The organism is Amycolatopsis sp. NPDC058278, from assembly GCF_042881395.1.
Lineage (GTDB): Bacteria > Actinomycetota > Actinomycetes > Mycobacteriales > Pseudonocardiaceae > Amycolatopsis.
Genome location: NZ_JBHVXZ010000011.1, coordinates 55,723 through 112,259, shown reverse-complemented (window position 1 = coordinate 112,259; position 56,537 = coordinate 55,723). Strand labels below are relative to the sequence as shown.

The 56,537-nt window shown below is 71.7% G+C and carries 52 protein-coding genes (2 of these 52 only partly in view); 27 read left to right on the top strand and 25 right to left on the bottom strand.

From position 1 onward, the window contains the following. Positions 1-1,072: the 5' end (the start) of an ATP-binding protein gene (locus tag ACFVYA_RS08245; RefSeq protein WP_387043665.1), read on the bottom strand. The gene continues 1,211 nt to the left of window position 1, outside the view; only the first 1,072 of its 2,283 coding nucleotides appear in the window; its start codon is at positions 1,070-1,072; its stop codon lies off the left edge, out of view. A gap of 353 nt (positions 1,073-1,425) precedes the next feature. Between ACFVYA_RS08245 and ACFVYA_RS08240 the strand changes: the two genes are divergently transcribed. Continuing rightward, positions 1,426-1,707 (top strand): hypothetical protein, encoded by a 282-nt coding sequence (locus tag ACFVYA_RS08240; protein WP_387043697.1) that lies wholly within the window; start codon positions 1,426-1,428, stop codon positions 1,705-1,707. 74 nt (positions 1,708-1,781) lie between these two features. Beyond that, positions 1,782-2,186, top strand: a complete 405-nt coding sequence (locus ACFVYA_RS08235; RefSeq protein ID WP_387043663.1) for an ATP-binding protein — start codon at positions 1,782-1,784, stop codon at positions 2,184-2,186. A gap of 39 nt (positions 2,187-2,225) precedes the next feature. On the opposite strand, the gene ACFVYA_RS08230 is transcribed toward ACFVYA_RS08235, so the two are convergent. The 6 genes from ACFVYA_RS08230 to ACFVYA_RS08205 form a co-directional block, all read right to left on the bottom strand. Next, positions 2,226-2,852 (bottom strand): hypothetical protein, encoded by a 627-nt coding sequence (locus ACFVYA_RS08230; protein WP_387043661.1) that lies wholly within the window; start codon positions 2,850-2,852, stop codon positions 2,226-2,228. Continuing rightward, positions 2,849-3,976, bottom strand: a complete 1,128-nt coding sequence (locus ACFVYA_RS08225; protein WP_387043659.1) for a hypothetical protein — start codon at positions 3,974-3,976, stop codon at positions 2,849-2,851. Before ACFVYA_RS08225 ends, ACFVYA_RS08230 begins: the two co-directional genes overlap by 4 nt. Next, positions 3,973-4,308, bottom strand: coding sequence for a hypothetical protein (locus ACFVYA_RS08220; RefSeq protein WP_285991210.1), 336 nt, complete (start codon positions 4,306-4,308; stop codon positions 3,973-3,975). The genes ACFVYA_RS08225 and ACFVYA_RS08220 overlap by 4 nt, the downstream gene beginning before the upstream one ends. Positions 4,309-4,319: 11 nt before the next feature. Continuing rightward, positions 4,320-4,814: a YbaB/EbfC family nucleoid-associated protein gene (locus ACFVYA_RS08215; protein WP_387043657.1), complete on the bottom strand. Its 495-nt coding sequence runs from the start codon at positions 4,812-4,814 to the stop codon at positions 4,320-4,322. Positions 4,815-4,903: 89 nt separating this feature from the next. Beyond that, positions 4,904-5,206: a DUF1905 domain-containing protein gene (locus ACFVYA_RS08210; protein WP_387043655.1), complete on the bottom strand. Its 303-nt coding sequence runs from the start codon at positions 5,204-5,206 to the stop codon at positions 4,904-4,906. A gap of 45 nt (positions 5,207-5,251) precedes the next feature. Beyond that, positions 5,252-5,818, bottom strand: a complete 567-nt coding sequence (locus tag ACFVYA_RS08205) for a hypothetical protein (RefSeq protein ID WP_387043653.1) — start codon at positions 5,816-5,818, stop codon at positions 5,252-5,254. A 175-nt stretch (positions 5,819-5,993) separates the two neighbouring features. On the opposite strand from ACFVYA_RS08205, the gene ACFVYA_RS08200 reads away from it, so the two are divergent. Further along, the gene (locus tag ACFVYA_RS08200; protein ID WP_285991206.1) at positions 5,994-7,646 is read left to right on the top strand and encodes a glutamate--tRNA ligase; all 1,653 of its coding nucleotides are present in this window, start codon (positions 5,994-5,996) and stop codon (positions 7,644-7,646) included. Between the two features lie 13 nt (positions 7,647-7,659). On the opposite strand, the gene ACFVYA_RS08195 is transcribed toward ACFVYA_RS08200, so the two are convergent. The 5 genes from ACFVYA_RS08195 to ACFVYA_RS08175 all read right to left on the bottom strand — a co-directional run bounded on the left by ACFVYA_RS08195 (position 7,660) and on the right by ACFVYA_RS08175 (position 12,474). Further along, positions 7,660-8,037: a hypothetical protein gene (locus tag ACFVYA_RS08195; protein ID WP_285991205.1), complete on the bottom strand. Its 378-nt coding sequence runs from the start codon at positions 8,035-8,037 to the stop codon at positions 7,660-7,662. Positions 8,038-8,086: 49 nt separating this feature from the next. Continuing rightward, positions 8,087-9,946, bottom strand: coding sequence for a CheR family methyltransferase (locus tag ACFVYA_RS08190; protein ID WP_387043650.1), 1,860 nt, complete (start codon positions 9,944-9,946; stop codon positions 8,087-8,089). An 11-nt stretch (positions 9,947-9,957) separates the two neighbouring features. Continuing rightward, complete coding sequence (locus ACFVYA_RS08185; protein WP_387043648.1) at positions 9,958-10,722, bottom strand: ATP-binding protein; 765 nt, start codon at positions 10,720-10,722, stop codon at positions 9,958-9,960. Beyond that, the gene (locus tag ACFVYA_RS08180) at positions 10,719-11,744 is read right to left on the bottom strand and encodes a chemotaxis protein CheB (protein ID WP_387043646.1); all 1,026 of its coding nucleotides are present in this window, start codon (positions 11,742-11,744) and stop codon (positions 10,719-10,721) included. Before ACFVYA_RS08180 ends, ACFVYA_RS08185 begins: the two co-directional genes overlap by 4 nt. 94 nt (positions 11,745-11,838) lie before the next feature. Beyond that, positions 11,839-12,474 carry a chemotaxis protein CheB gene (locus tag ACFVYA_RS08175; protein ID WP_387043644.1) on the bottom strand — a complete coding sequence of 212 codons (636 nt, stop codon included), beginning with the start codon at positions 12,472-12,474 and terminating at the stop codon, positions 11,839-11,841. A gap of 115 nt (positions 12,475-12,589) precedes the next feature. Between ACFVYA_RS08175 and ACFVYA_RS08170 the strand changes: the two genes are divergently transcribed. Next, positions 12,590-12,982, top strand: coding sequence for a hypothetical protein (locus tag ACFVYA_RS08170; protein ID WP_285991201.1), 393 nt, complete (start codon positions 12,590-12,592; stop codon positions 12,980-12,982). A gap of 45 nt (positions 12,983-13,027) precedes the next feature. On the opposite strand, the gene ACFVYA_RS08165 is transcribed toward ACFVYA_RS08170, so the two are convergent. Next, positions 13,028-13,432 carry a ChaB family protein gene (locus ACFVYA_RS08165; protein ID WP_387043641.1) on the bottom strand — a complete coding sequence of 135 codons (405 nt, stop codon included), beginning with the start codon at positions 13,430-13,432 and terminating at the stop codon, positions 13,028-13,030. 298 nt (positions 13,433-13,730) lie between these two features. Here ACFVYA_RS08165 and ACFVYA_RS08160 point away from each other — a divergent pair, with 298 nt between their 5' ends. Further along, positions 13,731-15,713 carry an amino acid transporter gene (locus ACFVYA_RS08160; RefSeq protein WP_387043639.1) on the top strand — a complete coding sequence of 661 codons (1,983 nt, stop codon included), beginning with the start codon at positions 13,731-13,733 and terminating at the stop codon, positions 15,711-15,713. Positions 15,714-16,139: 426 nt separating this feature from the next. On the opposite strand, the gene ACFVYA_RS08155 is transcribed toward ACFVYA_RS08160, so the two are convergent. Next, a complete protein-coding gene (locus tag ACFVYA_RS08155; RefSeq protein ID WP_387043637.1) occupies positions 16,140-16,502 on the bottom strand; it encodes a hypothetical protein in 363 nt (120 codons plus the stop codon). Positions 16,503-16,717: 215 nt separating this feature from the next. Here ACFVYA_RS08155 and ACFVYA_RS08150 point away from each other — a divergent pair, with 215 nt between their 5' ends. Next, on the top strand, positions 16,718-18,754 hold the full coding sequence (locus ACFVYA_RS08150; protein ID WP_387043635.1) for a glycosyl hydrolase family 65 protein: 2,037 nt from the start codon (positions 16,718-16,720) through the stop codon (positions 18,752-18,754). On the opposite strand, the gene ACFVYA_RS08145 is transcribed toward ACFVYA_RS08150, so the two are convergent. Together ACFVYA_RS08145 and ACFVYA_RS08140 are read right to left on the bottom strand one after the other, a co-directional pair. Continuing rightward, a complete protein-coding gene (locus tag ACFVYA_RS08145) occupies positions 18,751-19,542 on the bottom strand; it encodes an FkbM family methyltransferase (RefSeq protein WP_387043695.1) in 792 nt (263 codons plus the stop codon). The two genes, ACFVYA_RS08150 and ACFVYA_RS08145, sit on opposite strands and share 4 nt — an antisense overlap. 113 nt (positions 19,543-19,655) lie before the next feature. Continuing rightward, entirely contained in the window at positions 19,656-20,117 is a 462-nt protein-coding gene (locus ACFVYA_RS08140; RefSeq protein ID WP_387043633.1) for a hypothetical protein, read from the bottom strand. Positions 20,118-20,238: 121 nt separating this feature from the next. Between ACFVYA_RS08140 and ACFVYA_RS08135 the strand changes: the two genes are divergently transcribed. Genes ACFVYA_RS08135 through ACFVYA_RS08125 form a run of 3 tightly spaced genes read left to right on the top strand, consistent with a single transcriptional unit; the run spans position 20,239 to position 22,091 of the window. Then, complete coding sequence (locus tag ACFVYA_RS08135; protein ID WP_387043632.1) at positions 20,239-21,231, top strand: SDR family oxidoreductase; 993 nt, start codon at positions 20,239-20,241, stop codon at positions 21,229-21,231. Between the two features lie 36 nt (positions 21,232-21,267). Next, positions 21,268-21,882, top strand: coding sequence for a DUF2231 domain-containing protein (locus ACFVYA_RS08130; RefSeq protein WP_387043630.1), 615 nt, complete (start codon positions 21,268-21,270; stop codon positions 21,880-21,882). A 44-nt stretch (positions 21,883-21,926) separates the two neighbouring features. After that, on the top strand, positions 21,927-22,091 hold the full coding sequence (locus ACFVYA_RS08125) for a hypothetical protein (protein ID WP_285991192.1): 165 nt from the start codon (positions 21,927-21,929) through the stop codon (positions 22,089-22,091). Here the strand turns inward: ACFVYA_RS08125 and ACFVYA_RS08120 are convergent. Beyond that, entirely contained in the window at positions 22,046-25,441 is a 3,396-nt protein-coding gene (locus tag ACFVYA_RS08120; RefSeq protein WP_387043693.1) for a TM0106 family RecB-like putative nuclease, read from the bottom strand. The genes ACFVYA_RS08125 and ACFVYA_RS08120 overlap by 46 nt on opposite strands. Positions 25,442-25,618: 177 nt before the next feature. On the opposite strand from ACFVYA_RS08120, the gene ACFVYA_RS08115 reads away from it, so the two are divergent. The 6 genes from ACFVYA_RS08115 to ACFVYA_RS08090 all read left to right on the top strand — a co-directional run bounded on the left by ACFVYA_RS08115 (position 25,619) and on the right by ACFVYA_RS08090 (position 32,220). Then, on the top strand, positions 25,619-28,216 hold the full coding sequence (locus ACFVYA_RS08115; protein WP_387043628.1) for an alpha-glucuronidase family glycosyl hydrolase: 2,598 nt from the start codon (positions 25,619-25,621) through the stop codon (positions 28,214-28,216). 86 nt (positions 28,217-28,302) lie between these two features. Beyond that, positions 28,303-29,244, top strand: a complete 942-nt coding sequence (locus tag ACFVYA_RS08110) for an acyl-ACP desaturase (protein ID WP_387043626.1) — start codon at positions 28,303-28,305, stop codon at positions 29,242-29,244. Positions 29,245-29,305: 61 nt separating this feature from the next. After that, entirely contained in the window at positions 29,306-30,031 is a 726-nt protein-coding gene (locus ACFVYA_RS08105; RefSeq protein ID WP_285991189.1) for an IclR family transcriptional regulator, read from the top strand. Between the two features lie 76 nt (positions 30,032-30,107). Then, on the top strand, positions 30,108-31,148 hold the full coding sequence (locus ACFVYA_RS08100) for an aromatic ring-hydroxylating dioxygenase subunit alpha (protein WP_285991188.1): 1,041 nt from the start codon (positions 30,108-30,110) through the stop codon (positions 31,146-31,148). Further along, positions 31,145-31,306 carry a hypothetical protein gene (locus ACFVYA_RS08095; protein WP_285991187.1) on the top strand — a complete coding sequence of 54 codons (162 nt, stop codon included), beginning with the start codon at positions 31,145-31,147 and terminating at the stop codon, positions 31,304-31,306. Before ACFVYA_RS08100 ends, ACFVYA_RS08095 begins: the two co-directional genes overlap by 4 nt. After that, the gene (locus tag ACFVYA_RS08090) at positions 31,303-32,220 is read left to right on the top strand and encodes a PDR/VanB family oxidoreductase (RefSeq protein ID WP_387043623.1); all 918 of its coding nucleotides are present in this window, start codon (positions 31,303-31,305) and stop codon (positions 32,218-32,220) included. Before ACFVYA_RS08095 ends, ACFVYA_RS08090 begins: the two co-directional genes overlap by 4 nt. A 12-nt stretch (positions 32,221-32,232) precedes the next feature. Here ACFVYA_RS08090 and ACFVYA_RS08085 read toward each other — a convergent pair whose 3' ends face one another. After that, positions 32,233-35,508: an NACHT domain-containing protein gene (locus ACFVYA_RS08085; protein ID WP_387043621.1), complete on the bottom strand. Its 3,276-nt coding sequence runs from the start codon at positions 35,506-35,508 to the stop codon at positions 32,233-32,235. A gap of 112 nt (positions 35,509-35,620) precedes the next feature. Here ACFVYA_RS08085 and ACFVYA_RS08080 point away from each other — a divergent pair, with 112 nt between their 5' ends. After that, the gene (locus ACFVYA_RS08080; RefSeq protein ID WP_387043619.1) at positions 35,621-37,078 is read left to right on the top strand and encodes a phosphatidylserine/phosphatidylglycerophosphate/cardiolipin synthase family protein; all 1,458 of its coding nucleotides are present in this window, start codon (positions 35,621-35,623) and stop codon (positions 37,076-37,078) included. Between the two features lie 3 nt (positions 37,079-37,081). Here the strand turns inward: ACFVYA_RS08080 and ACFVYA_RS08075 are convergent, their stop codons facing one another. The 4 genes from ACFVYA_RS08075 to ACFVYA_RS08060 form a co-directional block, all read right to left on the bottom strand. Continuing rightward, entirely contained in the window at positions 37,082-38,656 is a 1,575-nt protein-coding gene (locus ACFVYA_RS08075; RefSeq protein ID WP_387043617.1) for a succinic semialdehyde dehydrogenase, read from the bottom strand. Beyond that, the gene (locus ACFVYA_RS08070; protein ID WP_387043615.1) at positions 38,653-40,281 is read right to left on the bottom strand and encodes a GMC family oxidoreductase; all 1,629 of its coding nucleotides are present in this window, start codon (positions 40,279-40,281) and stop codon (positions 38,653-38,655) included. Before ACFVYA_RS08070 ends, ACFVYA_RS08075 begins: the two co-directional genes overlap by 4 nt. A gap of 109 nt (positions 40,282-40,390) precedes the next feature. Then, complete coding sequence (locus ACFVYA_RS08065) at positions 40,391-40,849, bottom strand: dihydrofolate reductase (protein WP_387043613.1); 459 nt, start codon at positions 40,847-40,849, stop codon at positions 40,391-40,393. Next, positions 40,846-41,643: a thymidylate synthase gene (locus tag ACFVYA_RS08060; RefSeq protein WP_387043611.1), complete on the bottom strand. Its 798-nt coding sequence runs from the start codon at positions 41,641-41,643 to the stop codon at positions 40,846-40,848. The genes ACFVYA_RS08065 and ACFVYA_RS08060 overlap by 4 nt, the downstream gene beginning before the upstream one ends. A gap of 106 nt (positions 41,644-41,749) precedes the next feature. On the opposite strand from ACFVYA_RS08060, the gene ACFVYA_RS08055 reads away from it, so the two are divergent. From ACFVYA_RS08055 to ACFVYA_RS08045, 3 genes are all read left to right on the top strand, one after another. Continuing rightward, positions 41,750-42,202, top strand: a complete 453-nt coding sequence (locus tag ACFVYA_RS08055; protein WP_285991179.1) for a Fur family transcriptional regulator — start codon at positions 41,750-41,752, stop codon at positions 42,200-42,202. Beyond that, positions 42,199-44,472: a catalase/peroxidase HPI gene (gene katG / locus ACFVYA_RS08050; protein ID WP_387043609.1), complete on the top strand. Its 2,274-nt coding sequence runs from the start codon at positions 42,199-42,201 to the stop codon at positions 44,470-44,472. The genes ACFVYA_RS08055 and katG overlap by 4 nt, the downstream gene beginning before the upstream one ends. A 184-nt stretch (positions 44,473-44,656) precedes the next feature. Continuing rightward, positions 44,657-45,421 (top strand): polysaccharide lyase family 7 protein, encoded by a 765-nt coding sequence (locus ACFVYA_RS08045; RefSeq protein WP_387043607.1) that lies wholly within the window; start codon positions 44,657-44,659, stop codon positions 45,419-45,421. Between the two features lie 36 nt (positions 45,422-45,457). On the opposite strand, the gene ACFVYA_RS08040 is transcribed toward ACFVYA_RS08045, so the two are convergent. Then, a complete protein-coding gene (locus ACFVYA_RS08040) occupies positions 45,458-46,480 on the bottom strand; it encodes an LLM class flavin-dependent oxidoreductase (RefSeq protein ID WP_387043605.1) in 1,023 nt (340 codons plus the stop codon). 128 nt (positions 46,481-46,608) lie between these two features. On the opposite strand from ACFVYA_RS08040, the gene ACFVYA_RS08035 reads away from it, so the two are divergent. Both ACFVYA_RS08035 and ACFVYA_RS08030 read left to right on the top strand, forming a co-directional pair. Next, positions 46,609-47,127 (top strand): hypothetical protein, encoded by a 519-nt coding sequence (locus tag ACFVYA_RS08035; protein WP_285991175.1) that lies wholly within the window; start codon positions 46,609-46,611, stop codon positions 47,125-47,127. Between the two features lie 135 nt (positions 47,128-47,262). Continuing rightward, complete coding sequence (locus ACFVYA_RS08030; RefSeq protein WP_387043691.1) at positions 47,263-48,930, top strand: alpha/beta fold hydrolase; 1,668 nt, start codon at positions 47,263-47,265, stop codon at positions 48,928-48,930. Here the strand turns inward: ACFVYA_RS08030 and ACFVYA_RS08025 are convergent. Beyond that, positions 48,914-50,554 (bottom strand): DUF6461 domain-containing protein, encoded by a 1,641-nt coding sequence (locus ACFVYA_RS08025; RefSeq protein WP_387043603.1) that lies wholly within the window; start codon positions 50,552-50,554, stop codon positions 48,914-48,916. The genes ACFVYA_RS08030 and ACFVYA_RS08025 overlap by 17 nt on opposite strands. A 379-nt stretch (positions 50,555-50,933) precedes the next feature. On the opposite strand from ACFVYA_RS08025, the gene ACFVYA_RS08020 reads away from it, so the two are divergent. The 3 genes from ACFVYA_RS08020 to ACFVYA_RS08010 all read left to right on the top strand — a co-directional run bounded on the left by ACFVYA_RS08020 (position 50,934) and on the right by ACFVYA_RS08010 (position 53,469). Beyond that, positions 50,934-51,332 (top strand): hypothetical protein, encoded by a 399-nt coding sequence (locus ACFVYA_RS08020; RefSeq protein ID WP_387043601.1) that lies wholly within the window; start codon positions 50,934-50,936, stop codon positions 51,330-51,332. Between the two features lie 323 nt (positions 51,333-51,655). Beyond that, the gene (locus tag ACFVYA_RS08015) at positions 51,656-52,885 is read left to right on the top strand and encodes a hypothetical protein (protein ID WP_387043599.1); all 1,230 of its coding nucleotides are present in this window, start codon (positions 51,656-51,658) and stop codon (positions 52,883-52,885) included. After that, positions 52,882-53,469, top strand: coding sequence for a hypothetical protein (locus ACFVYA_RS08010; protein WP_387043597.1), 588 nt, complete (start codon positions 52,882-52,884; stop codon positions 53,467-53,469). Before ACFVYA_RS08015 ends, ACFVYA_RS08010 begins: the two co-directional genes overlap by 4 nt. Positions 53,470-53,482: 13 nt before the next feature. Here ACFVYA_RS08010 and ACFVYA_RS08005 read toward each other — a convergent pair whose 3' ends face one another. After that, positions 53,483-54,322, bottom strand: a complete 840-nt coding sequence (locus ACFVYA_RS08005) for an NAD-dependent epimerase/dehydratase family protein (protein WP_387043596.1) — start codon at positions 54,320-54,322, stop codon at positions 53,483-53,485. Between the two features lie 191 nt (positions 54,323-54,513). On the opposite strand from ACFVYA_RS08005, the gene ACFVYA_RS08000 reads away from it, so the two are divergent. From ACFVYA_RS08000 to ACFVYA_RS07990, 3 genes are all read left to right on the top strand, one after another. Further along, entirely contained in the window at positions 54,514-55,911 is a 1,398-nt protein-coding gene (locus tag ACFVYA_RS08000; RefSeq protein ID WP_387043594.1) for a cellulase family glycosylhydrolase, read from the top strand. Positions 55,912-56,024: 113 nt separating this feature from the next. Beyond that, positions 56,025-56,384 (top strand): metalloregulator ArsR/SmtB family transcription factor, encoded by a 360-nt coding sequence (locus tag ACFVYA_RS07995; protein ID WP_360175572.1) that lies wholly within the window; start codon positions 56,025-56,027, stop codon positions 56,382-56,384. After that, positions 56,381-56,537 carry the 5' portion of an SRPBCC family protein gene (locus ACFVYA_RS07990; protein WP_387043591.1) on the top strand. The gene runs 332 nt beyond the window's last position, so only the first 157 of its 489 coding nucleotides appear in the window; the start codon lies at positions 56,381-56,383; the stop codon falls past the right edge of the window. The genes ACFVYA_RS07995 and ACFVYA_RS07990 overlap by 4 nt, the downstream gene beginning before the upstream one ends.

Sequence of the window (56,537 nt, the reverse complement as noted above, 5' to 3'; positions counted from 1 at the left end):
CGACCTCTTCCAGGAGGCTCGCGTCGACGAGCAGCTCCAGCCCGTCGCTGGTCGCCGGTTCGGCCAGGCCGGTCGCCGCCACCGCCACGTCGATGCCGAACGAAGCACCCGGGAACTCGCTCAGCAGCCGGTACAGCGTCGCGGCCGTCGGCGGCAACGCCCGGTACGACCAGTCGAACATCGCCGCCACCGGGGCGTCGCCCTCCGCCGAAAGCCGGCTCAGCCGGGATCGTTCGTCGCCGAGTTCGGCCACCACCCGCGCGACCGGCCACCGCGGCCGGGACGCCAGCCGGGCCGACGCCACGCGCAGCGCGATCGGCAACCGTCCGCAAAGGACCGCCAGCTCGGCGACCGCGGCCATTTCACCGGCGACTCTCGACCGGCCAACCGCCTGCACCACCAGCTCGACGGCCTTCGGCTGGGAAAGGGGTGCCACGTCGAGGAATCGCGCACCTTCGGACCCGAGCCCGTCCAGCCGCAGGCGGCTGGTCACCAGCACCAGGCAGCCGGCAGACGCGGGCACCAGCGGGCGGACCTGGGCCGCCGAGAACGCGTTGTCCAGCACGACCAGCAACCTCCGGCCCGCCGTCGTCGTCCGGAACAGGGCCGCCTGCTCGGCCAAGTCGGGCGGCACGCGCTCGGGTGCGACCCCCAGCGCACGCAGGAACGCGCTGAGCGCCTCTTCCGGGACGACCGCGGTCCCCGGCGAGAACCCCCGCAGATCGGCGTAGAGCTGACCGTCGGGGTAGCTGCCGGCGTGCCGGGCACCCCAGGTGACGGCGAGGGCGGTCTTGCCGACGCCGCCCGGCCCGACCAGCACGGCCACCGCCGGCCGTCCACCGGTGTCTTCCCCGGCGACGTCGTCCAAGGCCGCGAGCTCTCCGGCCCGGCTCGTGAAGTGCGACGGCGCCGCCGGCAGCTGCCGGGGCACCGGGGCGGGCTCCGCCCGGCGGGGGCCGGCGATCCACACGTCGCCGGTGATCGTCCCGGCCTGCAGCACCGTGCCGGCCGCGTCGCCGCCGAGGGAATTGTGGACTCCGGATGGTGAGGTGGCCTCGCTCCGAAACGTCATCCGAGAACTCCCGCCAGATCCCGAACTTCCCTGTCTACCGGGCGCCCGCTCGCCGACGCACGGAAACGCGGCGGAATTACCCCGAACGTACGCCGGCCAGGACACCTCGGGGCCAGGCGCATGGGCGGGCACCGACGAATCGCAGGCCACCGCGAGCTGCTCCGGCGTACGAGTGGTTCCACCGCCGCCGGCCGGGCCACGGCGTACCGTTCGAGGCACGGACACGGCGTGCTCTCCTCCCCCCTCGGAGCGCGCCGTGCCCGCCAGCGGAGATGTTGGTGCGCAGTGGTTCTCGAGCTGACGTGAACGAGAATCCGCTGTTCGACCGAAGGTGCTCGCCGCTTCGCGTGTCTATGCTGGACGGCGGCAAGACTTTCGGTTCCGGGAAGACGCGCGACATGAACGACCAGCGGCAGGTGCTCGTCCGGGCGGAGTCCCGGCAGGTCGTCGTCTCCGATGTCGACGGCGGTCGTGAGACGCTCACCTATCCGGGTGTCACGCTCACGCGCGTCATCGCCGGCATCCCGGACCAACGCGTCTGGCTGCCGATGGGCGACCGCCCCAGCGAAGTCGACGACGAAGCCCTCATCGAGGCTCTGCGCGAGGCGTTCCTTTGGCGGATCGGGCTCCCGTAGCACCCTTTTTCCGGCGGCCGGAGGAGTAACGGCCGGTTTCCCGGGTACGCCCTCCGTGAAGGAGGGGTCGCACGGTGCAAGTGAACTGGGGCGCGGCACACGAGCCGGGATGGCAGGTGCTGGACGTCACCGGAGCGGACCCGTCGGGGCTGGCCGCCGCGCGCCGGTGGGCCCAGGCCAAGCTGGCTTCGCTCGCCGACGCCAGCCGGGTCGACGCCGTGATCGTGGTCGGCGAGCTGCTGGAGAACGCCTACGTCCACGCCACCGGCCCCCGGCAGCTGCGGATTCACCTCACGCACGACCCGTGCCTGGTGACCGTGGCCGTCGCCGACACCGGTACCGGCGAACCGCGGCTGCGGGTGCCGGGCCGCTCCGGTGGCCGGGGCCTGCTGCTCGTCGACGAACTCGCCCTCGCCTGGGGCGTGAGCCACCACGACGACGGGAAGGTCGTCTGGGCCCGCCTCGCCTGCGAGGACTAGTCCGCGTCTGACAAGGGTTGAGGCCGGCCGCTGGTGGTTCTAGCGGCCGTTCCAGTGGATGACGTCCGGGAACTCGACGAACTTCCGCAGGTGCTGCTGCTCGGTGCGGCCCTGCACCGGGAGCCGGAAGAGCGAGCCGTCCGGCCAGGTCAGCGTGCTCTTGCGGAAGCTGAGCTCCGGTGCCTGCGGCTTGCGTGCCTCCCAGGCGATCCGCGGTGGGGGCGCGTCGGCCGGGTCGGTGGCGGTCGGCCCGGTGTCCACCACCGCCAGGCACGACGGCGAGCACGCCAGCCACGCGCCCTCCACGGACCGGAGCCGGTCGGCCAGGTCGAGCGCCATCGCGTTCTCCGGGCCCGAAACGCCGATCACCCGCTGGAACGGCAGTCCCGGTCGTTCGCCGTGCGCCAGGGCGAAGACGCCGAACACCGCGGCGCCGATCCCGCGCAGGATGTTCCAGAAGAACCGCCGGACGAGCCGCTTGCCCTCGACGGTGCCGTCCCGGCGGCGGCCGGGGACGTCGTAGCCCACGTCGGTGTCACCGAAGTGCAGCACGATGACCGGCTCGCGCCACCGGTCCCGCATCAGCGCCTCGACCCGCTCGCGGTGCCCGGGCCGGACCCGGGTCTGCTCGGACCAGCGCTCGACGCCCTCGGCGATCCCGCTCAAATGTCCAGGTCCTTGCGCGTTTCGTCCGGGCTCCGGTCCCCGCCGATCTCGCTCTTGTCGAACCACGGTTCGTCCCCCTCCGGCGTGACAGCTTCCTTGCCCTCGGCGAAGGCACCCTTCCCCGCCCCGATGCCGGCCTTCACGCCCGCACCCGCGAGGAACGGTTTGACACCGGCCGAGGTGCCGAACATCGTCGTGAGCGCCCGGTTGCTGGGCTGCCAGCCCTGGGCGACCGCGCCGAAGCCGAACTTCGTCTCGCCGGGCATCACGCCGATGCGCAGTTTGCGGGTGAACACCTCGAGCTTCCCGGAGTACTTGACCAGGAACTCCATGAACTTGTCGAGCAGCTTGCCGAACTTGCCGAGGTAGCGCGTCACCTTCTGCAGCACGCTGGCCGCCTTGGCGATCGACGCGGTCATCGCGGCCGCGACCGAGCCGCCGAAGCTGATCACCGACGCCGCCAGCGCCGGCAGCCACAGGGTGATCAGCCAGGACACCAGCTCGGTGATGATCCCCTTGATCACCTCTTCGATGACCACCATGACCATCGACCACATCTGCAGCACCTCGGCCACCGAGCCGGCGGCCGAGCCGATGCCGCGGATGCCGGAGGAGAAGTCGCCGAGCGCTTCCTTCGCCGCGTCGCCCGCCTCGTCCACCCACTCGGCCAGCGCGGTGTCGCCGGTGCGCTCGAAGTCGTCGGCGAGCGCGACGAAGCCCTGGGCGATCGTGACGAAGTTCTCCGAGGCGTGGCCGATGGCCGGGCCGTCCCCGGTGACCTGGTGCAGCGCGTCCTGCAGGGGCTGGACCAGCTCGAGCAGCATGTTCAGGCCGTGGCTGACGAGCCAGCCGATCGGGTCCATGGCGAAGGTGACCATGTCCCCGGCGGCGGCTCCGACGAACGCCGCGCCGTCGCCGACCAGCGCGGCCCCCGCGGACGCCAGCTCGCCCGGGCCGTCGGCCTCCGCGGCCTGCCGGGCGTGCTCGCCGATCTTCTTGCCCGCCTTGTAGGCGGTGCCGGCCACCGGCACGTAGCCCGCCGCGCGGTCGAGGTTCGCGCCCGTGCTCTCGTCGTAGGCCCCGACGTCCAGCGCGTCGGCGATGCTCTTCTTCGGCTCGGTCATTCGCCCTGCCCGATCGCGTCGATTTCCGCCTCGTACCGGCCGAAGGTGACCTTCCCGGCGTCTTCAGCGCCCTGGTACATCTCCGCGGCCTTGGTGAGCTTCGTGGTGAACCCGTCCACGCCGTCCTTGAGGTCGGTGAGCAGCGAACGCAGCTCGGCGAGGCGGTCGGTGTAGCCCTGCTTCGCGAAGAGGCCGACGAGGCCCCATGCTTCGTTCGTGACGTCGGCGGCGTCGATCTTCGCGCCGAACTTGTCCGCCTCCTGCTCGTAGAACGGCAGCTGCTTGGCGTAGGCGGAGATCGCGCCGATGTTCGTCTGAATTCCGTCTGGCATCGCGGGTTTCCCTAGGATCGGCGGAGGATGGGGCCCTGGTCGAAGTCGTCGTCGTCCCCGGCGGCGGGCCGGCGGGCGGGCCGCGACGGCTGCCGCGGCTCCTGCTCCGACGCGGGCTCGGCCGCCACGGTTCCGAACGCCTCCGCCTGGGCTTCGCGCACCTGCGCCGAGACGTCCACGCCGAACGCGTCGCCGAAGGTCTCGTCCACGATGCCGGCCTGCTGCTGCGCGGCCCCGGCCGCCGCCCGGCGGATGGTGTGCATGATCGTCGCGGCCAGCTGCCCGGCCTCGACGCGGGTGGCCCCGGCGGTGAGCCGCAGGTCGGTGATGGTGCCGCCGGCGCCCGCGGTGACGGTCACGGTCCCGTCGGGCGAGGTGACCGTGGTCTCCAGCCGGGCGATCCGCTCCTGCATGTCACCGACGCCGGCGAAGCGGGCCTCGGCCTGCCGTACCTTGCTCTGGAAGTGCTGGAACTGGGCGATCAGCTCGTCCATCTGGGCGGACATCGTGTCTCCCTTTGCGCGGTTCGGGGCCCTGTGTCCGCATCATGACAGATCCGTTCCGCGGCCGATCGCGTTTCGCCGGATCGGGCGCCTCAGAAGTCGACGAGCTCCACGGTCACGGTGCAGGTGTCCCCCACGCCGAGGCCTTCGGCCTGCCGGACCGCCCGTTTGAGGGGCAGGACGTAGGCCTCGCGCGCACCGTCCGGGAAGATCGAGGTCTTCCAGCTCGTGACGCCGATCGTCACCCGGACGCGCACCGAACCGAAGCCGCGGCGCGGCTCGGCGGCGAGCTCGCGGATGTCGTCCGACGCGTCGGCGGGCAGGCTGACGAAGACCCAGCTGTCGGCGCGCCGGGCGTCCCATTCCCACAGCTCGGCCTCGAAGACGATGATCACGCGCGCAGTGTCACACAGGGCACCGACAGTTTCCGCCGGCTCCCGTCAGAGGCAGGGCGGCCGGTAGCCGTCGATGCGCAGGCCGCGGAACTCCAGCTCGTTCGGCGTCTTCCCGACGAACACCAACCCCCGCGCCTCGCGCAGCGCCGAGGCGAACGAGTACGAGGGCGTCCCCAGCTCCGGCAGCGACGTCCACCGGCGCGGCGAGAACCCGAAGAACTTCGTCACCAGCCGGCCCCCGGTCGACGGGACCGGCGTGAGCCACTTGTCGCCGCCGCTCCAGTGGGACGCCGGACGCAGCTGGACGTACAGGTCGTCAGTCGCGCGGTAGGTCAGCAGGAATCCCGCCGAACGGGACAGGTCGGCCTGCGCCTCGAACCGGTTGCCCAGCCACACCACGGCCACGTGCCACTCCGCGCCGAGGAACGCCACCTCGGCCGCGTACCGGTTTCCCCGGGGCACGAGCAGGCTCCCGGTGGCCGGGACGGTCGCCCCTTCGCCGCTGGCCAGCCACTGCTGCAGCCGGTCGATCGACGGTGTCGCGCATTCGTGGCCCGGCCGGGCGGACGCAGTGGCCGGGGCGGACAGCGGGAGCACCAGCAGGGCAGCCAAGGCCGAAAGCGTTCTGGCGAAAGGAAACCGACCGCGCATTCCCGGCAAGCTAGCACCGCGGCCCGCCGAGCACCACCTGCCCGGGCGGCCCGGCAGGCCGCACGGCTAGGCTCGTCGTCGGCGAAAACGACCATTTTCGCCGAGGCAAGCGCACCACGACGCGGGAGAACAACCCATGCTGGACCGAGCGGTCATCGACGCACTCTTCCCTGCCGACCTGCCGGAGCCCGAGCACTGGGAGCAGCAGTACCCCGCCCGCGACCTCCCCGAGGGCGCGCTGGTCACGCGCCTGGGCCCGTCGCCGACCGGGTTCGTGCACATCGGTGGCATCTACGTCGGCACCATCGACCAGGACGTCGCCCGCCGCTCCGGCGGCCGCTACCTCGTCCGCATCGAGGACACCGACCAGTCCCGCGAAGTCGAAGGCGCCCTCGAGCAGTTCGAACGCGGCTTCCGCTACTTCCGCCTCGCGGCCGACGAGGACACCGACCGCGGCGGGGACTACGGCCCCTACCGGCAGTCGGCCCGCGAGCGCATCTACCTCACCTACGTCCGCGACCTGCTCCGCCAGGGCAAGGCGTACCTCGACTTCGCCACCAAGGAGGAGCTGGCCGCCATCACCCAGCGGCAGCAGGCCACCAAGCTGCCGACCGGCTACTACGGCAGCTGGGCGATCTGGCGCGACGCCGACCCGGCCGACGTCCAGGCCAAGCTCGACGCCGGCGCCCCGTACGTCGTGCGGTTCCGCGCCCCGGACGACACGGGCGCGCGCGCCCGCTTCACCGACGCCATCCGCGGGCCGCTGGAAGCCGAGGCCAACCGCAACGACGTCGTCATCCTCAAGAGCTCCGACCAGAGCCCCCGGCTGCCGACCTACCACTTCGCGCACGCCGTCGACGACCACCTCATGCGGGTGAACCTGGTGATCCGCGGCGACGAGTGGATCTCGTCGGTCCCGGTGCACCAGCAGCTGTTCGACGCGCTCGGCTTCGAGCCGATCGCCTACGCGCACATCGCGCCGCTGATGAAGCAGGAGGGCGGCAGCAAGCGCAAGCTGTCCAAGCGCAAGGACCCGGAAGCGTCCGTCGACTTCTTCATCGAAGCCGGCTACCCCGCCGACGCCGTCCTGTACTACCTGCGCGGCCTCGCCAACGGCCGGCTCGCGGAAATGCCGCTCGAACAGGCCCTGACCGAGCCGATCAACCTCGACGAGTGCGGCGTCGCCGGTCCGCTGGTGGACCTGGTCAAGCTCGACGACATCGCCGCCGATCACATCGCCACCCTGTCCGGCGCCGAGATCCTCGACGCCGTGCGCGACTGGGCCGGGCGGTTCGACCCCGAGCTGCGCCGGGTCCTCGACGAGGAGCCCGACCTCGCCCTGCGCGCGCTGGCCGTGGAGCGCGAAGGCGCCGAGAACCCGCGCAAGGACTTGAAGAAGTGGAGCGAGTTCCGCGCGGTCTACGGCTTCTTCTTCCCGCAGCTCCACGCGGCCGTCACCGGGCCCGACGACGAGCGCATCGCGGCGCTGGGCGTCGACCGGGCGGTCGTCCAGGCGGTGGCCCGCGACTTCGCCGCCGACTACCGCCAGCTCGATGACGGCCAGGAGTGGTTCGACCAGATCCGCGCGGTCGCGGCCAAGCACGGCTTCGCCCGCAACGCCAAGGAGTTCAAGAAGAACCCCGAGGGCTTCCCCGGCTCCATCCGCGAGGCCTCGCAGATCATCCGCATCGCCCTCACCGGGTCGACGCGCAGCCCCGACCTGCACGCGATCACGCAGGCGCTGGGCCAGGACGAGGTCCTCGGCCGGATCGCCGCGCTCACCAAGTAGCGCGGCGGCCGCCTCAGGCGCGCTCGTCGTCCTCGAAGGGGCGGAAGGCGAAGCGCACCACGCTCGCCGGCCCGGCCTTGGCTCCGCTGGCGGGCACGGCGGCGATCAGCCCGGCTGTGTCCTCGCGGTCCAGCCGGGCCAGGAGGCGGGCCAGCGCTTCCGGTGCCCCCACCGGTTCCGCCGGCGTCTGGATCAGCGTGCGGTGGAGGATCCCGACGTCCCAGCCGTCCGCGCGGCCGCTGCCCGCCGGCACCCGGAGGGTCGCGTCGAGCAGCCACCGCGGTGGCTTTCCGGTCAGCGCCGGTGTCGCATGGGCCGTCAGGCCGACGACCTGGTCGGCGCGGAGCAGGCCGTCACTGAGCGTCGCGATCCACACGTTGGTCAACCCCATGGATCAACGGATAACAGCCGCGCCCCGATGCCGCAATCCCCCGGTGGGTTCACTCGGATTGGCCGGCCTTCGTCTCTTCCATCATCAGCAGCGCGCCGTGGCTTTCGCCGTTCGAGCTGCGCAGGGAACCGCAGAGCAGCCGGATGACCGTGGTGCGGCCGCGCCGGTTGACCGCTTCGAACGTCTGCTCGGCGTAGTAGCCGGAGTCGGCCAGCGCCTCGCGCACCACGGGGCGCAGGTCCGCGACCGGCAGGCCGATGTCCAGGTTCAGCAGGTGGGTGCCTTCGGCTTCTTCCCGCCGCACCCCCCAAAGGTCCTCGGCACCGCGGTTCCACGCCTTGATCCGCATCTCGGAGTCGATCACGACGATCCCGGCGTGGATCGAGGTGAGCACCGACTCGAGGAACTCGTTCACCTCGTCGAGGTCGAGACTGCGCTCACGCAGCGCGTCGTTGATCGTCTGCAGCTCGTCGTTGGTGGACTGCAGCTCCTCGTTCATCGTCTCCAGTTCCTCGTTGGTGGACTGGAGCTCTTCGTTGGTCGTCTCCAGTTCCTCCACAGTGGACTGGAGTTCCTCGTTGGTGGTCTCGAGTTCCTCGTTGGTCGACTGGAGCTCCTCGTAGGCGGACTCCAGTTGCCGGTTCGTGTGCTCGAGCTCGGTGAGCAGCTGGCGCGCCGAGCTCACGTCGTGGAACACCACCGAGACGCCGAGCAGCGTCTTGTCCTTGTTCACCAGCGGGTTGACGTGCACCTCGTACCACACGGTCTCGCCGGCCCGGCGCCACTCGACGTCCTTGATCCGCAGCGACCGGCGTTCCAGGCGCGCCTGCTCGACGTACGCGCGCAGCGCCACCGGCCGGTAGGAGACGTCCAGGTCGCGCAGCGGCCGGCCGATGTCGCGTTCGGACAACCCGAACGCCACCTCCGCCGGGGAGTTGATCAGGGCCGTCGTCTCCCCTTCGGTGACCACGATCTGGGCGACCGGGCTCGCCGAAAACGCCTGCTCGCGCAGCTCTTCGAGCCCGGAGATGTCCTGGATGCGCCGCTGCGGGAAGCCGTGCGAGCCGAGGTGGGCGAAACTGACGGACCCGTTCACCGCCTTGCGGAAGACCCGGCGCTTGAGGTCCAGCGGCTCGAAGATCCGGGCGTGCGACAGCAGCATCTCGGCCTTGCCGAGGAACAGCACCCCACGGGGCGCGAGGGCGAAGTGGAACCGCTCGAGGATCTTGCTCTGCGTCTCGGCGTTGAAGTACATCAACGTGTTGCGGCAGACCAGCAGGTCGATCCGGGAGATCGGCGCGTCCTGCACCAGGTCGTTGCGCCCGAAGATGATCGACCGGCGCAGGTCCTTGCGGAAGCAGAACCGGCTGCCCACCAGCTCGAAGTACCGCTCCAGCTGCGCCTCGGTGAGCCCTTCGACCTCCGCCGGTGTGTAGGCCGCGTGGCGGGCCTGCGCCAGCGCCTCGTCGTCGACGTCGGTGGCGTAGATTTTCACCCGCTGCCGGAACGCCTCGACGCCGAGCGCCTCGGCGAGCAGCATCGCCAGGCTGTAGGCCTCCTGCCCGGCCGCGCAGCCGGCGCTCCACACCCGGATCGGCTCCTCCGGGGTGCGCTCGGCGAGCAGAGCGGGGAGCACCTCCTCCCGGAGGTAGTCCCACGCGTCCGGATCGCGGAAAAACCCGGTCACGTTGATCAGGATGGTGTTGAACAGCGCCACGAACTCGTCGGCGTTGACCTGCAGCTGGTCGATGTAGTCCGCGTAGCTCTCGATCCCCACCTGGCTCATCCGGCGGCGCACCCGCCGCATCAGGCTGCTCCGCTTGTACCCGGTGAAGTCGAAACCCCGCGACTCCTTCAAGTAGGCCAGCACCGACTCGAACTCGCCGTGGGGTTCCTTGGGCTCGGTCACGATCCGACACGCTACCCGGCGGAACGGTGACCGACGGTGCGGGGACGCTGGACGAGAACGGCCCAGACGACCTTCCCGCCCGACCACGACCGGCTGCAGCCCCACACCCGGGCGACCTGCGCGACCAGCTTCAGCCCCAGGCCGGGCTCGAACGGGGTCAGCCGTTCGAGCAGCATGGCCGGCCGCGTGTCCTGGTCGGCCACCGCCACCGTGCACACACCCCGGCGCAGGTCGAGCCGCAACCGCGGCTCCGAAGTGGTGTGCTTCAGGACGTTCTCGACCAGCTCGGTGGCGATGAAGCGGGCATCCTCGGCGAGCTCGGGCACCTCCCACTCGGCCAGCTTGCCGGTGACGAAGTCCCGCGCGCGCGCCGAAGCTCCGTCCAGGCGCGCGAAGGTGCGTTCGGACCGCCGGCGCACCGGCTGGTCCAAAGCCGCGGTCGCCGCCGCCAGGTCGGGGCGGATCGGGACGTAGCGGTCGACCACGTGGCGGCCCAGCAGCCGCTGGTGCACGGCCCCGGCGGCCACGATCGTGAACGGGATCCCCGGCCAGTCGCCGATCCGCATGGCGACCAGGGAGAACACGCTCACCAACGACGAGTCGTCGATCACCAGCCCGCTGATGTCGGCCACCAGGCCGTCCGGGGCATCCGTCGCGATCTTGAGCAAGCCGTCGCGCAGTGAGGGGTACGAAGCGAGGTTCAGGTCGCCCGTGACCGTGACGACGGTCGCCTTCTCGAGGCGGGCGATGGCGAGGTGGACCGGGTCGGTGTTCACCCCGACGCCGGCTCGGCCGCGACCTCGCGGTTCGCGTCGAGCAGGAATCGCCGCAGGGTCTCGGCGGCGTCGGCGGCTTCCCGGGCGGAGGCGGCATAACGCTCCGCCAGCCCCCGCGGCTTCGTGGCGCCGGCCTGCGCGGCCAGCTTCCGGACGAGCGCCGCCTTTTCGTCCAGCGCGCGCAGCGCCTTCATCAGCGCGAGCTGGAACTCCCCGCTGTGGGCGTCGAGCAGGGCCGGAGCCGACCAGGCGTGGCCGATCCGGCACCGGTAGCGGCCCGGGCCGACTTCGGTGAGCGAACCCTGGCAGTCCGGGCAGGTGTAGCCCGAGCCCGCGCTCCGTTCGGCGGGGGTGAGCGCGCCGAACCGCACCGACTCACGGGCGATGCGGTCCTCCAGCAGCAGGGCGTCCGACGGCGGCGGTCCTCCGAAGGGCTCCACCGGCATCCGGACCAGCTTGTCGAGCACGGCGCCGATCTCGACGGCCCGCACCACGTACTCGGTGTCCACGACGGACAGCGCGCTCTCCGGCATGCCGCTGTACAGCGCGTCGGCCGGGTCCTGGACCACGGCCAGGCCGCCCCGGTCCACGATCGCCCGCAGCCCGGCGGCCCCGTCGTCCAGCGCACCCGAAAGGACGACGCCGATGACCCGCGGCCCACCGGTCAGCGCGGCCGACCGGAAGGTCGCGTTGACCGCCGGCCGGTGCCCGTTCTCGGTCGGCCCCTGCGTCAGGACCAGCGTTCCGTCTTCGGTGAGCAGGTGGCGGTCGGGGGGCGCGACCTGCACCGTCCCCGGCTCGAGGGCCGCTCCGTGGCGAGCGGTCGTGACCGGCAGCGGGCTCACGCGGTCGAGGATCCGGGCCAGTGCGCTGTGCGTCCCGGCGCCCAGGTGCATGGTGACCAGGACGGTGGCGGGGAAGTCGGCGGGCAGCCCGGCGACCAGGGCCCGCAGGGCCTCGACCCCGCCGGCAGAGGCACCGACGGCCACGAGGTCACGCCGGAAAGGCGGCACGGCGTCCACCTCCTCACCTTCGGCTCAACGGTAGCGAGGCCGTCCGCCACTGCGAGTAGCCCCCTTCGCGCGAGCTAAACCCCGCCCGGCCGCCGGGCGGGCATCAGGCGTGCCGGGCGACGTGGTCCAGGATGGCCGCGCCGATCCCGGACAGCGGGAGCACGGCGTGCACGAGCCCGGTGCCGATCGCGGCGCCCGGCATGCCGAAGTGCGCGGACGTCCCCTCGTCCTGGGCGAACACGGTGCCTCCGCAGTGCACGATCGCCCGGATCCCGGCCTGGGCGTCGGTGCCCTTCCCCGTCAGGACGACCGCGAGCGCCCGGGGACCGCAGGTGACGGCGAGCGTGGCCAGCAGCAGGTCCGCCGACGGTCTCGCCGGCGGCAGATCACCGGTGTCCAGCAGCCCGATCCGCGCCGCCGAGGTGACCAGCAGGTGCCGCCCCGCGGGGACGACGAGCGCCGCACCCGCCACGAGCACGTCTCCGTCCGCGGCCTCGCCGACCCGCAGCGCGGTGCGGGCGGCGAGGATTTCGGTGAGGTGGCTCGTCCGGGCCGGGTCCAGGTGCTGCGCGACGAGCACCGCCGCGGGGAAGTCCGCGGGCAGCGGGGCGAGCACCCGGGTGAGCGCCTCGAGGCCGCCGGCGGAGGTGACCAGGGCGACGACCGGGAACCGCAGCGGGAAGTCCGGCGTCACCGGCTCCCCCCGCCGCCGGACGCGCACTTCTCGGCGGCCGCGCATGGGCGGCATCCTGTCACCGATCCGCCCGGGTCACCAGCCGGTCCTCGGTGCCGGCGCCGGGGCGGACGTGAGATGCTCGTCCGCGCAGGCAGGCCGAATGCGGGAGGCGTAGCGGGTGACCACCTGGATCGACGTGATCAACTTTGTCCGGACGCGGTACGAGGTCCTCGAGGAGTCGGAGGGCTGGCTGCGGTTCCGGCTGGAGGGCCCGCGGGAGCGGACCCAGCAGGTGGCGGTGCACCACCTCGCCGAGCTCGACGGCGGCTCGTGGATCGAGATCTCCTCCCCCGTCGGCTGGGCCGACAAGATCGACCTCCGGCGGCTGCTCGAGCTGGCCGGCGGTTCGGCGGTCGGCGGCGCGGCGGTGGTGGACGGCGTCGCGCTGCTCAAGCACACCGTGCCGCTGGAGGACCTCAGCATCCAGGAGGAGTTCGAGCGCCCGCTCAAGGCGGTCGTCGCCCGCGCGGACGCCTTCGAACACGAACTCACCGACGCCGACGAGTTCTGACCGTTCCCGCGTTCCGCACCGTCCACACCGTCCACATCGGACGGGTCAGCCGGACCGCCGGGCCCGGTCGGTCCGGCGCCGGTTCTCCTTCTCCAGCGCGGTGACGAGCTCCTCTTTGGACATGCGCGACCGCCCGGGGATGCCGAGCTGCTTGGCGCGCTCGTAGAGGTGCTGCCGGCTCGCGGTGGCGTTGACGCCGCCGTGGGTCGGCTTTTCGGTCTGCCCCGCTCCCCCGGCGGCCTGCTCGTCCGACGGGCCGCGTTCGGGCTTGGGCTCCCAGTGGTCGCCGACCTTCTCGAAGGTGTGTTTCAGGGCCGAGTAGGCGGTCTGCTGCGCCCGCCGGCCGGGACCGTAGGTATCGAGCGCGGAGTCGTGCGCGGCGACCCACGTGTCCTGGGCCTTGCGCGGCGACCGCAGCAGGGTGCTGGGCAAGTCTTCGCGTCCGGGCATGTCGCCTCGGCTACCCGGGCCCGGGCTCACCGAAACGGCGAGCCGGCCCGCCTCCCGTGTCGCCCCTTCAATCACGCGAGATGACGCTCCAATCACGCGAGACGACCGCCCGATCACGCGAGATGCCCGAACCGACCCACCCGGCACGCGTCCCGGCTTCCGGGTGCCGCCCGCCCGGAGGATCGCCGGCGTCCCAAGAGGACCGGAGCGGCCGGGTGGAACCTCCTGTGGGGCGGTATTCCGGGGTCGGGCATGCTGATGACCGGTGTTTTCCGAGCCGAGGGGACGAGAGGGAAATATGGGTGCTTCACCCGATTTGACCATTCCGGCGAGCGTCGACAGCCCGGCGCCGCCGCAGGCACCCTCCTCGCCCGTGGCGCGGTGGCTGCTGGAGCACCGGGTCGCGCCGGTCGGGCGCGCCGGCGGCGAGGACCACGGCACGCCGCAGGCCTGGTGGAAGGTCATGTGCCTGACCGGCGTCGACTACTTCTCCACCCTCTCCTACCTGCCCGGCATCGCCGCGCTCGCCGCCGGGGCGCTCTCGCCGCTGGCGACGCTGCTGATCGTCGCGCTGACGCTGTTCGGGATGCTGCCCATGTACCGCCGGGTGGCCCGGGAAAGCCCGCACGGCCAGGGCTCGGTCGCGATGCTGGAGAACCTGCTGCCGTTCTGGCGCGGCAAGCTCTTCGTCCTCACCCTGCTCGGGTTCGTCGCCACGTCGTGGATCATCACGATCACGCTGTCCTCGGCGGACGCCACCGTGCACATGCTGGAGAATCCGTACCTGCCGGGCTTCCTGCACGGCCACGCCGTGTTGATCACCGTCGTGCTGCTGCTGATCCTCGGCGGGGTGTTCCTGCTCGGCTTCAGCGAGGCCGTCGGGGTCGCCATCCCGCTGGTCGCGGTCTTCCTGCTGCTCAACGCCGTGGTGACGGTGGCGGGCGTGATCGACCTGCTCGGCGATTCCACCGCCCTCTCCCACTGGACCGACGCGCTGACCGCCGGCGGTGGCGGGTTCGGCGGGATCCTCGGCCCGGCCGTCATCGCGTTCCCGATGCTGGTGCTGGGGCTCTCCGGGTTCGAGACGGGCGTCAGCATGATGCCGCTGGTCGCGGCGGACGGGAAGACCGGCGAGGAGAAGCTGGAATCCCGGATCCGCAACACGCGGAAGCTGCTGACCGCCGCCGCGCTCGTCATGTCGGTGTTCCTGATCGCGACGAGCTTCGTCACCACCGTGCTGATCCCGGCCGAGGCGTTCAAGGACGGTGGCGAGGCCAACGGCCGCGCGATGGCCTACCTCGCCCACCGCGAACTCGGCGAGCTCTTCGGGACCGTCTACGACGTCAGCAGCGTGCTGATCCTGTGGTTCGCCGGTGCCTCGGCGATGGCCGGGCTGATCAACATCGTCCCGCGGTACCTGCCGTCCTACGGCATGGCGCCGGAGTGGGGGCGCGCCGTCCGGCCGGTCGTCATCGTCTACACGGTGATCAGCATCCTCATCACGATCGCGTTCGGCGCCGACGTCAACGCCCAGGCCGGCGCCTACGCGACCGGCATCCTGGCGATGATGGTCTCCGGCGCGGTCGCGGTCAGCATCTCGGCGATCCGGCGGCGTCAGCGCGGCGCGGCCGCGGGCTTCGTCGTCCTCACACTCGTCCTCCTGTACGCGCTCGTCGAAAACGTCATCGAAAAGCCCGACGGCATCGCCATTTCGGGCCTGTTCATCCTCGGGATCATCGTCGTCTCGCTGGTTTCCCGGGTTTCACGGACGACGGAACTACGCGCCGACCGCATCGAGTTCGACGACGAGGCGCGCCGGTTCATCGCCGATTCACTGACCCACGACGGCGCCCTGAACATCGTCGCCAACAAGCGGCAGGGCGGCGACGAGGCCGAGTACTCCGCGAAGGAAGCCGAACAGCGCGGGATGAACCCCGTGCCCGGCGCCGCCGACATCCTGTTCCTCGAGATCGACGTCGTGGACCCGTCGGAGTTCAGCAACGTGCTCCAGGTGCGCGGCGTGGAGATCGACGGCTACCGGATCCTCCGCGCGAACAGCCCCGCGGCGCCCAACGCGATCGCCGCGATCCTGCTCACCTTGCGCGATGTGACGGGCGTCCGTCCCCGCTGCTACTTCGAGTGGTCCGAAGGCAATCCGCTCGGGCACCTGTTCCGCTACCTGCTCCTCGGCCGCGGCGACACGGCACCGGTCGTCCGGGAGATCATCCGCAGCAGCGAGAAGGACCCGGCCCGCCGCCCCGGCATTCACGTCGGCGGCTGAGGGGCCGGCCGGACTTCGCGCAGGTCCGGGACGGGGCCGTACCCCTCGCCGCGTTCGGTGACGGCGAGGGGTCAGGTAGGCGCCTGCGGCGCGCCGCCGGGCCCGGATGCAGTCGGCGAACTCGCGGGCCCCACCGCGAAGGCGGCCCCACCGCCGGCGAAACGCTCGAGGTGCCGGACCTCGCCTCTCGAGGTGCCGGACCTCGCCTTCGGCCGCAACGCGCGCACGACCGACCTCAGCGCACGCGCCGGAGCAGCGATGGCGACCGTCGCGCGATTCGGGTCGGCGACGAAATCCCGGTGCGCACGGTGATTCGAGCCTGCCGCGCGACGCGGCGGCATGCGCCCCCGGCGGCCGGTCCGGACCTGGGTGGCTCACCGCCCGGCGCGCAAGCGGGCCTTCACCGCCAGGCGGGCAACCCGGCCCTCACCGTCCCGCGGGCGGCGGGCCCGCCCGCCGGACCGGGGCACGAGCCGGACCGCGGCCGTCCTGGGGGCGAGGTGCCCGAGCCGGTGCTCGGCCCGGTGCTCGCGCAGGTCCGCGGGGCGGCGGCGGGGGCGGGGGCGCCTGGCGGGCCGGCCGGTCGGCCTCGGGCACCGGGCGGGGCCGGTTGACCCAGGAGTCGAACAGGAGGATCAACCCCGCGAACACGGCGAAGCCGATGCCGAGCGCGATGTGGACGAGCGCGCCGAGAATGCCGGCGACCAGCAGTACCGGCAACACCGCCAACAGGCAGAACGGGTCGATCCGGCCGAATTTCGGGCGTGGGGACCCCTCACGGGGACTCACCGTGCGGTCTCCGGGTTCCTGCGCGCCATTGCAGCAGTATGCAACGGCGGAGCCCGGCCCTGCCACCTGGATGGCGCACGGCCGGATTTGCCGATCACCGCGCGTGACGACGCCACCCGTCCCCGTGGCGGACAGAACCGGACAGGATCCGGCCGTACCCGGAGAGGGACCGGCCGTTCCGTGGTGCAATGGCCGGCGCCGAAAGGGGTACGCGCATGAAAAACGGCTTCCCGCAGCGGATCGGCTACGCCGTTCTCACCCTGGTGACGGCGTGCGGCACCCTCGCCGGCGCCGCCCCGGCCACGGCGAGCCCGGCACCGCCTTCCCTCGAATTCGCCAACCCGGACAGTCAAGCGCTGTTCGGCGGCGCCTACGCCGCCGCTCTGCAGAACCTGTTGCGCACCAACACCATCGGGTACGACGCACGCTACGACCGGAGCGGTCTGCTGGATCCGGCCACCGGCATCGTCCGCGCGGGTGGCGGCTACGCCCAGCCGTGGACGCGCGACGCGTCGATCAACAGCTGGAACGCCACCAGCCTGCTCGATCCGGCCCTGGCGAAGAACACGCTGTGGGCGGTGGTCGACAAGGACGCCGGCGGCGCCCTGCGCGTGCAGCAAGACGACCAGCAGTGGGACCAGGTGGTCTGGGTCACGGCCGCCTGGCACCACTACCTCGTCACCGGCGACCGGGAGTTCCTCCGGAACGCCTACCGCGCGGCGACGAGCACGCTGACGATCCGCGAACACGCCACCACGGCCGGCTTCAACGCGACCTACGGCCTGTTCACCGGCGCGTCCTTCTTCAACGACGGCATCGCCGGCTACCCCGCGCCACCGGCCGACGCGACCGAGTCGGTCAGCACCGGGAGCATGCCGTGGCCCGGGGTGGCGAGCGGGATGTACCTCAGCACCAACGAGCTCTACTACGCCGCCTACGTCAACGCCGCGAACATGGCCGGGAACCTGGGCCGTCCGGCCGCGGAGATCGCCGGGTACCGGGGCAAGGCCGCCGCGCTGCGGACGGCGATCAACCAGCGGTTCTGGAACCCCGCCACCGGCCGGTACGACTACCAGCTCCTCGCCGACGGCTCCCGCGGTGCCTTCCAGGAAGGCACCGGGCTGGCGTTCGCCCTGATCTTCGGCATCGCGAACCCGGCGCAGGCGCGGTCGATCCTCGGCCACGCCCAAGAGCTGCCCTGGGGCATGCCCGACACCTTCCCGGCCTGGGCGCGCTACAGCGACGCGCAACCCGGTCGCCACAACGCCATCGTCTGGCCGCTCGTCCAGGGCCTGTGGGCGAAAGCGCTGGCCGGGCAGGGCGAGCAGAACGCGTTCGCCTCGGAAACCGCGCGCCTGGCCAAGCTGGCCGGCAACAACGGCGGCTTCTGGGAGATCCACAACGGGACCACCGGCGTCGTCGACGGCGGCTGGCAGCGGCTGGGCGACACCGTGAAGTTCCACTGGGGTTCCGAACCCGACCAGACCTGGTCGGCCACCGCGTTCCTCGACATGGTCCACACCGGCCTGTTCGGGCTGACGTTCACCGACCGCGGGCTGTCCTTCGCGCCCCACCTCCCGGCGGGCTGGGGTGACGTCACGCTGCGGCACCTGCGCTACCGGGGCGCGAACCTCACCATCGCCCTGCACGGCGCGGGCTCCGCGATCCGGTCGTTCCAGGTCGACGGCCAGGCCGCCCCGGCCGCGATCCCGGACACGCTCACCGGCGACCACACGATCGACATCGCCCTCACCGGAGCGCCCGCCGGCGACCGGGACGGCGACGGCGTGCCCGACGCCCAGGACCGCTGTGCGGACACCGCGGGGACCGCCGCGCTGAGCGGCTGCCCCGACCCGGCGCACCTCGAAGCCGAGGACGCCCGCAACACCGGCGGCGTGAAGACGAACGTGAACCACACGGGCTACTCGGGCCGCGCGTTCCTCGACGGCCTCTGGGCGCAGGGCGCGTCGTCGTCCTTCACCGTGCACCGCACCACGACGGCGCCGGAACGCGTCGCCTTCACCGTGCGGTACGCCAACGCCAACAACGACACCCGGACGATGACCCTGTCGGTGGACGGGCAGCCGGTGCGGCAGGTCGGCTTCCCGAAGGTCTCCGACAGCTGGGACGCCTGGGGCACCACGACCTTCGCCGACATCCCGCTCACCGGCCGGGACCCGGTGGTGACCCTGTCCTACGCTCCGGGCGACACCGGCGCGATCAACCTCGACTGGCTCGAACTCCGCCGCTAGCGGACCGCGAACACCATCCCGATGTCGGCGGCCTCCTGAACCGGGTCCTGCACGGCCTCGACCGCGAACCCCCGCGTCGTGAAGACCTCGCGCACGGTGTCGCGGTGGCGCCGCCACCCTTCGACCTCGACGACCGCCTGGCGGACCAGCGGCCAATGCCGGTCTTCGAGCCCGCGCAACACGTCGAGCTCGGCGCCCTCGACGTCGACCTTCAGCAGGTCGACGTGCTCGATGCCCTGCTCGTCGAGCACCGCCGACAGCGGCCGGACCCGGACGCGGTGGGTCTCGAGTTCCCGCATCACCTTCAGCTTGCGCCCGACGATCCCCCGCAGGATGGGCGCGGGCACGCGGCGGAGCCCGGCACCCAGCCCGCCGCGGCGGATCATCTCGACGACGCTGGCCGTGACCCGCCGCCGCTCGTCCTCGACGTTCGCCGCGTCCCGCCACGACGACGAGAAGATGGTCGCCGCCGGGAAGTAGCTGAAGTCGAGCTCGGCTTCGGCGGCCGCCAGCCCGTAGGGCAACGCGGTCAGCCGGCCGCCGAAGAAGTCGCGGCCGTTGCGCTCCAGCGTCGCGTGCAGTGGCGGGAGCGGCTCGAACGCGTAGATCCGCACGTCGCCGTCCAGCCGCTCGTACACGGCCGCGGAGAAGACGCCGATGTTGGCGCCGACGTCGAGGACGGTCGCACCCGGGGCGAGGTCGACGCCGTGGGCGAAGTAGGCGCCGACCTCCTCGCGCAGGAAGGACACCTCCCACGGGTTGATGCTGTGCAGGTCGATCGTGTCCATGGTCACGCGCAGAGGCTTATCAGCATCGGGCGGCGCGGGGCACCCCCGTTCGGCGGCTACTCCGGACCTCGACGATCAGCGCGAGCCCGAATTCGTCCCCGGCGACCGGCGGTTCAGCGTTCTTCTTCGACGTGCAAGGCGGCCTGCTCCGGTCCGGCGGCCACGGCGGAACCCGCGTCCACGGCCACCTCGTCCGCCTCCCGGTCGACCGGGAGGCCGTCGCCCTCGACCGGTTCCAGCTGGATCGGCTGCTCCGGTTCCGCGCCCGTGTCCGGGTCCTCCGGCGCGCCCGCGCGGGAGTCGATGCCGGCCGGGATCTCGGCCGCCGGGTCCGGGACCTCCTCGCCGATGCGGTCGCCCAGTCCGCGCGGGTGGGCCTGCTCCCACGGGGTCATCCCGTACTTCGTCACGCCCGACCAGTGTTCCGGGGGATCCATGCCCTCCTCGAGCGGGTCGGCGCGGATCCGGTCCTCGTCGAGGTCCTCGGCGCTGTTCAGCGCGGCCGGGTCCGTCTCGACGGCGTCGGGCGCGCCGGTGTCCTGCGGCGGGTCGTAGCTCTGGTCGGGTTCGGTCATGTTCCCCGGGCTTCCCGCTGACGCGACGGCGAAACACCGCCCGGCGGCGGCCATCCCGCGTTTGTCCGCCGGCCGCGGCGGTATCCCGGTGCTTCCGGAACCCCGAACACGAGGAGGCGTCATGCCCCGACCGGTGGCCGACCAGGTGGTCGTGCTCATGGGCGCGTCGAGCGGGATCGGCCGCGCCACGGCACTCGCCTTCGCCGCCCGGGGAGCGCGTGTCGTGTGCGCCGGGCGTACCGCGCGGGCGCTCGACACGCTGGTCGAGGAGATCGCGAGCGCGGGCGGGACGGCCGTGGCCGTGCCCACCGACATCGCCGATCCGGACGCCGTGCGCGCGCTGGTGCGCACCGCCGAGGCGAAGTTCGGGCGGATCGACACCTGGGTGAACCTCGCCGGCGTTTCGGTGTTCGGCCGCGTCGAAGACATCACCGACGAAGAGTTCGACCGCGTCCTGCGGGTGAACTTCCTGGGCCACGTCCACGGCGTGCGGGCGGTGCTGCCCGCCTTGCGCCGCGCGGGTGGCGGGTCGGTGATCGGCGTGGCCTCGGTCGAGGGCGTGCGGGCGGTGCCGCTGCACGCGCCCTACACCGCCAGCAAGTTCGCGCTGCGCGGCTTCTACGACTGCCTCCGCATCGAGCTCGCCCAGGAAGGCGCCCCGATAGCCGTCACCACCGTCCTCCCCGGCGCCATCGACACCCCGTTCTTCGAACACGCGCGCAGCAAGCTCGGCGCGCTGCCGAAGCCCCCGCCGCCGGTGTACGCGCCCGAGACGGTCGCCGACACCATCGTGTTCGCCTCGACGCACCCCCGTCGCGAAATCCCCGTCGGCGGCGCCGCGGCCGGGTTCTTCCTCGGGCAGCGGCTCTCCCCGGCGCTGACCGACGCCCTGCTTTCGCTGCGCCGGGTCGGTTCGCGCAGCTTCCGCACCACGCTGCCGGACAACGGAACCGACAACGTGGACTCCGCTGTGGACGAACCGGGCCGGGTCCACGGCAGCCACCCCGGCAAGGTGCTCCGGGGCAGCGCGTTCACCCGGCTGGCCGCCGCGCTGCCCCGGCCGGGCGACCTGCTCACCGCGGCGGTGTCCCGGCGGCACCGCACGACCGGCTGAGGGTTGACCGGCGCGCGGCGGGGTAGCCGCAGCCGTATGGATCCCACGCGCGACGGTCACGCCCGGTCGAAGCCCGCGTGGGCGCACCGGGTGCTGCGGAAAGCCGAGGACGCCCAGGTGCTCGACGCTCCGGCCACCGGGCTCAAGCGGTGGGTGGCCGGCTTCGCCGAAGGCGCCGTGGCACGGCAGCTGCGCGGCCAGGGGCTCGGTCACCCGCTGCACCCGCTCGCGGTGACGGTTCCCCTCGGCGCCTGGCTGTGCTCGGCGGTGTTCGACGTGCTCCCGGACGGCCGGGACGCGGCACGGCGCCTGATCGCGATCGGCCTGCTGGCCGCCCCGGCGGCGATGGTGCCGGGCCTGGCCGACTATTCGGGCCTGGACGTGCGGCAACGCCGGGTCGGCCTGGTGCACGCGGCCGCCAACGCCGCGGCGACGGCGCTGTTCGGCGCGTCCTACCTGGCCCGCCGCGGTGGCCACGACGGGCGGCTCCTCAGCGCGCTGGGCCTGGCCGTGACGAGCGTGGGTGGCGCGCTCGGCGGTCACCTGGCCTACGCCCAGGGCGCCGGGGTGTTCCGCTGGGAGCCCCTGGACGACCTGGCCCCCGCCGAACTCGCGGGCGAAGACCCGGCCGCACCCCGCAACCCCGCCTGAGGACCGCGGGCTTCGATCACCGCCCGCCGGGGTAACCGCGTCCCATGAGCGAATCCGAGAACCGCCCCCTGACCCCCGACGCGCCGGCCCCGCCCGGCACCCCGGAACTCGACCTCGACGTGGAAATCCCCGAAGCCGATCGGCAGCGGAAGCAGCCCGGCTCTCAGGACGTCGACGAGGACGCCGGGGAAATCGAACCACCCAGCTGACCGGCCGGCCACGGCCGCGCCGCCGTCATCAGGCCGATCATGCCCGCGACCAGGCGCATCTGGTCCACCGTCCGGATGTCCGCCTCGACGAGCCTGGGCGAACACACCAGGACGGCCAGCGCCTGCGCCCGCGACAGCGCCACGTTCAGCCGGTTGCGCGACAGCAGGAAGTCGAGGCCGCGCGGCAGGTCGACCGCCGACGACGACGTCATCGTCGCGATCACCACCGGTGCCTCCTGGCCCTGGAAGCGGTCGACCGTGCCCACCCGGACACCCGGGAACCCGGCCTCCTCCAGCGCCCGGGTCACCGTGCGCGCTTGCAGGTTGTAGGGCGCGACGACGAGGATGTCGTGGTCGCCCAGCGGCCGCGCCGGGCCGTGGTCCGTCCACAGGCGACCGTGCACTTCGGACACGAGCCGCACCACCTCGGCGGCTTCCGCCACCGAGCGGGTCGTGTTGCCCTGGTGCTCCACCTCGGCCAGGTACAGCCCCGCCGCGACGCCGTCGAGGGCGCGGTCCGCGGCCGACGGGTGAGCGTGCAGCCGGCCGGCGTAGGACAGGTTCGACACCGGTTCGCAGACGTCCGGGTGCATGCGCCGCGTCTCGTCGAGGAAGTACCCGAGCGACGCCGGCATGATGTCGGCGTCCCCGATCAGGTGCCCCAGCGCCGAGGCCTCGGCGCCCGCCGGGTGCGTGCCCTGCACCACCTGGGGCAGCTGCTGCGGGTCGCCGAGCAGCAGGACGTTCTTCGCGCACATCGACACCGCGAGCGCGTCGGCGAGGGCGAACTGGCCGGCCTCGTCGATGATCAGCAGGTCGAAGGGCTCCTCGCGGACCGCGGCGTTGGCGAACGTCCACGCCGTCCCGCCGACCAGGTGCCCGGTGTCGTGCTCCTCGCGCCACTTCACCAGCGCCGGGTTGCTCTTCGGCTGGTCCCACGGCGCGGCCGGGTCCGGCGTCTTCTTCGCGCGCTTGGCGCACGGCAGCTCCGGCGCGCTCTTCTTGGCCGCGCTCAGCACGTTTTCCACGGCCTTGTGGCTGGTCGAGGTGACCGCGACGGTCCGCCCCGCCCGCACGAGACGGGCGATGAGCCGGCCGGCGAGGTAGGTCTTGCCCGCCCCCGGCGGTCCCTGGACGGCGAGCGCCGAACCGTCGAGCGCGTCGACCGCTTCGATCACCGTGGCGACCAGGTCCTCGCCCGGCTCCGGCAGTGCCGCGCCGCCGCGCAGCCGGGGCGGCGTGCGCCGGAGCAGGTCGACGCCGGGGTGCCGCGGCAGCTCCGGGAGCGTGTCGACGACCAGGCGCGCGAGGTCGGCGACCGCCTCGTCCTTGGGTGCCGGACGCACCGGGCTGCCCGGCAGCACCGCGCTCGGCCGGTCGTTCGTGGTGGCGTCCGGCGGGCTGCTCTCCTCCAGCGTCAGCTCGACGGCCGACGCGGCGACGACCTTCGCGTCGCGGGCGGTGTCGCCGTAGCGCAGCCGCACGTCGTCACCGGGGGCGAACGGGTGCGGCCGGTCGGGGTCGCACGCGAGCAGCAGCGTCCGCTTCGCGGTGCGCGCCCGCCCGGCCGGGGGCACCCACTCCCCCGCTTCCAGCGAGACCGGCACGGCGCAGGCGGTGTCCACCTCGAGGTCGCCGAGCGGGGCGGCCAGCTGGCGGAAGTACTCCCACCACGCCGGGTTCGTTTCGCGGCGGTGGTAGCCCACGGACGCCGCCAGCAGCGCACGGGCCCGCTCGTCGGCGGTGAAGTGGCCCGGATCGTCCGGCAGCCCGTCGAGCAGGGGGTCGACCAGCGCGGCCAGCTGCGCGGCCCGTTCGGCGCGGCGCTCGGCGGCGACGTCCTCCTCGGCCGCGCGCAGCAGCGCGTCCTCGGCGGATTCCTCCGCCGGCTCCGGCACCTCGATGCCCGCGTCGGCGCGGACCCGGTGCAGGAACGCGAACAGCCGCTGCGCGGAGACGCAGTCGTCCTCGGTGTTCTCGCCGATGCGGCGCAGGACTTCGTCGGCGCGTTCCGGCTCGCCGGACTGCGCCAGCGCCAGGTACTCCTCGTAGGCCTCGACGTCGGACACGGCGGTCTTCGCGCGGGCGCCGGGCTGGTAGAGCGGCTCGAGGTGGCGGATCGAGTACGACCGCTGCGAGACCCGCAGCGCCTTGCGCACGACCGCGTGCAGGTCCACCACCGCGCCGCTGCGCAGCAGGTGGTCGACGGTCTCCTCGCGGGTGCCGTGCACCGCCGCGAGCCGCTTGATCGCGGTGACCTCGTAGGGCGCGTAGTGGTAGACGTGCGAGCCCGGGTGTTCGGCGACGCGCCCCGCGGCGAAATCGACGAACTCCTCGAACGCCCGCCGTTCCTGGGCGCGGCTGTGCGCCCAGAACGGCGTGAACTCGCGGTCGCCGACCGCGCCGAACAGGTACTCGAGCCCCTCGCCGGCGAGGGCGTGCGGATCGCCCGCCAGCTCGACGAACACGTCGCCCGGCGCGGGGGCCGGCAGGGCGGCCAGCTCGTCCGGGTCGACGACCTCGTAGGCGACCTCGCCGGTGGTGTCCTGGCGGACCTGCAGCGCGGCCTGGGCCCGCAAGGTCGCGAACGCCGTCACGGACAGGTCCCGCGGCCGGTCGGCCGGGCCGGCCGCGGCCAGCGCGTCGATCGAGCCGAGCCCGGCGGCGACCAGCTTGCGGCGCTGGTCGCCGCGCAACCCGGCCACCAGCGAGAGGTCCCGGTCGGCTTCCCGCCCGGCCGCGCAGTGCCGGGCGAACCCGCAGCCGGCGCAGGCCGGGCGTTCGTCGGCCCACAGCGGCACCGGCAGCCGCGGCGGCCGGTGCGCCAGCCGGGTCCGCAGCCGGTCCACCAGCGGCCGGAAGTCCTCGACGCGCAGCGTCCGGGTGCCGCCGTCGGTCAGCCGGAGGTGCAGGTGCGGCCCGGCCGGCCGGCCGGCGCGGGCGATCGCGTCGGCGCACGCCGTCAGCTGGACCACCGCCGCCGGCGTCGCCTGCCGGACCGGCTTCGCGTCGTAGACCTCGTAGCGGCCTTCGCCGTCCTGGACCAGGAAGTCCGCCTGCGCCGAGAATTCGCCGTCGAGGAAGACGGCCCGGTGGATCACCGGGACCCCGGTCCGCAAGGCCTCCTCCGTCGCTTTCGCGGCGAGGGCGGTGTCCTGGACGTCGATCTCGGCGACCTCGCGGCCGCCGGCGCGGAATCCGGCGAGCATCGCCGTGGCGTGCCCGCGCCGCGTGTCCGGCTCGGCGGGTGCGGGCCGCGGCGCGCCCGGGAGGCCCGCCGCCAGCGCCTGGACGAGGATGCTGCGGTGCTCGCAGTCGAGCAGGTCGGCGAGATCGGCTGGGGTGAGCATCGCCGCGAAGTCTGACACGGCCGATCATCAGGGCCGGAGCACGCTGTGCCCGACACGCCGGACGTTCGCCGAAACTTTCGAGAATTCCCTGGTATATCGCCAATTCTTGACAGCGCGGACCACGCCCGCAATAGTGCGAGAACCGAACTAAATACTCGTGAACACGATGGGGGCGCGGTGTCTTCCAGCGACGAGAACGAGCAGAGCCGGTTGCGCCGGCGTTCCTTCCTGATCGGCAGCGGAGCTGCCGTGGCCACCTCGATGTTCGGTGCCGTTCCGGCGCAGGCGAGTCCCCCGGGCCCGTTCCCGGGCGACTACGACGGCTCGGACCTGTGGCTGCGCTACGAGCGGGTCGCCGATCCCGGTCTCCTCGCCCGGTACCGGGCCGCGCTCGGCGCGATCGTCGTCGAGAACGCCGGCCGGACCCCGGTCCACCGCCACACCGCGAACCTGAGCATGGCCCCCGGCTCCACCGAGCACCTGGTGCGAAGCACCCTGGAAGCGGCGCGGGACGAACTCGCCCGTGGCCTCGGCGGGCTGCTGGGACGGCCCGTGCCGGTGCAGGGCGGGTTTCCCGACCACGCGGTGGTCGTGGGCACCCCGGACAGCTCGTCACTGGTGCGCCGGCTCGTTCCCCCGCGCGACCTGGCGCCGCTCGGTACCGACGGGTACCTCATCCGCTCGCTGTCGCGGGGCGGGCACCGGGCCGTCGTCATCGCCGGCAACACCGATGTCGCCGCGTTGTACGGGACGTTCGCCTTCCTCCGGCGGCTGCAGGCCCAGCAGCCCGTCACCGGCCTGGACGTTTCGTCGGTCCCCCGGATCAACCACCGGTACCTGAACTACTGGGAGACCGAGCGCCTCTACGCCGGGAACAACCCGGCCGGAACCGGCGGGCTGAACGGCGAAACCGGCGCGATCTTCGACTTCACCGCCACCGGCGCGTCCGCCGGGCTGAACCTGCCGGTGATCCTCGACCGGTACCTGGTGGCGGCGCGGGCGATGGCTTCCGTCGGCATCAACGGCATCACGATCAACAACGTCAACGCCAACAGCTTCTACCTCACCCCGGCCGCCATCGAGCAGGAAGCCGCGCTGGCGGACGCGCTGCGCCCGTACGGGATCAAGCTGGCCGTCTCCATCAACTACGCGGCACCGACGGACGCTCGGTTCGCGCCCGACACCCTCACCCGCGAACAGCTGGATCCCTACAGCGCGCAGTTCCAGGGCTGGTGGAACCGCCGGGCCCGGCAGCTGCAGGCCGCGATCCCCGACTTCATGGGGTTCACCGTCAAAGCCAATTCCGAGGGCCAGCCGGGTCCCCAGGACCTGGGCTACGACCACGGTGACGGCGCCAACGGGATGGCGGCGGCGGTGGCACCGCTCGGGATGCGGATCTTCTGGCGGACTTTCGTCTACAACGCCGACGTGGACGCGGACCGGCTGAAGCGCGCCTACCTGGAGTTCGGCCCCATCGACGAGGAGCCCCAGCCCGACGGCACGAAGGGCCGGTTCGCCGGGAACGTGTTCCTGCAGACCAAGAACGGCCCGCTCGACTACCAGGCCCGGGAGCCGGCCAATCCGCTCTTCGGCCGGATGGAACACACCAACCAGGCCCTGGAACTGCAGGTCACCCAGGAGTACACCGGGCAGAACACGATGCTGTGCTACCTCGGCCCGCTGTGGGAAGAGGTCCTCAAGTCCGACACGTTCGCCACCGACGAACACGGCCGGCTGCTGAAGAAGCGCCTGGTGGGCCACGTCGTGGACGGCACGGCCCAGGGCCACCCGGACAGCGCCATCGTCGGCGTGGCCAACTTCGGGAACGCGGACAACCTGACCGGGCACCACTTCGCGCAGGCGAACCTGTACGCCTTCGGCAGGCTGGCGTGGGACTGGACCCTGGACGCCCGCGGCATCGCCGAAGACTGGGTCCGGCTGACCTGGAGCAACCGCGACTTCGCCGTCCGGACGATCGTGACGATGATGATGGGCTCCCGGGAGGCGCTGGTCAGCTACCAGACCCCGCTCGGCGTCGCGCACCAGTTCCGGTCCAGTGACCACTACGGCCCCAACCCCGCCGAACGGCTGGCGCGGGACGACTGGAGCCCGGTGTACTACAACCGGGCCGACCGCACCGGCCTCGGCTACGACCGCTCCCCCACCGGCAGCGGCTTCACCGCCCAGTACTTCCCGGTGCTCGCGGCCCGGTACGCCGACATCGATACCGTCCCCGAAAACCTGCTGATGTGGTTCCACCACGTGCCGTGGGACCGGCGGCTGCGCAACGGCCGGATCTTCTGGGACGAACTGGTGTACCGCTACCAGACGGGCGTCCACTACGTGTCGTGGATGCGCCAGGCCTGGGACTCGCTCGAACCCCACGTCGACGCGCGGCGCTTCGCCGAGGTGAAGGCCAGGCTCGCCGCCCACGAGGCCGACGCGGGCACCTGGCGCGACACCTGCGTGCGCTATTGGCAGGAGTTCAACGGCCTTCCCGTCCCGACGGACGGGCCGCTCTCGATCAAGATCGTGGTCGGCGGCCGGACGTTCGGCGGCTTCGACGCCGGCGCGCCGTCGTACACCATCCCGGTGGCGGCCGGTACGTCACCGGAAATCACGAAGGTCGTGCCCGCCGACGCGGGCGCGAAGTGCGAGATCCTCCGCCAGGCTCACGGGGTGCCCGGGCGATCTGTGGTGCGAATCACCGCGCACAGTTTCTTCGGGCCCCTCCTCAAGGACTATGTCTTCGACCTGGTGGTAGCCACGCACTGAGCTCCGGGAACCACGCGACGCCCGGCTCCGTTGTCGTATCCTACGGCTCCGTAAGTTACGGTTGCGTAGGTACGGAAGGACGTCCCATGCCGGTCCCCGAAACCACCCGCCTGCTGCACGAGCTGGAAGGCACGGTCGAAGAGAACCTGAACCGGCACCTCGCCGCCGCCCAGGAGTGGATGCCGCACGAGTACGTCCCCTGGAGCCAGGGACGCGACTTCGCCGAGCTGGGCGGGGAAGCGTGGGATCCGGAGCAGTCCCGGGTGACCCCGATCGCCCGGACCGCCCTGGAGGTCAACCTCCTCACCGAGGACAACCTGCCCAGCTACCACCGCGAGATCGAGCGCGCCTTCGGCCGTGACGGCGCGTGGGGCACCTGGGTGCACCGGTGGACGGCCGAAGAGGGCCGCCACGGCATCTGCATCCGCGACTACCTGCTGGTCACCCGCGCCGTCGACCCCGTCGAGCTGGAGCGGATGCGGATGGAGACCATGCAGGCGGGCTACGACACCGGCGACAAGCCGCTGCTGAACGTCTGCGCGTACGTCTCGTTCCAGGAGCTGGCGACCCGGCTTTCGCACCGCAACACCGGCCGCTACACCCAGGACCCGCTGGCCGAGCGGCTGCTCGCCCGGGTGTCCACGGACGAGAACCTGCACATGGTCTTCTACCGCAACCTCGTCAAGGCGGCGCTGGAGATTTCGCCCGACGCGATGATGCGCGCGATCGCCGACGAGGTGCTGAACTTCGCGATGCCGGGCGCGGTGATCCCGAGCTTCCAGCGCAAGGCCGCGCTGATGGCCAAGGCCGGCATCTACGACCTGCGCATCCACCACGACGACGTCGTCCAGCCGCTGCTGCGGTACTGGAAGGTCTTCGACCTGACCGGCCTCGGCGCGGTCGGCGAGGCCGCGCGGGAGGAACTGGCCACGTTCATCAAGGGGCTCGACACCCAGGCGTCCCGGTTCGAGGAACGCCGGGACGCCACCGCCGCGCGCCGGGCGGCGCGGGGCATAGTGGACCTCTGAGCCACACCCGCCGGAGGTCGCCGTGCCGCACCGAGGTCGCCTTCCCGGTGCCACCGGACCGGTGCTGGGACGCGCGCTGCGGGTGCTCGAGGCGTTCTCACCGGACCGGCCGGCGCTGCGGCTGAGCGAGGTCGCGCGCCGGACCGGGCTGCCGGCCGCCACCGTGCACCGGCTGCTGCGGGAGTTCTGCGAGTGGGGCGCGCTGGAGCGCGACGAAACCGGCGTCTACCGGGTCGGGCTGCGGCTGTGGGAGCTGGGCTCACTCGCCCCGCGAGGCCTGGGCCTGCGGGAACTCGCCCTGCCGTTCCTGGAGGACCTCTCCCAGATCACCCGCGAGAACGTCCAGCTGGCCGTCCGCGAAGGCACCGAGGTGGTGTACATCGAGCGGATCGCCGGAACCGGGGCGGTGCCGGTGCTGACCCGGGTCGGCGGCCGGTTCGCGCTGACCGCGACCGGCGTCGGGCTGGTCCTGCTCGCCCACGCCCCCGCCGAGGTGCAGGAGGACGTCCTCGGCCGCCCGATCGACCGGTACACCAGCGAGACCGTGACCGACCCGGACCGGGTGCGGCACCTGCTGGCCGACGTCCGGACGCACGGGTTCTCCATCAGCGAGCGCCAGGTCACCCTGGACGCGCTGTCGGTCGGCGCGCCGATCCACGACGCGCGGGGCCGCGTGGTGGCCGCGGTGTCGCTGGTCGTGCGGTACGGGAGCGTCTCGCCGCACGCGCTGGCCCCGCTGGTGATGACCAGCGCCCGCGCGATCTCACGCGCGCTTTCCATCTTATGAAATAGCCCTTCGTGACGGCGTCGTCTGCGGCGGAGTCTGTGAGCCCGGACACGGCTCCCGCCACGAGAGGACTCCGATGAGCGCCATCCCCCGCGACCAGTGGTACGTCGCCGCCTACGGCTCCGAGATCGGCACCGAGCTGTTCAGCCGCACGATCTGCGGCGAGCCCATCCTGTTCTGGCGGACCCGCGACGGGAGCGTCACCGCGATGGCCGACCGGTGCGTGCACCGGCGGTTCCCGTTGTCGCAGGCGCCTTCGCGGCTGGTCGACGACCAGGTCGTTTGCGGCTACCACGGGTTCACCTACGGCGTGGACGGCAAGTGCGTGGCCGTGCCGGGGCAGACCCGGGTGCCGCGGTCCGCGCGGCTGACGCGCTACCCGCTGGTGGAGCAGGACTCCTTCGTCTGGGTGTTCATCGGCGACCCGGCGAAAGCCGACGCTGCTTTGATTCCACGGGCGCCCTGGCTCGACTCCCCGGACTACACCACGGTTTGCGGGATGGAGCCGCTCAAGGCGCGGTACTCGCTGCTGGTGGACAACCTGCTGGACCTGTCCCACGAGACCTACCTGCACGGCGGCTACATCGGCACGCCGGAGGTCGCCGAAACGCCGATCACGACCGAGGTCGACGACGAGGCCGGCATCGTCTACGTCTCACGGCACATGGCCGACGCGGCGTGCCCGCCCTTCTACGCCAAGTCGACCGGCCTGGAGGGCCGCATCACGCGCTGGCAGGACATCGAGTACACCCCGCCGTGCCTGTACAAGCTGCACAGCCGCATCGCGCCGGTGGGGTCCGTGCCGAACCCGGACGGCAGCGACCCGGACGCCTTCCACGTCGAGGTCGTCTACGCGATCACGCCCGAGACCGAACACTCCACGCACGACTTCTGGGCCGTGGCACGGGACTTCGCCCTCGACGACGAAGGTGTTTCGGCGTTCCTCGCGGAGAACAACCGCACGGTGGTGCTGCAGGACGTCGAAGCCCTCGACGTCCTGGAGCGGGTGATCGCCGCGGAATCGGCGGGGTACCAGGAGCTGTCGATCAACATCGACACCGGCGGTCTCGCGGCCCGCCGGATGCTGCAGCGGATGGCCGCGCCGGTGACGTCGTGACCCGGCCGATGCTCACCGGCGACCGCGTCTACCGGATCCACTGGGTCCTCGGCACCGACCGCCTGCACGCGGTCTGCCACTGCGGCGCCGAGCGCGAGTTCGAAGACCCCGTGCAGCTGTGGGACTGGCTGCTCGCCCACCCCGAAGGACACTCATGACCCGCGAACTCCTGGTGGACCGCAAGGAAAAGCTCGCCGACGGCGTCGTCCGGCTGACGCTCCGCGCGCCCGGCGGCGAGCCACTGCCGCCGTGGGAGCCGGGAGCGCACATCGACCTCGTGCTGCCCGGTTTCCGGCGGCAGTACTCGCTGTGCGGCAGCCCCGAGGACAGGTCGGCGTACCAGGTCGCGGTGCTGCGGGAGACCGAAGGTCGCGGCGGCTCGGCGTACGTGCACGATTCGCTGTCCGCCGGGGACCGGATCGAGGTGGACGGCCCCCGCAACCACTTCGCGCTGGCGGACGCCGAGCGGTACGTGTTCATCGCGGGCGGCATCGGCATCACGCCGATCCTGCCGATGCTCGACCGCGCCACCGCGGCCGGCCGCGACTGGCTGCTGGTCTACGGCGGCCGGACCCGCGCGTCGATGGCGTTCACGGAGGAACTTTCTTCCCACGGCGACCGGGTTGTGTTCCGGCCCCAGGACGAGCACGGCCTGCTGGACCTTCCGACGCTGCTGGCCGGGGTGAAGCCGGGCACGGCGGTGTACTGCTGCGGGCCGGAACCGCTGCTGGCCGCGGTGGAGGCGCTCGAACCGGCCGACCTGCACGTCGAGCGCTTCACCGCTCAGCCGGACGAGGGTCCGCGCACGGCGTTCGAGGTCGAGCTCGCCGGCTCGGGCCGGGTGCTGCCGGTGCCCGCGGACCGGTCGATCCTGGAGGTCGTCGAGGAAGCCGGGGTGACGGTGCTGTCGTCGTGCCGCGAGGGCACGTGCGGCACCTGCGAGACGGGCGTGCTCGGCGGAACCCCGGACCACCGGGATTCGGTGCTCACCGCGGACGAGCGGCTGGAGAACGAGGTGATGATGCTGTGTGTGTCGCGGTCCTGCTCGCCGCGGCTGGTGCTCGACCTTTGACGAAGGCGCGGTTTAAAGCCACTTCACCTTGATTCCAGGGCCTGCGCCGATGATTCGGTGCCGGGCGGCGTAGGTCCGGACGGTCAGCTGGGCATCGCCCAGTACGGAAAGATCGATGTCCCGCCCGTCTTCCGGATTCGACAGAATCTCCAGAGTTGTAAGCTGGGCGATCCGGGCAATCTGCGCCAACTGACCCGGATCGATCGGCGTGGCGATCTGCAGAGTACGAAGGCCGCCAATGGTGGCGAGCGGAGTGAAGTCTTCAACTTCACAGTACCGGATGGACAGCTTATCCAAGGCAGGGAAGCGGGCGATTTCATCGAGTTCGCCAAGCGGGCGGACGTAGAGGAATCCCAACTGAACTATTCCAGAGGCACCCATGGCCAGTTGACGCAAGCCACCTCGGATACCAAGTCCGAAACCGTTCACGGTGTGCCCGATATCCAGCCATTCAAGGGCAGTCAGGTCGGCGAGGAAGTCGAATTCCGTCCCGTCCGGATAGTCATAGAGACTCAATCTAGTCAACGTCCGCAAATCTCCGAGTGCGGAGAAATCATCCACATTATCGAGCCGCTGCACGGCCAACGTGCACAATTTCGCCATAGACCGGAAGAGGCCAAATTCTGTTAGTGACGCGACTCCCGGGTAGAAGTACAGGTGTTTCAGACTCGGTACACCGAGGAGCGGATGAGGATCGATCGGGCCACGAGACAACAGGAACAACGACTCCAAGTCGGTGCACTGCGTCAGCGGCGCGAGGTCTTCGAAGTCACCGGAGAGCTGAACTCCTCGCAGGGACGGCAACCGCCTCAGCAATTCCAGATCCGCGAGATCGCGAAGATCGACTGTCAGGTCGCTCAGGTGGCGAAGTCTGTGGACTGCAGGAAGGAGCGCCTGGTCGTCGATCCTCAGGTGCCCTTCCAGCAACGGCGCGTCGGCAAGGACGCGTGCGGCGAACTCGTCCGGGTCGAAGTAGCGCCAGGCCGCGATCAGCTCCTTCTGCACACCTAGCCTCGGGTCGCCGCTGAACTTCTCGAGCACCGGCCACGCTTCCGGGCCGTTGATCAACGCTGCGGTCCGCACGGTGGCCGCGGCCGCGGCCTCCGAGAGGTCGACGGGCGTGTCGAGGAGCCGAGGCAGCAGCACTTCACCCCCGGCGGCAAGGGACCGGGCCTCGGCCTTCCCCCGAGGCGGGATCAGCGCGGCCAGCGCACTTTCCATGCGCTCGGCAAGCTCAACCGTCAGGGCCGGCGCGGACTCCGTCGCCGCCGCGGCGAGGAGCCGGAGCTTCCGTCGCGTTCTCGGTTCCGCGTCCGCCCGGTCGAACAGGCCCTTGAACAGCTGTTCGCGCAGCGGCGCGTTGGCCAGGCCCGCGGCCATCACGACGATGTCCCGCCACTGGTCCAGGTGCGCGTTCTCCACCAGCAGGCCGACATCTCCCTGGTCCGCCGCCTCTTCCGCGGTCAGGAACTCCTGGAACGTGCGGTGCACGAAGTCGATCCGGCCCGGCGTCGGCTCGCGGACGATCCCGCTCCGCTGCAGGAGGTGCTCAAGCACGTGCTCGGGAGGGTAGTCGACCCTCGGCATGGTCGCGAGTCGTTCGGTGAGGCGCCTGAGTGCTTCCTCCCGGCTCAGCTCGGACCGGCCGTTCACCGACAGCCGCCAGGCCAGGTGCCGGAGCAGCTGGCGGCTTTCCTGGTCGCCGATCTTCAGCGAAGCGGGGATGCGCCGCTCGACGTCACGTCGTTCCAGCAGCATCGACAATGCGGTGACGTAGACATCGAGCCGGTTGCGCGGCAGGAACGTGGCACGGTCCAGGTTCAGGGCGCACAACATGGCGCACAACAGCGGTGTCGTCGCGAGCGCCCTCAGGTGGGCGTTGCCGTCCAGGCGGCTGAGAAGGACACCCTCGTACCGGGGAAGGTCTTCCTCGGCGCACGGCACGTTCCCCGCGTCATGTACGGCCCGGTGCCAGTGGCGGACAAGAGCGCGCACGTCGGCCTGACTCATGTGCTCGATCCAGGCGGAACTGAACCCTTCCGCACTCAGCCACGTCTCGGCGGCCGCCGCCGGCCGGGACGTGAGAATCAGCCTGACATCGGGAAACGCCTGACACAGGTCCTTCAGCCAGGCCCGGACCGCAGCACGCTCGTCGGCCGCGAGTTCGTCGACGCCGTCGATGAGGACGAGCGCGCGCCCCGAGTCGAGCTGGCGATGGACGTAGGCTGACGGCATCAGGGCGGTCAGGGCTTGCGCCGTCCCGTCGAGGAACTCCTCCGGCGAAGGAAGCCTCCCACCGGAGTAGCTGCGCAACTTGATCAAGAACGGGACGTACCCATTGAGCCCGGCCAGCTCGTCGCGGAACGTCCCTCGCGCGGCGTTGACCGCAAGCCAGCGTAGGAGGGTCGACTTGCCCGAACCGGCTTCGCCGCGGATCAGGATGCGACCAGCTGTCGCCAACGCTTGCTCGGCACGGACAGAACCGTCCTGGCTGCGCCCCGCATCGGCGCGCCACGAGAGCATCTCGTGGGCCGGCCCGCGGGAGCCGACACCAGTGCCGCGGACGGTCAGGCTCACGTACGCGACGCTCAGCGTCGTCCGGGGACGGTAGCTGCGGGTCTCGACCCCGAACAGCTCGAGGTCATCCAGTGTCTCGCTGATCTGTCGCAGGTACCGGGAGCGGAACGCGGCGTCCGACGCGGTGCCGTCAGGAGCCATCAGAGAGGGCGCCGGCAGCCGGTTGAGGACCCGTTCGAGCTGCTCGGCCAGGCCCGAGACGCGGCCGAGCAGCTCCGCGCCAGCCCTAGCCGCGAACGGCGTCAAGTGCACGACGAGGCGGACGTAGTAGCCACAGCACTCCTCGAGGACCCGGCGGTAGAACCACGTCCCGGCCTCGCCGAGCCCCGCGCGTTCCGCCGCGTCCGGGAGGGTGGCACGGAGGCGGCCAGCCAGCTTGGCCGGGTCGACGTCGACCTCGAACAGGTCGACGTCGGCCAGATCGGCCCGTTCGAAGGCGGACGCGACCTCCGCCAGGGCCGCCGACCGCTCGCCGTCGTCGAGGTCTGGGTTTTCCTGCCGGCACAAGAACAGCAGCCGCTCGGACACCACGTCGACCAGGGCTTCGATCTCCCGGTCGAAGCGCCGGCGGGAAAAGCCGCCTCCCATGCGTGCCTGCACCAGGTCCGTCAGGGAACTTTCCCGCTCGAGCGCACTGTTGCGGCTGGTGAGCCACGACTTCACCGCAGAGCTCACCACGGTTGTGCCTACCTTCAGCGCCAAAGGCTCCATGGAGGTCGAGTCGCCGAAGCATCACCCACCGTTACGTCGTGCGGCTGGTGCTCGACCTTTGACGCAGCGTCACTGCACGGCGAACCGGGCCGATCTGTAGTGGTATTGGCGGGTGACGACGTTTCAGTCTTTCCTGGACAAGGTGGACGAGCGGGTGGGCGACGGGCTCGAGCGCGTTCTGTGTGCCCACCACCGGCGGCGGCTGCGCGGGCTCGGCTGGGGTGCCGTTCTCGAACCCGCCGGGGCCGATGACCCGCTCGGCGGCCGGGCTCCGGTGCGCGACGGCAACCGCGTCGAGGTGCTGATCGACGGCGAAGAGTCGTTGCCGGCCGTTGCCGAGGCCATCCGGCAGGCGAAGTCCCACGTGCACATCGCCAACTGGCACGCCAGCGCCGACTTCCGGCTGACGCGGGAGCCCGGCTCGCCCACCCTGCGTGAACTGCTGGCCGAGGCCGCCGCACGGGGGGTCGAGGTCCGCGTCCTGCTGTGGGCGGGGCCGCCCTTTCCCGCGTTCCAGCCGTCGCGGAAGCTGGCGCGGTCCGAGCGGCGGAAGTTCACCGAGGGCACCGACGTGCGCTGCGTGCTGGACGCCCGCGAACGGACCCTGCACTGCCACCACGAAAAGCTGGTGATCGTCGACGACGCCGTCGCGTTCGTCGGCGGGGTGGACCTCACCGCGCTGGAGGGCGACCGGCACGACAGCCCGAACCATCCACCACGCCCGATCGGCTGGCACGACCTGATGTCCCGGCTGGAGGGCCCGATCGTCGCCGATGTCGCCGACCACTTCCGCCGGCGGTGGACCGAGGTGGCGGGCGAGACCCTGCCCGAACCGGCGGTCCCGGAGCCGGCCGGCACCAGCCGCGTCCAGCTGCAGAAGACGGTCCCGAACGACACGTACGACTTCCTGCCCAAGGGCGAGTTCACGATCCTCGACGGCTACCTGCGTGCCCTGCGCTCGGCGCGGCGGCTGGTCTACCTGGAGAACCAGTTCCTGTGGTCGCCGGAGATCGCCGAAGTGCTGCTCGACAAGCTGCGGAACCCGCCGGCCGAGGAGTTCCGCGTCGTCCTCCTGCTGCCGCGCAAGCCGAGCAACGGTTCGGACACCACGCGCGGCCAGCTGGGCCGGCTGCTGGACGCGGACGACGGCCACCACCGCCTGCTGGCGACGACGATCAGCGCGCACGACGACGACTCGTCGGCCCCGGTGTACGTGCACGCGAAGCTCGGCATCGTCGACGACGAATGGCTGACGGTGGGCTCGGCGAACCTGAACGAGCATTCGCTGTTCAACGACACGGAAGTCAACATCGCGACCGACGACCCCGAAGTGGCCCGGACCGCCCGGCTGCGGTTGTGGGCCGAGCACCTGGGGCGTCCGGTGGCGGAGCTGGCAGCCCGGGACCCGGCGGACATCGTGGACAACCTGTGGCGGCCGCTGGCCGAAGAGCAGGCCGAGCGGGAACGCCGCGGTGAGCAGCGGACCCACCGGCTGGTGCTGCTGCCGGGGGCCTCGCGCCGCGCGGCCCGGCTGCAGGGGCCGTTGCGGGGGCTGCTGGTGGACGGCTGAGCGCTACCGGATCCGCAGCTTCCGCATCAGCTTCAGCCCGGAAAGCATGCTCTCGACGTACTTCTCGTACCCCTGCCCCGGCCGCGGTCCCATCACCTGCTTCTTCAGCACGGCCAGGTTCTGCACGTCCGTGTACTTCAGCAGCCCCTGATCGCCGTGCCGGGCGCCGACGCCGGAGTTCTTCACCCCGCCCGACGGCGTTCCCTTCGCCGCGTACGCGGTCGCGAGGACGTCGTTCACGTTCACGTTGCCGGACTCGATCCGGGCGGCCACCGCGCGCGCCGCGGTGACGTCGGTGCTCCAGACCGAGGCGTTCAGGCCGTAGTCCGTGTCGTTGGCCAGCGCCACCGCTTCGTCGACCGTGCGGTACTTGTGCAGCGCCACCACCGGTCCGAACGTCTCCGTGACACCGCAGAGCATGTCCGGGGTGACGCCCTCGAGGATCGTCGGCTCGAAGAACGCCGGGCCGAGGTCGGGGCGGGGCTTGCCGCCGCACAACACGGTGGCACCCTTGGCGACCGCGTCGTCCACATGGGACTTGACGCGGCGCATGTGGTCGACCGAGACCAGCGAGCCCATGTCGGGTCCGAAGTCGTACGCCGCGCGGACGTCGAGGGCCGAAGCCGCCGCCACGAACGCCGTCTTGAACTCCTCGTACCGGGATTCCGGCAGGTAGATCCGCTCGATGTGCATGCAGATCTGGCCGGTGTTGCCGAACGCGCCGAAGATCGCGCCATGGACGGCCTCCGGAAGATCGGCGTCCGGCAGCACGATCATCGGGTTCTTGCCGCCGAGTTCGAGGCAGCAGCCGATGAGGTTGCGGCCCGCCCGCTCGCCGATCACCCGGCCGGTCGCCGTCGAACCGGTGAACATCACGTAGTCGGCGTGGTCGATCAGCGTGGGGCCGACGTCCGGGCCCTCGCCGCACACCACCTGGAACAGCCCCTCCGGCAGGCCCGCTTGCTCCAGCAGCCGGACGCCGTAGAGCGGCGACAGCGCGGTCTTGTTGTCGGGTTTCAGCACCACCGCGTTGCCGGCCATCAGCGCCGGCACGGCGTCGGAAACGCCGGTGGCGAACGGGAAGTTCCACGGCGCGATGATCCCGACGACCCCCTTGGGCAGCCGGACCTCGGTCGACGTCGTGAGCAGCGGGACCGGCCCGCCGCGTTTGGTCGGCGCGAGCAAGCGAGCCGCCCGCTTCAGGTAGTGGCTCATCACCATCGGCGGGTCGCAGGTCTCCTCGATCGCCATCCGCCGGTTCTTGCCGCTCTCGACCTGGATGAGGTCGGCGACGGTCCGCGCGTGCTCGACGAACAGCGCGTGCGCCCGCCGGAACACCGCCAGCCGCTGCTTGACCGGTGTGGCCGCCCACCTCCGCTGGGCCTCGCGCGCCACGGCGAACGCCCGCTCGATGTCGTCGGTCGTCGACTGCGGCAGCTCGGCGAGCACGTCGCCGGTGTAGACCTCGGTGAGCTTCCAGGTCACGCCGGACGAGCCGGGCACCCGGGCCACGAGCTGCTGCAGGAAGGCGTCGGTGACCGACGCGGGGCGGGTGAGTCCGAGCGGTGTGAGGGTCATGACCGGCTCCCGAGGACGAGCTGGGCGCCCATTTCCCCGATCATGATGCAGGGCGCGTTGGTGTTGCCGCCGGTGATCGACGGCATGATCGAAGCGTCGCAGACCCGCAGGCCCTCGACGCCGCGCACGCGCAGGTCGGGGCCGACGACGGCGAGCTCGTCGACGCCCATCCGGCAGGTGCCGACGCCGTGGTAGACCGACGTCGCGCGGTTGAGGATCGCGTCGCGCAGTTCCTGGCCCGTGAGGTCCTTGCCCGGGTGGATCTCCTCCTTGACCGCGCCCTTGAACGCCTTGGACGCGAAGATCTCGCGCACCATCTCCGAGCCTTCGCCGAGCAGCTCGAGGTCGGCCGGGTCGGACAGGTACCGGAAGTCGATGACCGGTGCCGCGCCGGGATCGGCGGAGGCGAGCCGCAGCGTGCCGCGGCTCTTCGGGTAGATGAGCGTCGTCAGCACGGTGAGCGCGGGGCGCTTGTCGACGTCGTGCCGGATCGGCGCGTCCTGGTTGGGTGACACGTACGCCCACGGCAGGAGGTGCAGCTGCAGGTCGGGGATCGCGCCGGCCTGCGAGGTCCGCAGGAAGGCGACCGCCTCGAAGACCGAGTTCGCCAGGAACGTCGTGCCGGGGCGCAGCAGCTCCCTGGCCAGCCCGCGGGCGAAGTACGGCGCCGTGCCCTTGTTCTTGCTGGTGGTCACGTGGAAGGTCAGGGCGTGGAACATGTGGTCGTGCATGTTGTCGCCGACGGGCAGGTCGGCGACGACGGCGATGCCGTGTTCCCCGAGGTGCTCGGCGTGGCCGATGCCGGACAGCATGAGCAGCTGCGCCGAGCCGATGACGCCGGCGGAGAGGATGATCTCCTTGCCGGCGCGGATGGTGCGCCGGCGGCGCCCGTCGACGACCTCGACGCCGACGGCGCGGCCGTTCTCGATCAGCACCTTCTCGACCAGCACGCCGGACTGCAGCTGCAGCGTCGGGGACGCGAGGTTGTGGAGGTAGCCGCGCGAAGCGCTGTAGCGCAGGCCGTCGGCGGCGTTCTGCTGCATCCGGCTGACGCCTTCTTGGGACTCGGCGTTGTAGTCGTCGAGGATCTTGCAGCCGAGCGCGTCGGCGGTGGCGTCGACGAACTGCAGCGAGCCTTCCTGCGGGTTCTTCGCGCGGGTGACCCGGATCGGGCCGCCCGCGCCGCGGAAGGCGTTCTCGCCGTCTTCGAAGTCCTCCATGCGCTTGTAGGCCGCGTTGACGCTGTCGGCGTCCCAGCCGGTATTGCCTTCGGCGGCCCAGGAGTCGAAGTTGGCTCGGTTGCCGCGGACGTAGACCATGCCGTTGATGGAGCTGGAGCCGCCGACGACCCGGCCGCGCGGCACCGGCATCCGCCGATCGAGAACATGTTTCTGCGGAATGCCGTAGAAGCCCCAGTCGAGTGGCTTCTTGAGCTGCGGCACGGCGTGCATCGGCCCGACGAGCCCGGGTTTCTTGATGAGCAGCTGCTCGTCGCTCTTCCCGGCTTCGAGGACGATCACGCTGGCCCCGGCCTGGGCGAGCCGTCCAGCGATCGTCGCGCCCGAGCTCCCCGACCCGACGACGACGTAGTCGGCCTCGTCGCCGCGCGCCGCCCTTTTCGCCATACTCGCTCCTCGGTACGACCGGCCCTTAGAACTGTAACGTGTTCTAGTTCGAGCCAACCGTATAGCGCCGACCCCGGAGAGCGCAACGGCCCGGGCGGCGGAGCGGGCTTCAGCCCCAGGTCAGGAAGCGGTAGTGCAGGCCGGTCGAAGACTCCAGCCACTCCCCCGCGGAGTCCGCCGGGCGTCCCACCTCCGGCGCGTACGTGTCCCCCTCGAAGGACTCGCGGATCTCCGTGACCACGACGCGGTCCGCGAACGGCAGCGCCGCCCGGTACACCGCCGCGCCGCCGATCACCCACAGGTCGCCGGTCACCGCGGCGAGCGCCGACGGCAGGTCCGCGAACGTCTCGGCGCCGTCCTGCGGGGTCCCCGACAGCACGAGGTTGCGCCGCCCCGGCAGCGGCCGGAACCGCGGCGGCAGCGACGCCCACGTGCGGCGGCCCATCACCACCGCCGCCCCCGCGGTCAGCTCCTTGAAGTGCCGCAGGTCCTCCGGCAGGTGCCACGGCAGCTCGCCGTCCCGTCCGATGACCCCGTTCGCCGCCTGCGCCCAGACCAGCCCGATCACACCGCCACCGGCGCCTTGATGCCCGGGTGCGGGTCGTAGCCCTCGACCGAGAAGTGCTCGTAGGTGTACTCGAACAGGCTGTCCGCCGGCTTCAGCCCCAGCGTCGGGAACGGCCGCGCCGACCGGGCCAGCTGCGTGCGGACCTGCTCGACGTGGTTGTCGTAGATGTGGCAGTCGCCGCCGGTCCAGATGAAGTCGCCGACGCCGAGCCCGACCTGGGCGGCGATCATGTGCGTCAGCAGCGCGTAGCTCGCGATGTTGAACGGCACGCCGAGGAACAGGTCCGCGCTGCGCTGGTACAGCTGGCAGGACAGCTTGCCGTCGGCGACGTGGAACTGGAAGAACGCGTGGCACGGCGGCAGCGCCATGCGCGGGATGTCGGCGACGTTCCACGCGGAGACGATGATCCGCCGCGAGTCGGGGTTCTCACGCAGCGTGCGCAGGACCTCGGCGATCTGGTCGACGTGTCCGCCGTCCGGGGTAGGCCACGAGCGCCACTGCACGCCGTAGACGGGGCCCAGATCACCGTCGTCGGCCGCCCACTCGTCCCAGATCGTGACGCCGTGCTCGCGCAGCCACGAGACGTTCGCGTCGCCGCGCAGGAACCACAGCAGCTCGTAGGCGATCGAGCGGAAGTGGACTTTCTTCGTGGTGATCAGGGGAAAGCCCGCGGACAGGCGGTACCGCAGCTGATGCCCGAAGATCGACCGCGTGCCCGTGCCGGTACGGTCGCCCTTGCGGGTGCCCGTGTCGAGGACGTGGCGGAGGAGGTCTTCGTACTGCGTGTCCGGCATGCCCGGGAGCCTAGCCGTGCCGCTGACTCAGCGTGAACCCCGGACGGCCGACACGAACGAGGCCATAACTTGACCCATTCCAGAAAAGCCCCTAGGGTCGGCGGCGATGTCGGACTTCGAAGCACAGCTGCGGGCGGTCTCGCTGCGGGTCACCCGGCCCCGGCTGGCCGTGCTGGCCGCGCTGCGCGACCATCCCCACGTCGACACCGAAACGGTGATCGACCTGGTGCGCGCCGAGCAACCGACGGTGTCGCACCAGACGATCTACGACGTGCTGCGGGCGCTCACCGACACCGGGCTGATCCGGCGCATCCAGCCGGCCGGGGCGAACGCCCGCTACGAGGCCCGGGTGGGTGACAACCACCACCACGTCGTGTGCCGTTCGTGCGGGGCGATAGCCGATGTCGACTGCGCCGTCGGCCACACCCCCTGTCTCACCGCTTCGGACGATCACGGTTTCGTGATCGACCAGGCGGAGGTCGTCTACTGGGGCACCTGCCCCGGCTGCGCGGCCGACCGTCCCCGAAATGATTCGCCGCTCCCGGAAGGAAGTAAATGAGCTCCACCCAGGACACCCCGTCCTCCGCGCAGGGCGTGGACAAGAAGGCGGCGGCCGGTTGCCCGGTCGCGCACGACTCGGTGACTTCGCACGGCAGCGAGAGCGAAAACCCGGCGATCGACTCGCCGGAGCCGAAGACGGGCGGACGTCCGCGCACGAACAAGGACTGGTGGCCCAACCAGCTCGACCTGTCCGTGCTGCACGCCCACTCGGCCAAGGGCAACCCGCTCGGCGAGAACTTCAGCTACGCCAAGGAGTTCGCCAAGCTCGACGTCGAGGCCCTCAAGCGCGACATCACCGAGGTGCTCACGACCTCGCAGGACTGGTGGCCGGCCGACTTCGGGCACTACGGCGGCCTGATGATCCGCCTGAGCTGGCACGCCGCGGGCACCTACCGCATCCACGACGGCCGCGGCGGTGCCGGTGACGGCAACCAGCGCTTCGCCCCGCTCAACAGCTGGCCCGACAACGCCAACCTCGACAAGGCGCGCCGCCTGCTGTGGCCGGTCAAGCAGAAGTACGGCCAGAAGATCTCGTGGGCCGACCTGCTCGTGCTGGCCGGCAACGTCGCCCTGGAGTCGATGGGCTTCGAGACCTTCGGCTTCGGCTTCGGCCGCGTGGACGTCTGGGAGCCCGAAGAGGTCATCTGGGGCCCCGAGGACGACTGGCTGGGCGACGAGCGCTACGTCAGCGACTCGGAGATGGCCCCCGAGGTCGGCGCGACCGAGATGGGCCTCATCTACGTCAACCCCGAAGGCCCCCGCGGCAGCGCGGACTTCGAGGCGGCGGCCCGCTTCATCCGCGAGACCTTCGCCCGGATGGCGATGAACGACGAGGAGACCGTCGCCCTCATCGCCGGCGGCCACACCTTCGGCAAGACCCACGGCGCCGGTGTCGCCGACGACCACGTGGGCCCGGAGCCCGAGGGCGCGAACCTGGAGGCGCAGGGCCTCGGCTGGCTGAGCACCCACGGCAGCGGCAAGGGCCCGGACGCGATCACCAGTGGCCTCGAGGTGACGTGGACCGACAAGCCGACCGAGTGGAGCAACCGCTTCTTCGAGATCCTGTTCGGCTACGAGTGGGAGCTCACCACGAGCCCCGGCGGCGGCAAGCAGTACGTCGCCAAGGACGCGCCGGAGATCATCCCGGACCCGTACGACCCGGACAAGAAGCACAAGCCGACGATGCTCACGACGGACCTGTCGCTGCGCTTCGACCCGGTCTACGGCCCGATCTCGCGCCGGTTCCTGGAGCACCCGGACGAGTTCGCGCTGGCCTTCGCCAAGGCCTGGTACAAGCTGCTGCACCGCGACATGGGTCCGGTCAGCCGCTTCCTAGGCCCGTGGGTCGCCGAGCCGCAGCTGTGGCAGGACCCGGTGCCCGCCGCCGAGGGCGACCTCGTGGGCGACGCCGACATCGCCGCGCTCAAGGCGAAGGTGCTGGAGTCCGGGCTGACCACCGCCCAGCTCGTCACCACGGCGTGGGCGTCGGCCGCGAGCTTCCGCTCCACCGACAAGCGCGGTGGCGCGAACGGCGCCCGGATCCGCCTGGAGCCGCAGCGCAACTGGGAGGTCAACCAGCCCGAGCAGCTCGGCAAGGTGCTGGAGGCCCTCGAGGGCATCCAGCGCGAGTTCAACGAGGCCGGCGGTGCGAAGATCTCGCTCGCCGACCTGATCGTGCTGGCCGGCTCGGCCGCCGTCGAGAAGGCGGCGCGCGACGCCGGCGTCGAGACGACCGTGCCGTTCCACCCGGGCCGCACGGACGCCTCGCAGGAGCAGACCGACACCGACTCGTTCAAGGCTCTCGAGCCGCGCGCCGACGGGTTCCGCAACTACCTGCGCTCCGGTGAGAAGCTCCAGCCGGAGACGCTGCTCGTCGAGCGGGCCTACATGCTGGGCCTGTCCGCGCCCGAGATGACCGTCCTCGTCGGTGGCCTGCGCTCGCTCGGCACCAACCACGGCGGTGCCGCGCACGGTGTCCTCACCGACAAGCCGGGCGTGCTCACCAACGACTTCTTCGCCAACCTGCTCGCGCCGGGCACCCGGTGGAAGGCGTCGGAGTCCGACGAGAACGTCTACGAGATCCGGGACGTCGCGACGGACGAGCTCAAGTGGACCGCCACCGCGGTCGACCTGATCTTCGGCTCGAACTCGCAGCTGCGCGCCCTCTCCGAGGTCTACGCCAGCGAAGACGCCCGCGAGAAGTTCGTGGCCGACTTCGTCGCGGCGTGGACGAAGGTCATGGAGCTCGACCGCTTCGACCTCGCCTGATCCACCACCGCACGGGCCCGGCCGATCCTCGCGATCGGCCGGGCCCGTTCGCGTGCACGGCGATCTTGACACCGGGGTGACCGCCGACCTACCGTGAGTTCCACGCCGCCGGGTTGTCCAGACCATTTATTTCACGTCCGTGAACGAATGGTGCAGTGTCCCCACCGCGAAAGGACACCCAACGATGCGTGTGCGTGCCTTGCTCGTCCTCCTGGCGGTCCCGGCCCTGGCCGCGGCCACCGCTTCCCCCGCTCTGGCGGCGGATCCCTCCGTGGCGCCGGGTGGCAACTTCGACCTCTCGGTCTGGCAGCTGCAGGAGCCGGTCGGCTCGCCGGGCAGCCCGACGACCATCTCGTCGTCCCGGCTGCAGGGGCCGAACGGCTTCCAGGACAGCTACTTCTACACCGACACCCGTGACGGCGCGATGACCTTCTGGGCGCCGGAGAAGGGCGTCACGACGCCGAATTCGAACTACGCGCGCTCGGAGCTGCGCGAGATGAACCGCGACGGCTCCGCCGCGAACTGGGCGCTGAGCGGGTCGCACAAGCTGAACGCGACGCTGCGCGTGGTCTCGGTGACGTCGAACGTGTGCGTCGGCCAGGTGCACCTCGGCACCGGCGGCTCGTCCACGAAACCGCTGCTGGAGCTGTACTACCGGGCGAGCGGGGACATCGTGCTCGGCACGGAGAACTCCCCCGACGGCGGCCAGACGTCCCACACCGTCGGCCACGTCGCGGTCGGCAAGACGTGGACCTACACGATCGGCATCTCCGGCGGCAACACGATCGACCTCACGGTCAACGGGAGCACCACGCACTACGGCATCCCGTCGTCGTTCAAGCCGTACAAGCAGTACTTCAAGGCCGGCTCGTACAACCAGTCCTCTTCGAGCAGCACGACCAAGGGCGCCAGGGTCGCGTTCTACGGCCTGAAGGTCACCCACGGCTGACGAAGAGCGGCCCGGCCGCCACCGGGCCGCCTTCCCTCAGCGCCAGCCCAGCTCCGGGGCCACGTGGGTGAGGATGCTCTCCAGCACGTGCGCGTTGTAGTCGACGCCGAGCTGGTTCGGGATGGTGAGCAGCAGGGTGTCCGCGGCCTGGACGGCCTCGTCCTCCTTGAGCTGCCGCACGAGCTCGTCGGGCTCCCCGGCGTAGGACCGGCCGAAGATCGCCCGGGTGTTCTCGTCGATCATGCCGACCTGGTCGCGCGAGTGGCGGTCGCCGCCGAAGTACGCGCGGTCCTGGTCGTTCGTCAGCGCGAAGATGCTGCGGCTGACCGAAACCCGCGGCTCCCGCTCGTGGCCGGCTTCCGTCCACGCCTCGCGGTAGGCCTCGATCTGCTTGCGCTGCTGGACGTGCAGCGGCTCGCCCGTCTCGTCGTCCTTGAGCGTGGAGCTCTGCAGGTTCATGCCCAGCTTCGCCGCCCACACGCTCGTCGCGTTCGAACCGGAGCCCCACCAGATGCGGTCGCGCAGGCCCGCCGAGTGCGGCTCGAGCCGCAGCAGCCCGGGCGGGTTGGCGAACATCGGCCGCGGGTTCGGCTGCGCGAAGCCTTCGCCTTCCAGGAGCTTCAGGAACACCTCGGTGTGCTGCCGGGCCATGTCGGCGTCCGTCTCGCCCTCGCCGGGGGCGTACCCGAAGTACCGCCAGCCGTCGATCACCTGCTCGGGGGACCCCCGGCTGATGCCGAGCTGCAGCCGGCCACCGGAGATGAGGTCGGCCGCCCCCGCGTCCTCGATCATGTACAGCGGGTTCTCGTAGCGCATGTCGATCACGCCGGTGCCGATCTCGATCTTCGACGTCCGCGCGCCGATCGCCGCCAGCAGCGGGAACGGGCTCGCCGCCTGCCGCGCGAAGTGGTGCACGCGGAAGTAGGCGCCGTCCACGCCGAGCTCCTCGGCCGCGACCGCCAGGTCGATCGACTGGTGCAGGAAGTCGGCGGCCGACCGGGTCTCGGAGTGCGCGCTCGCCGACCAGTGGCCGAACGAGAGGAAGCCAATCTTCTTCACAGGACCTCAGACGTCCGGCGGCGGGGATTGATTCCCCGGTGTGAGCGGACCGACCGTCGCTCGTTCCGGTGAACCGGCGCCCGGTCCCCGCCCGGCCGGGTACTCCGCCGGAAACGAGGAGGAGACGCATGCCCGACAACGACCTCACCGGATTCCTGATCATCGGCCTGGTCATCGTGGTGGCCGACGGCCAGGTGCTCTACCGCGGCGGCCGGCGCTACCTCAGCGGGCCGGACGGCGGGGAGGGAACCGGCTCGATGGCGTGGATGGTGGTGACCGTCTTCCACCTCGTCTCGTTCGGCGTGCTCGCCCTGCTCTCGGTGGTCGGCCCGCAGTGGTCGGGCTCGACGGCCGCGCTCGTCGGGCGGATCGGCATCTTCCTGCTGCTGATGGCCGTGGCCCACGTGCTGACGCTGGCCGTCCTCGCCCGCCGCCGTCAGGACCGGATCGTCGAAGAGCACTTCCAGGAGCGCGAGACCGAGCCCCGCGTCACCGAAACCTACGTCCGGCCGGCCACCGAGGTCGTCGTCGAGCCGGCCGCGACGGACCCGGCGTGGCGCCCCACCGTCACCCCGGTGCCCGGCCAGGACGGCCCGCACCCGCGCGTGGCCCCCGATCTCGGCAACCACGGCCCGTACCGCACCTGAGCTGCCCGCTGCGTTCACCGGATCGGGCGGTCCACGCTCTTCGTGCTGCCTCGTCGGCACCGGCTGTGATTGGATCTTCACGGCCGGTGCGCGAGGAAGGAAACTGCGGTGCGAACGTCCCGAGCAGGGCTGGCGGTGGCCGTCTCGGTCCTGGTGGCGGCCACGGCGCCCGCCGCCGCGACCACGCCCGACCCGCTCGCGCCGTACCGGGACCAGCAGGTTTCCTGGGGCGCCTGCCCGTTCAAGCAGCGGAACCAGACCCGGACGGCAGAGTGCGCCCGCATCACCGTCCCGCGGGACTGGTCGGCGCCGTCGGCCGGCACCGACCTGCAGGTGGCGATCAGCCGGGCGGCCGCGACCGGCAGCAGGCAAGGCGCGATCCTGGCGAACCCGGGCGGCCCCGGTGGCCGCGGCACTTCGCTCGCGGGCGCGCTGGCCGGGCTGGAACCGTCGGTGAACGAGCACTACGACATCATCGGGATGGACCCCCGGGGCACCGGCCAGGAAGGCGGCACGGACGAGGGGTATGTGTGCCGGGTGCCGCTGGCGCGGCTGCCCCAGGACGCCGACGACCTCGACGCGCGGGACCGCTCGGCGGCCAGCATCGCGCTGCACCAGCGGACGCCGCGCGTGCTGGCCGAGGCGTGCCAGAACGACGCGCTCGCGCCCTTCGTCACCACCTGGCAGACCGCACACGACATGGACTTGATCCGCGCCCTGCTGGGCGACGATAAGCTGAACTACCTCGGCTTCTCCTACGGCACCTGGCTCGGGGCGAAGTACGCCTCGCTGTTCCCGGACCGCGCCGGGAAGATGGTCCTCGACTCCAGCGTGAACTTCGAAGGCCGCCTCCAGGCCGCGTTCGAAGCGTTCCCGAAGATCGACCAGCGCCAGTTCGACCGCGTCTACGCGCCGTGGCTGGCCCGCAGGTTCCCGGAGCAGCTCGGCAAGACCGGCACGGAGGTCCGGGCCAAGTGGGAGAAACTGCGGGCCTTCTTCAAGACCAAGGGCATCCCGCCCGACGATTTCGACTCGGTCTTCGTCGGCAACGGCAGCACCCGGCAGTGGATGACCGGCGCCCTGGTCCTCACCAAGGGCGCGGCGGCGCTCGACGGCAAGACCACGCCACCGCCCGCCACGCTGCGCAGCGACCTCGACCGCGCCTCCCGTGCCGTCTTCGGCCGTCCGGCGGACCGGCTGACCGCCGCCGACGTGGCGGCGGACCCGCCGGAGCCCGACTACGCCGACGTCCCGGGTACCCGGCTGGCCGTGGCGTGCGGCGACCAGCCGACCCGGACCGCGAGCTGGTACAAGCTGCTCAGCGACCTGCAGGGGCCGGCCTACCCGCTGTTCGGCTGGGCGTACGGCCTCAGCGAAGCCTGCGGCTTCTGGTCCGACGCGCCCCAGCACGAGCTGCCGACGCTCTCGCCGCGGGCCGCGAAGAACATCCTGGTCGTCCAGGGCGAGTTCGATCCGCAGACCGGCTACGAGCAGGCGGAGGCGGCGGCGCGGGCGGCCGGGATCCCGATGATCTCGGTGGCGGAGTCGCCGTTCCACGGCCAGTACGCCGTCAGCGGGAATTCCTGTGTGGACGATCTGGTGAACGGCTTCTTCCTCGGCGCCGGACGACCCGCGGCCACCATCTGCCCCGGTGTCCCGCTGCCCGGGGAGCACCAGGTGTTCCCGGTGGCGGGCCCGGCGGGCGAGCCGTCCCGGCCGACGGCGCCCGCGCCGCGGGACGCCCGTTCGACTGTCCGCGAACGGCTTCAGGACGACATCAGCGCGGTCAACCGGGGTCGCTGAGCAGGTACGCCACCCCGCGCCGGTCGATGTCCTCCAGGTCTTCCGGGTAGAGCCCCCGGCCGGTGAACCGCTCGACCGCGACCAGGCCCTTCTCGGTGCGGTCGCGGTAGTTCTCCAGGTCCAGACCGGCCAGCGCCGCGGTGACCTCTTCGTCCGCGGATGCCTCGCCCAGCCCCGGCTCGAACGCCGACACGAGCTCGCCGCCGCGGGCGAAGGACAGGCGCGTCATGCCGTTGACGTTCCAGAACATGCTCGCCGCCCGGCCGGCCCGGGAAGCCGCGGTGAGCACGGGCGCGTGGGAGCCGGAGAAGCCGTTTTCCTCGATCGCCACCACCACGCCGTCGAGATCCAGTACCGCCAGCCACGGATCCGCGTACGCCTCGCGCAGCTCCTCCAGCGGCTCGGGCCGGCCGGGGTCCGCGCCGAACGCGCGGATGACATCGTCCGCCGGGAGGCCGGTGACCACCGTGACCGTCGCCGCCACTGTCAGCCGGGACCGCCCGATCCAGCGGTAGCGCACCTCGGGCCGGTCCACCACCGGCGGCTCCGGCTCGCCGCGCAGGCGGTGACCGAGGCGGTCGGCCCGGGCGTGCACCACCGGTGGCGCGGGCGGCGCCGCCCAGACCCAGAGGCTGAAGCTTTCGGTTTCCGGGTCGTCGCGGCCGTAGGCGTGCACGCGGACGCGGTAGTCGCCGGGCCACGGCGGTGACACCACTCCCCCGCCCACGCTCGCCGAACCGTGCTCCGCGTGCCAGCCGAGGTCGACGACCTCGTCCCAGCCGAGGGTGTCCGCCGCGGCGGGCGGCTCGGCCAGCACCCGGACGCCGACCTGCACCGAGCCGTTCTCCGTGCCGGTGCGGACGACCACGCCACCCTCGGCGGCTTCTGCGAGGCCGTTTTCGGCGAAGCCGCCGTAGGCCGGGAACTCGCCCTCGGTCAGCGCGAAGACGTGGTCGCGGACGGTCACGAACGTGCTCCCGGCCTGCGGCAGCCGGTACTCGGCACGCTGCTTCTCCCGCAACGCCGCTTCGTAGCCCTCGGGCATCGGTCGTGCGCGCAGCAGGTTCGCCGCCACCCCGAGCGCCGTCCCGACGATGCCCGCGGTTTCGGGCCGGCCGGCTTCGCGGGCGGCGATCGTCGCGGTCACCAGGGCGATCGCGAGGTGGCCGGCGCCGTGCGCGGCCGCGATTTCGGCTTCGCCGCCTTCGACGGTGGGCAACAGCCGGTCTTCGGCCACCAGGCCGGCGGTCAGGTCCGCCACCAGGTCCAGGAGACCGGGCCGGGCGTGGTGCAGCAACCGCGTCTCCCGCACCGCTTCCGCTTCGCTTTCGGAAGCGAAGAAGCCGAAGGCCCCTGACGGCGGCGGCCGCAGGGCGGCGGTCACCGAAGGCGCCGGAACGTCGAGCCCGGCCACCGTGAGCTCCACCGCGCCGTGCACCCGCTCGACCACCCATGACGGCAGGGACCGGAGCGACCACAGCACCTCGGACTCGGGTGCGTCCGGGAACCGCCGGGGTTCCGGTTCGAGCCGCAGCCGCCCCAGCGCCGCGGCCGGCGCGGGCGGGATCACGGCACGGACGGCCGGCACGACGGCGGCCACGGCGACGGCGAGGTCATCCCCCATGCCGCCACTTTGCCAGAAACCGGGCCGCCGGAAACGTTCACTCGGCGGAGCTTTGGTGCCGCTTCTCCGGGACAGTCAAGATCGACAGCACCTCGCCCCGACGAACCCCGTCACGAACCGGCAGGTCGCCCGTCTCCTCCCCGTCCCGGCCCTTCGACGGCCCCGCAACCAGGCACCACGAGCCGAGGGGTGACCCCACGGTGACCAGGGCAAGCACAAACCCCGCTCGTACGGGCGAGCCGGTAGAACACCTCTGGCGGTGTACGCCTCCTCGTCCATCCCTTTGCCTGGAGGAACACCTCAGATCGCCGGGGACGGCGCCGACGGCGCCGCACGCCACGGCGATACCGGATCTGCTGTTCGGGGCGGCGATGATCTCGTGAACGAGGCCGAGGATGAACACGGGCCGAACCGGCGGGCGCACCGGCTTCCCGCCGAGGTACCGGCCGACGAAGCGGCCGAGCTGAAGCGCCGCTATCTGGCCGGTGCCACGTTGAGCGCCCTGCTGGCGGATTTCGACGGCAGTTACCGGACGCTGCGCGCCGTCCTGCAGGATCAGGGGGTCACGTTCCGGGCGCCACAGCCGATGACGCCGCCCGCGCCGCCGGGAATGGTGGAGACCTATTACAGCGGGAAGTCGATCGCCGAAACGGGGAAGGCCTTCGGGCTCGGCCGGGACATCACCAAACGCATGTTGCTCGAAGCCGGCGTGGAACTTCGCGGCCGGGGACGGCCACCGAGGTCGCCGTCCACCGGATCCGACTTCACCGATTTCTGAATCATCGAGCGGAACGCCGAGGCGCCCGGCCGGCCGGGTACGGGTTTCACGTCCGTGTTCCCGTGCAGAAGCAGAGCCGTTTGCCCGAGAATTCCGAACCCGATTTCCATCAGATCCCTCCCCGCAGCGAGCCGTGACGCCGCCCCTCTCCGCCCAGGTTATTTTCGCATTCCCCACCATGAACTACCAGGTCACAGGCACAACTGTCCGTTGATGACGATCTTTGTCGATCCATTGTCAAGATGCGGAGCAGCAGGCCAAACCCGCTTTTCGAGCTCGTCGCGCAGTCTGGTGACAGTTTTCGGACAGCGAGGGAGGAACACATGACCGAGACCGCCTGGGTCCGCAGTCCCGTCGGTCGCGCCGACCGGCATTACGCCACGCGGCGCGGCACGAAATCCGTTCTGGTGCTGGTTCCGCACCCGGTCGCGGGTACCCGGCTGTTCGACCTGCTGCCGCTGCTCGAAGCCGACCACCGCATCCAGGTCGTCTTCGCCGACCCCGAAGCGGGCGACAACTGGCAGGCCGGGCCGGCGTTCCTGCGTGCGCACGGCGGCGTCGTGCTGCCCTGGCCGCAGGCCCGGCGCAGCGAGTTCGACCTCGTGCTCGCCGGCAGCACCCGGGGCCTCGACGACCTCGCCGCGCCCACCCTGCTGGTGCCCCACGGCGGCGGGTTCGGCCAGTACCGGCCCTGGCGCCCGCCGGACACCGCCGTGCCGCGGGCGCGGCGCCACGGCACCGGCCTGAGTCCCGATCAGCTGATGCAGGAGGGCCGGCTTCGCGCCGACGCGCTCGCGCTGGTCCACGACCGCGAGCGCGCCCTGCTCGCCCGGGAGTGCCCGCAGGCGCTGCCCGCCGCGGTCGTGACCGGCGACATCGCCCTCGACCGGCTCACCGCCAGCCTCCCCCACCGCGACCACTACCGGCAGGCGCTCGGCGCGGCCGCCGGCCAGGAGGTCGTCGTGGTCACCTCCACCTGGTCGCCGCGCTCGGCGTTCGGCCGCCACCCCGGCCTGTTCGACGGCGTCCTCGCCGAGCTTCCGGGCGACCGCTTCCGGGTCGTCGGGGCGCTGCACCCGAACGTCTGGGCCCATCACGGCGCCTGGCAGGTCCGGTCCTGGCTCGCCGACGCCCTGCGTGCCGGGCTCGTGCTCGTGCCACCCGAAGACGGCTGGCGCGCGGCGCTGGCGGCCGCCGACTACGCGATCGGCGACTACGGGTCGGTCACCGGCTACGCGGCGGCCGCCGGTGCCGCCGTCCTGCTCGAGGACACCCCCGGCCAGCCGCTCCTGGACGGCACGCCGGCCGCGGTCCTCGCCCGCCACGCTCCGCACCGGCGGCACGACCGGCCACTGCCGCCGCAGCTGGCGGCCGCGCGGAAAGCTCGTGACCGCAACGGAATTCCCGAGCTGATCCGCGGGCTGCTCAGTTCGCGGCCCGGGGAATCCGGGCAGCTCCTGCGCCGCACGATGTACCGGCTGCTCGACTTGGCGGAACCGGCCCGCGCCGTCCCCGTTTCGCCCGTCCCGCTCCCGGTGCCGGTGGCGGCGTGACCGTCCACGCGCACCGGATCGCCGCGACCGGTACCCCGCGGCCGCCGCTCACCTGCTGGCGCTACCGCCGCGAATCCCGGTGCGCCACGGCGTTCAGCACGTGCCTGGCCGACACCCTCGACCTCGGGACCTCTCCTCTCGAAGCCCGGGGTGGCGCTCGAGGAACGCCGGGCGGCCGGGCCGCGCTGGCCGACATCGCGGTCACCCCGCACCGGCCGTGCGTCGCCGACGGGCGCGCGAACCTGGCCGCCGCCTTCGACCGGCTGCCGGGGCTCACCGTGGCCGCGGCGCCGGTCGGCCACGGTGCCTGCCTGCTCGGCGACCGGTCCGGCGGCACCGCGTTCGCCGACGGCGTCCCGGCCGAGCTCGCCGCCGTGGCCGCCTACCTCTGGCTGGCCACCGGGCGGCGGCTCGACGCGCTCGGGCCGGTGTCCGCCGCCGGAAGCCCGCAGGAGCCGGGCGTACTCCGGCAGCCGGGCTGCGCCGGCCCCGCCGGCTGCCGGGGCGATCTGGTGGTCGCGTCCGGCCGGTGGCTTCTCCGCCTTCGCCACGCTCTTCGGCCGGCCGGAGGCAACCTGTCATGACGGGTACCGACCCTCAGCCTCCGGCGAGCACCCGCAACGGATCCGGGTACCGCGGCTCCCAGCCCAGCTCGCGGCGCGCCTTGGCCGGGGTGAGCTCCTGGTCGAGGGCGAACGCGTCGGCGATCGGGCCCATCTCGGCCCGGGCCCGCTCCAGCGAGATCGACGTCGTCTTCCCGGCCAGGCCCGCCGCGTGCGCGCACGCCTCGGCCACCTCCTTCGCGGCCGGGTTCACCCCGCCCACGCCGACGTAGACCGACCCCGGCTCGGCCGACAACGCCGCCACGTACAACCGGGCGAGGTCGTCGACGTGGACCAGTGCCCAGTGGTTGTCCCCTTCGCCGATGTACGGGACCGCACCGCTTTTCCGGCCCGGCTCGACGAAGAACGCGTCGATCAGCCGGTTTTCGCCGCCGTACAGCAGGCCGGGCCGCACGATCACCGGGTGGGCCGCCCGGGCGAGCACCGCGTCCTCCACCGCCCGGCGCCAGGCCACCACATCCGGCGGGTTCCACGGCGCGGTTTCGTCCCGCAGCCCGCCGGTGTCGCCGTACACCCAGGTACCGCCGGTGTGCACGTACGGGCCGCCGCCACCCATCGCCGTGGCCGCGGCGAGGTCCTCCTCCCCCGAGGTCGCCTGGGCGAGGTGGATCACCGCCTCCGCCCGGGCGGAGGCGCCGGCGAGGATGTCGAGGTCGGCGAGCCCGCCGCGGACCGCGGTGGCTCCGGCCGCCGCGACAGCTGCCTCGGCGCGGTCGCTGCGGGCGAGCGCCTCGACGGCGTGGCCCGTCCGCACCAGCTCCGCGATCGTGGCCCGGCCGATGTAGCCGGACCCGCCGGTCAGAAAGACCTTCATGCCTGCTCCTTTCGAGTACTCCCCCACCTTCGCGCCGGCCGGAGGGCCCCGTCCAAGACCTCTTCCGGCGCCAGTGATACCCGCCGGGCATCAGCGCGGGGACCTTGACGTCGACCGGCGCCGGATGTTCTTATTCCTGGGAGCGCTCCCAGCCTGGTGAAACAATCGAACACCGGACCAAAGGGAGTTCAATGAAGCGCTCCATCGCTGCGCTGGCGGCCGCCGGCGCGACGGTTCTCGGCGGCACCGCCGTGCTGGCCATGCCCCAGGCCTCGGCCGCCGCGCAAGGCTGCCGCGTCGACTACACCGTCACCAACCAGTGGCAGGGCGGGTTCCAGGCCGGGGTCAAGGTCACCAACCTGGGCGACGCGATCACCGGCTGGTCACTCCGGTTCACCTTCCCCGACGCCGGCCAGAAAGTCGCCCAGGGCTGGAACGCCACGTGGACGCAGTCCGGCGCGACCGCCACCGCGGCCAACGCCGAGTGGAACCGGACCCTCGCCACGGGTGCCGCCACCGATCTCGGCTTCACGGGCACCACGACCGGCGCCAACCCGATTCCGACGTCGTTCACCCTGAACGGCGTCACCTGTACCGGGTCGACGACAACCACCACCACACCCACCACCACGCCCACGACGACAACCACGCCCTCACCCGGTGGCACGCCGCTCGCCGCCAACGGGCAGCTGCACGTCTGCGGAGTCCACCTGTGCAACGAGACCAACCGGGCGATCCAGCTGCGCGGCATGAGCACGCACGGCCTCCAGTGGTTCGACTCCTGCTACAACGACGCGTCCCTGAACGCCCTCGCGAACGACTGGCACGCCGACCTGCTCCGCATCGCCATGTACGTGCAGGAAAAGGGCTACGAGACCAACCCGGCCTGGTTCACCGACCGGGTCAACAGCCTCGTCGGCGAGGCCGAGGAACGCGGGATGTACGCGATCGTCGACTTCCACACCCTCACCCCGGGCGATCCGAACTACAACCTCGACCGCGCCAAGACGTTCTTCGCGGCGGTGGCCGCGCGCAACGCGGCCAGGAAGAACGTGATCTACGAGATCGCCAACGAGCCCAACGGCGTCAGCTGGGGCGCCATCAAGAGCTACGCCGAGCAGGTCATCCCGGTGATCCGCGCCGCCGACCCGGACGCCGTCGTGATCGTCGGCACCCGCGGGTGGTCGTCGCTCGGCGTCTCCGACGGCTCCAATGAAACGGAGATCGTCAACAACCCCGTCAACGCCACGAACATCATGTACACGTTCCACTTCTACGCCGCCAGCCACAAGGACAACTACCGCGCCACGGTGAGCCGCGCGGCGGCGAAGCTGCCGTTGTTCGTCACGGAGTTCGGCACGGTGACCGCCACCGGCGGCGGCACCCTGGACCAGTCCAGCACCACGGCCTGGCTGGACCTGCTCGACCAGTTGCAGATCAGCTACGCGAACTGGACGTACTCCGACGCGGACGAAAGCAGTGCCGCACTGCAACCGGGCACCTGTGCGGGCAGCGACTACGGCACCGGCCGGTTGACCGCGTCCGGCGCCCTGGTCCGGAGCCGCATCAGCACTCCCGACCACTTCTGATCCCCCGGGTGGGGCTCCGCACGCGGAGCCCCACCCCTTTCTCAACCGCCAGGTTGACAACACCCCGGAACCGCTCTACCGTCTTGCTCAACCGAAGAGTTGAGGACGAACCGGTGGACGAAGACAGCGAACGGCTCAACCGGGTGTTCGCGGCACTGGCCGACCCGACGCGGCGCGATCTGGTGGCGCGGCTGGCCGGCGCGGACGCGACCGTGGGCGAGCTGGCCGAGCCGTACGACATGAGCCTCCAGGCGGTCTCCAAGCACGTGAAGGTGCTGGAGGAAGCCGGGCTGGTCACGCGCAGCAAGGACGCCCAGCGCCGTCCGGTCCACCTGGATGCCGAGGTGTTCGACCTGATGACCAAGTGGATCGAGCGGTACCGGCGGCAGGCCGAGGAGCGCTACCGGCGCCTCGACGCCCTGCTGGGCCGCATGGCCGGCGAAGAAGCCCGGCCGCGAAAGGACGCGTCATGACCGTGACAAAGCACGAAACCGAGATCCTGGCCGACGACAAGGTCCCGACCATCCGGCTCGTCCGGGACTTCGACGCCGCACCCGAGCAGGTGTTCCGCGCCCACATCGACCCCGAGCTGTACGCGCAGTGGGTCGGACCGCACTCGGTCACCA

Bases quoted from the DNA above. Each gene is read 5' to 3' on its own strand.
- ACFVYA_RS08195 (WP_285991205.1), bottom strand. From the start codon at position 8,037: ATGGGGTTGACCAACGTGTGGATCGCGACGCTCAGTGACGGCCTGCTC.
- ACFVYA_RS08200 (WP_285991206.1), top strand. From the start codon at position 5,994: ATGCTGGACCGAGCGGTCATCGACGCACTCTTCCCTGCCGACCTGCCG.
- ACFVYA_RS08005 (WP_387043596.1), bottom strand. From the start codon at position 54,322: ATGAAGGTCTTTCTGACCGGCGGGTCCGGCTACATCGGCCGGGCCACG.
- ACFVYA_RS08015 (WP_387043599.1), top strand. From the start codon at position 51,656: ATGACCGAGACCGCCTGGGTCCGCAGTCCCGTCGGTCGCGCCGACCGG.
- ACFVYA_RS08120 (WP_387043693.1), bottom strand. From the start codon at position 25,441: ATGCTCACCCCAGCCGATCTCGCCGACCTGCTCGACTGCGAGCACCGC.
- ACFVYA_RS08090 (WP_387043623.1), top strand. From the start codon at position 31,303: ATGACCCGCGAACTCCTGGTGGACCGCAAGGAAAAGCTCGCCGACGGC.
- ACFVYA_RS08135 (WP_387043632.1), top strand. From the start codon at position 20,239: ATGCCCCGACCGGTGGCCGACCAGGTGGTCGTGCTCATGGGCGCGTCG.
- ACFVYA_RS08150 (WP_387043635.1), top strand. From the start codon at position 16,718: ATGAAAAACGGCTTCCCGCAGCGGATCGGCTACGCCGTTCTCACCCTG.
- ACFVYA_RS08225 (WP_387043659.1), bottom strand. From the start codon at position 3,976: ATGACCGAGCCGAAGAAGAGCATCGCCGACGCGCTGGACGTCGGGGCC.
- ACFVYA_RS08055 (WP_285991179.1), top strand. From the start codon at position 41,750: ATGTCGGACTTCGAAGCACAGCTGCGGGCGGTCTCGCTGCGGGTCACC.
- ACFVYA_RS08215 (WP_387043657.1), bottom strand. From the start codon at position 4,814: ATGTCCGCCCAGATGGACGAGCTGATCGCCCAGTTCCAGCACTTCCAG.
- ACFVYA_RS08070 (WP_387043615.1), bottom strand. From the start codon at position 40,281: ATGGCGAAAAGGGCGGCGCGCGGCGACGAGGCCGACTACGTCGTCGTC.
- ACFVYA_RS08110 (WP_387043626.1), top strand. From the start codon at position 28,303: ATGCCGGTCCCCGAAACCACCCGCCTGCTGCACGAGCTGGAAGGCACG.
- ACFVYA_RS08165 (WP_387043641.1), bottom strand. From the start codon at position 13,432: ATGCCCGGACGCGAAGACTTGCCCAGCACCCTGCTGCGGTCGCCGCGC.
- ACFVYA_RS08140 (WP_387043633.1), bottom strand. From the start codon at position 20,117: ATGACCGAACCCGACCAGAGCTACGACCCGCCGCAGGACACCGGCGCG.
- ACFVYA_RS08160 (WP_387043639.1), top strand. From the start codon at position 13,731: ATGGGTGCTTCACCCGATTTGACCATTCCGGCGAGCGTCGACAGCCCG.
- ACFVYA_RS08060 (WP_387043611.1), bottom strand. From the start codon at position 41,643: ATGCCGGACACGCAGTACGAAGACCTCCTCCGCCACGTCCTCGACACG.
- ACFVYA_RS08220 (WP_285991210.1), bottom strand. From the start codon at position 4,308: ATGCCAGACGGAATTCAGACGAACATCGGCGCGATCTCCGCCTACGCC.
- ACFVYA_RS08085 (WP_387043621.1), bottom strand. From the start codon at position 35,508: ATGGAGCCTTTGGCGCTGAAGGTAGGCACAACCGTGGTGAGCTCTGCG.
- ACFVYA_RS08175 (WP_387043644.1), bottom strand. From the start codon at position 12,474: ATGCGCGGCCGCCGAGAAGTGCGCGTCCGGCGGCGGGGGGAGCCGGTG.
- ACFVYA_RS08000 (WP_387043594.1), top strand. From the start codon at position 54,514: ATGAAGCGCTCCATCGCTGCGCTGGCGGCCGCCGGCGCGACGGTTCTC.
- ACFVYA_RS08130 (WP_387043630.1), top strand. From the start codon at position 21,268: ATGGATCCCACGCGCGACGGTCACGCCCGGTCGAAGCCCGCGTGGGCG.
- ACFVYA_RS08125 (WP_285991192.1), top strand. From the start codon at position 21,927: ATGAGCGAATCCGAGAACCGCCCCCTGACCCCCGACGCGCCGGCCCCG.
- ACFVYA_RS08100 (WP_285991188.1), top strand. From the start codon at position 30,108: ATGAGCGCCATCCCCCGCGACCAGTGGTACGTCGCCGCCTACGGCTCC.
- ACFVYA_RS08075 (WP_387043617.1), bottom strand. From the start codon at position 38,656: ATGACCCTCACACCGCTCGGACTCACCCGCCCCGCGTCGGTCACCGAC.
- ACFVYA_RS08145 (WP_387043695.1), bottom strand. From the start codon at position 19,542: ATGGACACGATCGACCTGCACAGCATCAACCCGTGGGAGGTGTCCTTC.
- katG (WP_387043609.1), top strand. From the start codon at position 42,199: ATGAGCTCCACCCAGGACACCCCGTCCTCCGCGCAGGGCGTGGACAAG.
- ACFVYA_RS08035 (WP_285991175.1), top strand. From the start codon at position 46,609: ATGCCCGACAACGACCTCACCGGATTCCTGATCATCGGCCTGGTCATC.
- ACFVYA_RS08025 (WP_387043603.1), bottom strand. From the start codon at position 50,554: ATGGGGGATGACCTCGCCGTCGCCGTGGCCGCCGTCGTGCCGGCCGTC.
- ACFVYA_RS08240 (WP_387043697.1), top strand. From the start codon at position 1,426: ATGCTGGACGGCGGCAAGACTTTCGGTTCCGGGAAGACGCGCGACATG.
- ACFVYA_RS08045 (WP_387043607.1), top strand. From the start codon at position 44,657: ATGCGTGTGCGTGCCTTGCTCGTCCTCCTGGCGGTCCCGGCCCTGGCC.